The following is a 57,671-nucleotide window of genomic DNA, read 5'->3' as shown; positions in this document are numbered from 1 at the left end:
CGGCACGCGGCTGTCCGTCGTGCTGCCCGTGTACAACGAAGGCGCGAACCTCCCGGAGGTGCTGCAGACTCTGCACGACCAGCGCGGTCCACTCGACAGGAGCCGCTACGAGGTCGTGCTGGTGGACAACAACTCGACCGACGACACCGTCGCCGTCGCGCGCGCTTTCGCGGCCGCTCACCCGGAGCTGGCATTGCACGTGATCGCCGAAGCCGAGCAGGGCGTGTCGTGTGCGCGGCGGGCGGGCATGGACTTCGCCGCGGCGCGCAGCCGCAACCGGCCCGACGCCGATCCCGCCGAGCGGTTCTATCTCGTGTCGGCCGACGCCGACTGCCGCGTCGACCCGCACTGGCTGAGCGAGCTGTTCGCCGCGATGGAGTCGAGCAAGGCGGCCATCGGCGTCTGCGACTACTACTACAACGCGGCGCACTTCACCGGGCGGCCACGGCTGTGGGACGCGATCCAGCGGACGCTGCGGTGCCGCGCGGTCACGTTTTCGCTGTTCGGCGGCTTCCCGGACGGCAAGGGCTTCGCCGTCGAGCGCGACGCCTACGAGCGCGCCGGCGGCATCGAGATCTTCTACCAGCTGCAGGACGGGAAGTTCGTCAGCCACCTCTCCGACGACTGGGACTTCGGCATCAAGGTCGCCAGTGGCGGCGACGCGATCACGTACGCGCCACGCTCCCGCGTCGAGATCAACCCGCGCCGCGTCGACCACGCCATCGACGAGGTCATCGCGGGCCGCGCCTACGGCTCCGACGGCATCATCGTCATGCGCGACATCCGGCCGTCGGCTCCGGCTGTCGCCGCGGACCTGTCCGAAGCCGAGGCCCGGCAGGCGTGGGAGTTCTCCATCAAGGACTTCACGCCGAAGAACACGATCCTGCCGGTGCTGCTGACCCCGGGGTTGCTGGAGGACGACGCCGTCATCGCGTTCTTCGGCGCCGATCTGGCGTCCCGGCTCGCGCGGCGGATCGCCGAGATCCGCGACGAGATGCGGGTCGTCGACTTCACGCCGATCCACGCCTACAAGACGCCGTCGTACCGGCTGTACTTCGAGTTCGCCGACGAGCTGTTCGCGTGCCTGCGCCGGCACGTCGGCGAGGACATCGGTCACCCGCCGCCGCTTCCGCCGTGCCTGGCGGAGGTCCCGGCCGCGCGGTTCGCCGAGTTCGTCCACTACTACTGCGAAGACCGCGAATCGGGAGAAGCTCACAACTACTTCGGCAACGGAGGGGTGTTCTGATGACCCTCGCCTACGAAGAGGCGATCGGCTCGCTGCACGCGCTCGACCCCGCGTGGCCGCGGCCCGCGGTGCTTGACGTCCTCGAGGCGCCGGAAAACCGGCACCTGCTGGACTTCGTGCAGGAGGATCCGTTCGGGGCGCACGTGTTCCCGGGCAACGTCCCCGGTGCTCCGGCGGACTTCCTGCGCGACCTCGATGCCCAGCTGGCGTCTTCGGGTCCGATCCACCTCTGGTCCTACATCCCCACCTGTGCTTATCGCTGCCGGTTCTGCCAGTACCCGGTGGTGCTGGTCAAGGGGAAACCCGAAGTGCAGTACGAGAAAGCCAAGCACTGGGTCGACCTGAACATCGCCGAGGCTCGGCTGTGGCTCGACGCCGTGCCGAACCTGCGTGGCGCGGAGGTGGGGGAGTTCAACGTCTTCGGCGGCACGCCCTCGTTGCTGCCCGAGCCGGAGATCCGCCGCCTGCTGGAGTTCTACCGCTCGGAGTTCGGGTTCACCGCCGACACGACGATCCGGTTCGAGGGCGACCCGAGCACGTTCACCCCGGCCAAGCTCGAGCTGCTGCGCGAACTGGGGTGCACCAAGCTGTCCAGCGGTGTCCAGTCGTTCGACGACCACGTCCTGGAGCTGTGCGGTCGCGAGCACACGGCGGAGATGTGCGTCGACTTCGTCCGCAACGCGCGTTCGCTGGACTTCGAGTGGGTCAGCATCGACCTCATGTACGGCCTGCTGGACCAGGCCCTCGACAGCGTCCGCCGCGACCTCGACGTCGTGCTGGAGAACGAGGTCACGGCGGTCGTGTGCACGAAGCTGCACCTGGCGTCCTACAGCGACACCCGCACCGGCGTCACCGGCGAGAAACCGGCGGCATGGCAGCTGCCGGCGTACCGGGACAAGCTGGTGCGCGACGGCCACCGCTGGCCGACGCTCGGCGAGCAGTACCAGATGCGCGAGCTGCTCACCGGCGGCCTGCGCGCCGCGGGCTACACCGAGCACCCGACGATGTACTTCGCGCGCGCCGGCCTGGGCCCCGAGAAGTGGAAGGCCATCATGGTCGACCAGGACAAGCAGGAGCCCGAGGTCGCGATCGGGCTGGGCGGGTCGTCGAGCTGCCGCGCGTCCGAGGCGATCACCGACGTCAACTCCCGCCGCTACGTCGAAACGGTGTCGGCCGGGCGGATTCCGCTGGGCTCGGCGACCCGGTTCACCCCCGAAGCCCAGGAGGCGCGAGCGGTGAAGATGGCGCTGACGACGTTGCAGCCGCTGCGGGATTCCGTGCACGCGGCGCGGTTCCCGGGGCGTTCGCTGTTCGCGGAACCGTGGCTGGGCAAGTTCCGTTCGCTGGCCGCGCGGGGGCTCGTCGAGCTGCGTCCGCACGACGGCGTCGTCGAACTCACCCCGGTGGGGGAGGTCCTGGTCGAGGCGATCATCACCACCGAGCTATAGATCACTACATCGAGTGACACATCGCTCGCGGGGAGCGACACGGGCAGGCACCATGGGCTGTGGACGTGCCAGTACCGAGATCGGAGCCCCGATGAGCCGAACCGTTGCCGGACACGACGAACAGCGGTGGCGGCCCCGGCTCGCCGCGGCGGGCGCCTTGGCCGCGCTCGCCTCGGTGGCCGTGGCGGCCCCCGCGGAAGCTTCGCCGGACTACTCGCTCGCGGCCACGAACTTCGCGGGCACGCAGATCGCGTTGCACGAGGGCGTGGTGCCGGGATCGGCCCGGGCCGACACGACCGACCAGACGCTCGGGCACGACGTCAGCGGACACCAGGGCGCCGTCGACTGGGCGGCCGCGTCGGCGGGCGGCGCGAAGTTCACCTACGTCAAGGCGACCGAGGGCACCGGGTTCGTCAACCCCCAGTACGGCCAGCAGTACGACGGAGCGCACAACGCGGGCATGATCCGCGGCGCGTACCACTTCGCCCGGCCCGACATCTCGGGTGGCGCGGAGCAGGCGGAGTACTTCATCGCCCACGGCGGCGGCTGGCGCTCCGACGGCAAGACGCTCCCGGGTGCGCTGGACATCGAGTACAACCCCTACGGCGATGTCTGCTACGGCAAGAACCAGGCCGACCTGACGGCGTGGATCACCGACTTCACCCGGACGTACCTGGCGAAGGTCAAGCGCAGCGCGCTGATCTACACGAGCACGGCGTGGTGGAAGCAGTGCACGGGTAACGCGTCCGGGTTCGGGAACACCAACCCGCTGTGGCTCGCGCGCTACGGCCCGGAGGTGGGGGAGCTCCCCGCGGGCTGGGACAAGCAGAGCATCTGGCAGTTCGCCCGCGGCGGCGGCCTCCCGGGCGACCAGAACTACTACAACGGCCCGTTCGGGCGGGTCGTGGCGCTGGCCGGCGGGGCGGCTTAGCGCTCCCAGCGGCCGGTCAGGTCCGGCCACGGCGGCCGCCGCAGCACGGCGAGCGTGCCGAGCGTCGCGGCGATCAGCCCGGTGCAGACGGCCAGCAGGGCGACGCGGTTGGCGTTGACGGCCGGCTCCCACTTCGCCTGGCCGTCGCGGATCCCGCCATCGAACTGCACTTCGGCCGGCGCTGACAAGATCGGACAGAATCCTGTCGCTCCGGTGATCGGCTCCCTACCATCGGTCGGATGCGAGCAGTCCATCGGATCGCTGTACTGGCCTCGATTTCCGCGTTGGTCGTCGCTTCGGCGCCGGGAGCGGACGGCACGGGACACACCTGGTTCACGTCGTGGGCGCAGTCGCAGGACGGCCACGCCGACGCCCCGGTGTCGAACCAGTCGCTGCGGATGATCACCCACCTGAGCCAGGGCGGCGACGCGGTACGCGTCCGGCTGCAGAACACGTTCGGCACCGGTCCGCTGACGATCGGGCACGCCACGGCCGGCCTCAGCACGTCCGGCGCCGACGTCCCGGGAGCGCGCGACCTGCTGTTCACCGGCCGCCGGTCGGTCACCATCCCGGCCGGCGGCGAGGTGTGGAGCGACGAGACCCGCCTGGTGACGAGGCCGGACACGAACCTGGCCGTGAGCATGTCGGTCGAGGGCACGGCGGTCCCCGGCCGCCACGGCGCGGCCCTGCGGGACAACTACGTGACGGCGGCCGGCGCGGGCGACCACACGGCCGACGCATCGGGCGCGGCGTTCACGTCGACGGTCGGTTCGACGTACGTGGTCAGCGCGGTCGACGTGCACAACGCGTCGTTGCAGGGCACGGTGGTCCCGTTCGGCAGTTCGGTGGTGGACGGGATCGGCAGCACGAACTGCGGCCCGGGCTGCACCCAGCTGGGTGCGGACAAGCGCTGGACGGACGACCTGGCCCGACGCCTCGTCCCGGCGTCGCTGGCGGTCGCGAACGCGGGTGTCTCGGGCACGACGAGCGCCCCGACGTGCCCGGGGATGCCGCCATCGGTGGCCGGGCTGGACGCGGGAAGCCGCCTCGACCGCGACGTCCTGGCCCTGCACGGCGTCAAGTCGGTGATCTACTACTACGGAACGAACGACCTCGCGTACGGCTGCGACGCGGCAACGATCCTGGACAGCTACCGAGCGGTGTTCCAGCGCCTGCGAGCGGCGGGGATCGCGGTGTACGCAACGCCGAGCACGCCCCGGCCGGGCTACAGCGACGCGGCCAACCTGGCGCGTCACGAGATCGGGCTGTTCGTGTCCCGCTGGGCTTCCTGCGGCGGCACGTGTTCCGGCGTGGTGGACTTCGACGTGGTGTTGAAGGACCCGTTGAGGCCGAACACGATCCTCCCGGCGTACGACAACGGCGACGGAATCCACGCGAACGCGGCGGGCCAGCAGGCGCTGGCGGACTTCGTTTCGGTACCGATGCTCGCTCGATAGGGGCCGGTTCTGCACACGATGAGGTGACCTGGCGAGTCGGAGCGCGGGGATTATGCCTGCGGTTCAGCAGAGTACCTGCGTGAAGCACAACTCAATGGATGACGCCGGGTGCTGTCTGCTGTCCGTGGCCTGGAACATCGTCCCGCCGGCCGGAGGTTGGCCCGACTCCCGGCGTGGTGCGATCCGGCGCGACATCGAGTCCGTCTGTCGCTCCGCCGGGCTCGGCGCCCGGGACTGGGCCGCGCGGAACGGGGCCGGCGAAGAACCCGAGTACCGGCCCTTTCTGCAGCTTGCCGACGTCGCCTACGAGATTGCCACCCTCCTGCTCCTTGTCGAGGACTTCCTCGTGCCGGACCTGGAACGGGAGCACCGGCGGTGGGCCGAGATCGAAGAGCTGACGTCGCGGATGGCCGAGCTCGCCGAGTGGACGTCGAACTTCCTGAGCTTGTCAGGCTCCGCCTTACGACTGTAAGGTTCGTCCTGACAAAGGAGGTCGGGATGGCAACCGGGGTGATCGCGCGCTGTTCGTTCTGCGCCAAGCCGAACACCGAGGTCGACACGCTCGTCGGCGGGCCGGGCGTCTTCATCTGCGACGGGTGCGTGCAGCTATGCGTGTCGGTGATCGAAGGCAAGCCGGCCGACGCACCGCTCATCGCGCCGTGGGAGCACGACTTGCCGCTCGAACAGGTGCTGCAGAACCTGCGTCCGGTCGCGGCCGCCACCACGCAGGTGCAGGAGAACCTCGCCGCGTGGGTGGGCAAGGCGCGCGCGTTGGGCGGTACGTGGGCGCAAATCGGCGAGGCGCTGGGGATGACCCGGCAGTCGGCGTGGGAGCGCTTCGGCTCTACCGCTTGATGCCCACGCCGGCGTAGAGGCCGTCCTCTTCGGGATCGACCACGGCGGCAACGCGGTCCGGCCGCCAGTTCGCCGACGTCGTCAGCCCGGGTTCGACGAGGTCGAACCCGTCGAAGAGGGCAAGCACCTCTGCTTTAGACCGCGGGTAGATGTGGTCCTGCGTCGACCGCATGGTCTCGGCGATCTTGGGGTCGCTGAGCACGGCGAAGTCGTTGGTGAGGTGGGTAAGCGCGAGGTGGCTGCCGGGGGCGAGCGCGTCGCGGTAGGCGCCGAAGACGCCCTCGACCTCCGGCAGGTAGTGCCCGAGGGTGATGGCGAGCAGCCCGACCGGTTCGCCGAGGTCGAGCAGGCGCTTCACCGGCTCCGAGCTGAGCACGGCTTGGGTGTCGGTGGCGTCGGCCTCGAGCGCTTCGGCGTTCGTGTTGTCCTTCAGCAGCATCAAACTGTGCGCGACGGCAACGGGTTCGTAGTCGACGTAGACGACTTTCGACGCGGGATCGACAGCCTGGGCGACTTCGTGCACGTTGCCGACGGTCGGGATACCTGACCCGAGGTCGAGGAACTGCCGAACGCCCTGGTCGAGCATGAACCGCACGGCCCGCCGCAGGAAGGCGCGGTTCCGCCGGGCCACGTTCGCCACCTGCGGCTGGATGGTCTCGAGCTTCTGGGCGACGGCCCGGTCGGCGGCGAGGTTGTGCGCGCCGCCGAGGAGGTAGTCGTAGATCCGCGCGGCGCTCGGCCGGGAAAGATCCGCGCCGGGCGGAATCCAGTCGGCGCCTTCTTGATCGGTCATGGCAGTCCCCCTCGAATCGGCCTGCCTCACTCTAGCGGCCGTGTATGGATGTTCGTCAGAAGCTGCCGGACAGCTTCGCGGCATATGCTCGAAGTGCTCGTTGGTAGTCCCCCAGCTTCGCTGGGTCCATCTCGATCGTCACGCTGAAGGTAAGGTCCACGTCTTCGCCGGCGAGGAGACGCGGGGTGAGTCCGTCCATTTGCTGCATGAAGTCTTCGACGAATTTTCTGATCTGCTCGATCGGCAAGTCGGCGAGCCGCGCTTCGAGGTCGGCGATGTGCCGGATCGCGTCGTCCTCGAACCCGGTTGCCCGGATCGCAGCAGCCCAGCCTAATACTTCGCCGTAGATACCGGTCATCCGCTTCGCCAGATGGATGATCCGTTCGGGATCGCCGGGATCGCCGGGTTCGCCGGGTCTCCCGAAAGCGGCAGTCTGTGCTGCGTCCGACAGCACGCGCTCGAGACTGGCTACGATCGTGCTCACCGAAGTCAGCCGGCTTTCGAGCCAGGGCAGCCCGTCGCTCTCGGAAATCACCTGGCCGCTGTGCGGGGCGTACTCGATGACGTGGTCCCGGTACTTGTCCTCCAGATCGACAATTCCCTGGTGTAGCAGGCCGCCGTAGAGAAGGAACTCCCACCCGGGGGGTCGTTCACTGAGCACGACGGCTACGGCTTCCGGAGACCGCGGCGCTCGGCCGTCGAACTTCGGCTCCCGCGTCTGGGCCTGGTCGCCGAGCTTACGGACGATGGCATCGACAATGCCTGTCGTACCGGCGAACTCAGCGTCGACGTAGCCGATGGTGGACAGAAGGCCTGGAAGCTCCGAATCATCGACGCGCACGGGAAGGAGGTAGGGAGCAGTCTGCTGAAAGGCGCGATCCTGAGCTGCCTGCCGTTCGTAGTTGGTCCATTTTTTAGCGACGTAGTGCCGAGAGATGAAGAGAACGGCATAGCGTGCACGACGGCCGTAGACCGCTTGGAGGAAGTCCAGGAGGTTCTCTCCCCACATCTCGGCGGTGCTGTCCTCGTCGAAGAAGACCTTGACTTCCTGCTCCTTGAGCCGGTCCACGACATCCCTGACAAGCTGCCGATCTTCTCCGGCGAACGACACGGCGATGTCATAGTCGTAGGTCTCAATGTCCGTCATGATCGCGGTGGCCTCCCTCAGACGACTACACCTTAACGGCGCGCCGCGACTCGAGAGCGGAGACAAGCTGCGCGGCTGACAGCCTGCAGACGTGAGTGACACCTCCGGTCATCGCTTTGCGCCTTGAAGATTGGCACCGGTAAGTGTGGTGTACCTCAGGTCGACACCGCGCAAGTCGGTGTCTCGAAGGTCGGCTCGGGTCAAGTTCGCGCCGACGAGATGCGCCTGTCTCATGTCCCGTCCACGGAAGGACGCACCGGTAAGGTCGGCGGCGTCGAATCGAACGTTCCCGATCGCTGGTCCATGCGCAGAGCCGGAACCGACGACGAGGGTGAAGCTGAAGTCAGTGTTCTCTAGCTTGCCCCTTGTGAAGTCAGCACCGTTCAGGGAAGTATTGGAGAAGTCGGCCGAAGCTAGTCGAACGTAAGTGAACCGTGCGTTTGTCAGGTCGGCATCGTGGAAGCTCAAGCGAGCAGGTGCGGACGGTCGTGGCAAGGTTGCGTCCGCATACGGTGCGTCCGTCCCGCCGCTGTCGTCGTCGAGCATCGAGGCGCCGAGGTCTGCTCCGACGAGGCTTGCGCCGGTGAAGCTGCTTCCATGAAGGATTGAGAAGGTCAGATTGGCTCCGTCCAGCTGAGCATCATTCGCAAGCACCCCTAGCCACTCTGAGGCCGGCAAACCCGCCCCTCGAAGGTTGGCCTGCTGCAATCGGACGCCACGAAACCGAGCCCCTCGCATGTTCGAGAACGCGAGGCTCGCGCGATCCAGATTCAAATTCGCAAAGGTCTCCGTTTCTAGGTTTCGGTGGTCGAGGCAAATTCCTGTCACGTCGGCCCAAGGAACTACCGGGCCGACGTCACGCGCGGACAACACGGTCAGAGCGGCGGCAACATCGACAGGTGGACGTTGTGCAAGACCCGCGTTTACGATCGGCGTTGATGTAGGCGGACATGATGTGTTCTCCCGAACATAGGCGCTGAGAAGGCGCATAATAGTGTTCGTGTCTCTTGCGGAGTCTTTGGCGAGCCGCTCGAGGGCATAGATGCCGCCGAGTCGAATGTCGAGCTTCTCGGAGCCGAGCTGTTCAACCGCGCGGCCGAACCGGTCGGTATACTGGCCTTGTTCGTTCAACGCAGTCTGTTGTCGGGTGGCATCAAGGGTCCTGCTCGTTACGTAGAACGCGCCGACAGCCGCCAGACCTGTCGCCGCTGTGGCGACCATGGCAACTGCCTTCGCTCCGCGTCCCCAACCGCTCCAGTTGAACAACCAGAGCAGGACGATCTTGGAGCGCTGCCGGCGGGAAAGCTTCGGCGGCATAGATGGATGGCGCAGCCGAGTTGCGCGCATGCCGCGGACCGAGATGGTGCCGGCTGGCACGCGTCGAAGAGACCCGCTCATGTTGATCGGATTCGTCGCGCGGACGAATGCGTCTTCGAGTTCGTCAGTCTTTTAAGTCTCACCTGGAGAGAGTCGCCGCATCGAGTCCGGCCGCTACATCGCCCTAGTGCCGAAGTCGCATGCGGAGTTGATCAGTGGCGACCAAGATGGCTGTGGAGGCTTGTCAGTCACAGTCATGACGGCCAGGCGGACACCATCTACGTCGACTGCGTCTCGCGCGTCCGCTGCGCCAGAACCTTGGCACGCCAGCCGGGCGTGGAGGAGTGCTCGCGTGGCCGTGCATGTGCCGCTGAAGATCGCCGAGCCTGGATAGCTGCGCACCAGTCGGCGCTATATCCACCCCGGATCGGACGCTAGAGACTTTGCGGCCAACACCTGTCCGCGCCCAATCGGGCAAGTCTGGCCGAGCAACCGATTGCGGATTTGTCCCCAATATGTCCCCGAGTGCGTGCGCCCGACTGAACATGTCATGGCCTCGGTAGACACAAAGGGCCCGTGAGCTGCGGTTATGCTGCTCACGGGCCCTGCAAGTGCGTCCGTCGGGCTGACAGGATTTGAACCTGCGACCCCTTGACCCCCAGTCAAGTGCGCTACCAAACTGCGCCACAGCCCGGACCCGCACTCGCTGAGTGCGTGAGAAGTACTTTAGCGTGCCCCCGGAAGCCACCTTCAACTGGGGCCCACATCCGCCTGACCTGCGGGAACGCAGGTCAGGCGGACGACGTCAAGATCAAGCCGGGTTCGAAGCGTGCGTCAGGGTCTGCCACGCCACGAACAGGGCGTTCGTGCCCGCTGGGCGGCGGGACTCCGTCAGGGTCTGGGTGTTGGACATGGCGATGCCCAGGCGGTTGTGGAGCGCGTTGAAGCCCACCTCGGTCACCGGGCCCAGGCCCTTCTTCACGCTGCCGCCGCACAGCCAGGATGGGACCGCCGTGCCCAGCTCGTACTTCGACTGGAAGCCCAGTGCCTGGCGCAGGCGCTCGCCCACGTCCGTTCCGTACACGTCCTGGCCCTGGATCCGGAGCGTCTCCGCCACGTCCGCGATCGCCGCGATGCCGTAGCCCGTGTGGACGAAGTCGCGGCAGGTCTCCTGGGTCAGGCCGTCCACGAACGTGCTCTGGCCTTGCCAGTAGCTCACGATCTGGGACTTCGTCGTCAGGCCGCTGCCCGGGACCGTCTTCGGCAGGGCGCCGTCCGAAGCGATGTACACGTACGCCGCCACGCGGTTGCGGTAGCGGGTCACCGCCTTGTCGAAGTTCGTCTTGTCCTCCAGGAACACCGTGATACCCACCGCGGCCTCCATCATGGACAGTTCCCAGTTGCCGTTGCTGTTGCTGCCGTTGATGATTTTGTTCAAGTACACATTGCGCAGCATCGTGCCGAAGCGGCCCGAGTTCGGCCAGCTCGTATACGTGTACTTGATGATCTCCGCCGCGCGGGGCCACGACGAACCCGCCCAGCCCGTCTGCAGCGGCGCGTTGCTGTTGGTGTGACTAGTGATTGTCGCCGACCACGCGTCCATCAACGCGATAGCCTTCTGTGCGTAGCGGGCGTCGCCGGAGATGTACCAGATCAACGCGTCCGTGTACGCCGCGATCGCGTCTTCCCGCTCGTCGGTGCACCCGTAGTTCGGGTTCGAATAGGACCCGCATTCGACGACCGCGCGCGGTTTCGGCGTGCGGGATAGTGATGCGTAGGAACTCGAAACCGCCTGGTCGTACGCCGCTTTCCACGGCTGGGCGCCGGCGTTCACCTGGCTCTTGACGAAGTCGAGCTGCGGGCGGCTGACCAGCACGCCCGGGTGCGTGAACGTCGCCGGGGCCGCGGGGGCCGGCGTGGCGACCAGGCCCAGGGCGAGCGGTACCAGGGCGGCGAGCGTGACGACTTTTCTCAAGCGGGACATGGCTCTCCTCGAGACGACGGTGTCCGGGGCAGCGCGCTGTAAGCAGTCTCATGGTCCAGACCACCGCGCGTCAACCCGCGGAGAGCCCTTTCTTTTGCTCCTGAAGGAAGATTCAGCCCGCTGAACGAAATCGTTCAGCGGGCTGAATCGACGTACCGTTAACCGAGACCGGCGCTGACCGCGTTCATCAACGTCCCGGTGTCACCCGACATTTCCCAAGCCATCACGCCGAGCAGGCCGCGCTGCTTGAGCCAGGTGGTCTTCAGCCCGATCGACCACGCGTCGTCGAACGTCCACCACTGGCCGCCGTTGCCGGTGTAGCACGACGTCGCCACCGCCGCCGTGTCGTGGTAGACCGTGCACGCCGGCACGCTCGCCACGAGGTTCGAGTACCCGCGGGTGCCCGCTTCCTCGGCGAACTGCCCCGGTGCCGCGCCCGTCGCCGACTGCCATTCGCCGTGTTTCCCGCCGTCCGCGACACCTTGCCAGCCGCGTCCGTAGAACGCCAATCCGAGCGTCAGCCGGCGTGGATCGACGCCCGCGTTCGTGTACGCGTTGATCGCGCTTTCCGCACTGAAGTGGAAGTTGTACGGGTCGTCCGCGTCGGCGTAGAGGTTGCCCTGGTGACCGGTGCGGTTCGGCTCCCACGAGTTGTCACTGCCCGACCCGTGGAAGTCGTAACCCTGTACGTTCGCGACGTCCAGGTAGTTGAACACGCGGGACAGGTCCCAGCCGGACGCGACCTTCGCCGGGTCCGCCGGGGTGAACGCGTGCAGCTGGTACCGCTTGCCGGTGGTCGCGCCGTACGCGTCGAGCTGCGTGCGGAACTCGGCCAGCAACGCGGTCAGGTTGTCCTTGTCGTTCGGGCTCCAGTGGTTGCCCGGGTGGCCGTCGGCGCTCGCCGGCCACTCCCAGTCGAGGTCGATGCCGTCGAAGATGCCCGCCGCGGTGCCCGGGCCGCCGGCGCCGCCGTAGGACGCGATGTTGCCCTTGATCCACGTGTCGAGGCACGACGAAACGAACTTCTTGCGCGACGCGTCCGTGGCCGCGACGTCGGAGAAGTACTTCGAATACGTCCAGCCGCCCAGCGACACCAGCACCTTCAGGTTCGGGTGCTTCGCCTTGAGCTTCTTCAGCTGGTTGAAGTTGCCGCGCAACGACTCCCAGCCCGTGTCGGCCACGCCGTCCACCGACTGCGCCGCCGAGAACGGCCGCGAGTAGTCGGCTTCGGCGTCACCCGCGCCGTCGCCCTGGTTGGGGTCCTGCGGGTTCGCCGTGGTGCCCTTCGTGACGCCGGAAAGGCAGGTCAGGTTCACCGGGTCGATGTTCTCGAACGCGTACAGCAGGTGCGTCAGCTTCGACGCCGCGCCGGACGTCTCGAGGTTCTTCACGAAGTACTGCCGCCCGTAAATGCCCCACTGGACGAAGTAGCCGACCTTCGCGTAGCCGGAAACGATGTCGCCGGTTCGAGCCGTCACCGCGGCACTCGGCGCCGAAACGTTGTCGTAGCCGTCCCGCGCGCGCACGGTGAACGTGTACGAAGTGGACGGTGCCAGCCCGGTCACGACGGCGCCCGTCGTCGTCACCGTCGTGGCCAAAGTGGACCCGCGGTAGACGTCGTAGCTGACGACGCCGGTGTTGTCGGTCGACGCCGTCCACGCCAGGGACACGCTGCCCGAGTCGGCGGCCGTCGAGCGCAGCCCGCTCGGCGCCGACGGCGCCTGGGTGTCGTCGGCCGGGTTGTTCGTCGTGACGGCCAGAGCGGCGCTCGCGGGTGACGTGGTTCCCTTGGCGTCCTTGGCTTTCACCGTGAACGAGTACGCGGTCCCCGGCGTGAGCCCGGAGATGGTGGCGCTGGTACCCGTCACCGAGGTGGCCAGTGACGTCCCCTGGTAGACGTCGTACCCGGTCACCGGCAGGGATCCGGCGGCCGAGGCGTTCCACGCCAACGCGACCGTCTTGGTCGTCTTCGCGACCAGCCGCAGGTTCGCCGGCGCGCCCGGGGGAGTGTCGGGTGAACCGTCGCAGTTGGCGTTGTCGACGCGGCACTGCGCGGGCGTCGCGGCGGCGCTGAGCCGGAACGTCGGGCTGTACGGGTAGGTGGCGCGGCCCGGCGCCAGCGTCGCGATGTAGTACGCCGGGGTGAGCGTGACCTGGGTGCCGTTCTGCGTCACCGTCCCGTTTTCGCCGGTCGAGGCAGTGACGCCGGCGGGCAGCGTGAAGGTGATGGCCCAGTTGCTCACCGACGCGGTGCCGGTGTTCGAGACGGTGTAGGTGCCGGTGGTGCCGCTCATCGCCAGGGTGGCGGTCAGCGAACCGGCTGCGGCGGCGGGTGGCGCGAGCGCCGCGGTGCCGCCGGCTGCTATCAGTACGGCGGCGAGCGCGGAGCGTAGTCGTACGGAGGTGCGTCTCATGGCGGTTCTCCAAGCGGCACGAGGCGGGGGACGACGTGGTCTAGACCACATCAAAGGTAACCCGGTGCGGGGAGAACCGCGCACGTCCGAACGGCGGCAACCGGTGTCCGAACGGGCTGTTAACGACCCGAGAAGGTCGCCTTGCCCGGCCCGTCCGCGAGGAACGACTTGACGGCGCCGCGGAGGTCCTCGGTTTCGAACAGCTCGGCGGCGATCGTCGTGATGTGCGCGTTCGCCTCCGGGACGCCGCCCGCGGAGAAGTGGTCGAGGACGCGCTTGGTCGCCGCGTGCGCCCGGGTCGGCCCGGCAGCCAGCTGACGCGCGAAGGCGCGCGCGGCGTCGTCGAACCCCTCGTCCGGCAGGACGCGGTTGACGACGTTCCAGCGCTCGAGCGTCGCGGCGTCGTAGGTGTCGCCGGTCATGACGAACTCCTTGGCGCGCCCGACGCCGGCGCGGTCGGCGAGCCGCTGGGTGCCGCCCATGGTCGGAGTCAGCCCGACGACTTTCTCGACGAGCCCGAACTTCGCGCGCGACGCCGCCAGGATCAGGTCGCAGGCCACGGCGACCTCGAACGCCCAGGTCAGGCACAGGCCGTGCGCGGCGAACACGGTCGGGAACGGCAGCGCCGCGATCCGGTCGGGGACCGCCAGCATCTCGTCGAACAGCACTTTCGCCTCGGCGGGCGAGCCCTGGGCGTCGAACAGCGAGACGTCCACGCCGCCGCTGACGATCTTGCCCTCGGCACGGATCAGCAGGGCCCGCGCGGGCGCGGTTTCCAGCTCGCCGATGGCCGACGAAAGCGAATCCTGCAGGGCGGCCGTGTAGAGGTTCAACGGCGGAGCGTCGACGGTCAGGACGGCGAGCCCGCCGTCACGATCGAGGCGGACCTGGTCGGTCATGTTCACCCTGCTTCTTCGGCGGCGACGATGTCGTCCCAATACTGCTGGGCCTCGGGGCGCCAGTCGACGTGTTTGTGATGGAACAGTTCCGCCGCTTTCGTCCCGCTCCACTTCGCCGGCAGGAGCTCGGCGGGCAGCTGCGGGTCGAGGAACGGGAACCGCCGCCACTCGTGCACCAGCTCGGTCTGCGCGCGCAGCACCGCGCGGCCGCCGGTGGGGTGCAGGCCGGTGAACCGGTCGATGAAGTCCTCGTAGCGGTCCTTCAGCTCGGTCAGGTCCCAGGACCGGGCGACCATCGTCTCCTGCTCGCCGACCTCGCCGTAGGTGGCGGTGAAGGACATCGCCTGCGCGTCGAGCCCGAGCTCGTTGACGATCTGCTGGGCCTCGCGCTGGCGGCTCAGGTCCGGGCTGACCCACACGCCCGCGACCGGCGAGCCGAAGCCCGCCCAGGTCAGCCGCGTGCGGAGGCGGTGGCGCAGGTCGCGCTTGGCCTCCGGGACGGAGACGATGAGCATCAGCCACTGGCCGTTCCACGGGCGCTCTTCGCGGCCGAACGCGTAGATCCGCTCGGCGCCCTCGGTCAGCAGGCGGCGCCCCGGCGGCGTCAGCGACCAGCGCACGCGGCGCCCGACGCGTTCGGAGACCACCCAGCCCTCGGCGGCGGAGCGGGCCAGCGCCTGCCGCGCGGACTTCTCCTCGATGTCGAGGATGCCGAGCACCTCGACCAGCATCGACGTCCAGACCGGCGTGTCGCGCGGCAGCGTGTACTCGCCGAGCACGGTCATCAGCAGCGACCGCGCGCTGGCGTGGCTGACCTCGCGCCGCCGGCTCACCGTGGGCCGGGGCGCGGATGGGCGGCCTTCCCTCGGTTTCGGCCTGCGGCCGAGGGTGACCGGGGGAGCGGATTCGCCCATGCTGTTTCACCGACCTCACTGCTTGGCTGTTCCGACAACCGAACAGGTTACCCACACTGAGTGATCAAAGCGCCACCGGACACACACAGTCGGTGGCTCTGACCATGATCTGACAGTTCAGCACGGCCCCGTAGACTTGGCCACCTCATGAGCGCAACTCTCGTCGCGAAGGACCTGGCCGCGGGCCACGGTGACCGCATCCTCTTCTCCGGCCTCGATCTGGTGGTCGCGCCCGGCGACGTCGTCGGCCTCGTCGGCGTCAACGGCGCCGGCAAGTCGACGCTGCTGCGGACGCTGGCGGGGCTCGCGAAACCCGACGACGGCGAGATCCGGCTGAACCCGCCGACCGCGACCGTCGGGCACCTGCCCCAGGAGCCGGAGCGGCGCGAAGGCGAGTCGGTGCGGGCGTTCCTGGCGCGGCGGACGGGCGTGTCGGCCGCGCAGGCGGACCTCGATGCGGCGACTTCTGCGCTGACCGCCGGCTCGGCGGGCGCGGACGACCTCTACGCGGTTGCGTTGGACCGGTGGCTCGACCTCGGCGGCGCGGACCTCGACGAGCGTTCCGCGGAAGTGGCCGCCGACCTCGGGCTCGCCGTCGACCTCGACCAGCCGATGACGTCGTTGTCGGGCGGCCAGGCGGCGCGTGCCGGGCTCGCGTCGCTGCTGCTGAGCCGCTACGACGTCTTCCTGCTCGACGAGCCGACGAACGACCTCGACCTGGACGGCCTGGCCCGGCTGGAGCGGTTCGTGTCGGGGCTGCGTGCGGCGACGGTCCTGGTCAGCCACGACCGCGAGTTCCTGGCGCGCACGGTCGACCGCGTCGTCGAGCTGGACCTGGCGCAGCAGCAGGTGAACGTCTACGGCGGCGGGTACGAGGCCTACCTCGAGGAGCGCGAGGTCGCCCGCCGGCACGCGCGCGAGGAGTACGAGGAGTACGCCGACACGAAGGCTTCGCTGGAGGCGCGCGGGCGGATGCAGCGGGCGTGGATGGAGAAGGGCGTCAAGAACGCGCGCCGGAAGCAGCCGGACAACGACAAGGCGGCCCGCAAGTTCCGCACGGAGGCGACGGAGAAGCAGGCGTCGAAGGCGCGGCAGACCGACCGGATGATCGAACGCCTGGAGGTCGTCGAGGAGCCGCGCAAGGAGTGGGAGCTGCGGATGGAGATCGCGGCGGCCCCGCGGGCGGGGGCGGTGGTCGCTAGTTTGCGCGGGGCGGTCGTTCGCCGGGGTGGGTTCACGCTCGGGCCGGTCGACCTGCAGGTCGATTGGGCGGACAAGGTCGCCATCACCGGGGCCAATGGGGCCGGGAAGTCGACGTTGCTGGCGGCGCTGCTCGGTCGGTTGTCGTTGGATGAGGGTTCTGCCGCGTTGGGGCCTGGGGTTGTGGTCGGTGAGGTCGATCAGGCTCGGCGGTTGTTTCTCGGTGATGTTCCGCTTGCTTCGGCTTTTGCTCTTGAGGTGCCGGAGTTGGCGGATGCCGATGTGCGGACTTTGCTGGCCAAGTTCGGGTTGAAGGCTGCTCATGTGCTGCGCTCTGCTGCGACGCTTTCGCCGGGGGAGCGGACTCGGGCTGCGTTGGCTCTCTTGCAGGCGCGGGGGGTCAATTTGCTGGTGTTGGATGAGCCGACCAACCATCTTGATCTGCCGGCTATCGAGCAGTTGGAGTCGGCGTTGGACAAGTATCCGGGGACTTTGCTGCTCGTGACTCATGATCGGCGGATGCTGGACGCTGTGCACGTGGGGCGGCGACTTGAGGTGGACGGTGGGAAGGTTCGCGAATTGTGAGCCTGTTGGAGGGATGTGTTGGCGGTGAGCAGTGCTCTCATTTGAGAGCGCCTGTGCCGAGTGGCGATGTGAGCAGTGCTCTCTATTGTGAGCGGCGGGGCTGCCGCTGAGCGGCGCTCTCGAATTCGAACGCTGCTCGCTGTCGTGCGAGAGCAGTGCTCTCGAATCGGTCAGCTGATCGCCGCTGAGTGAGAGCGGTGCTCTCGAGGCGGAGCACGGTTGCTGTCGCGTGTGAGCAAGGCTTCGGTCTCGTGCTGGAGCGTGGTGGAGAGTGATCGATGCACGCGAGTAAGCGGTCCGCTCGTGGCTTGCGCCGCTTTTGCGACGGTGGTGCTCCTGGAGAGCGGCTGGCGCCGGCTGGCGGGCGAGAGCGGTGCTCTCCAGGCAGGCGCCGCCCGCGGCCCGCCCCGGCTAAGGCCCCTTGTCGCCGGTCGCCCGCTATTCGCAGCCGGCCACTAACCGCCGGCCGCCGGACTGCCTGCCAGCGACCATGGGCTGCCCGCCGCTGGCCACGGGCCGCGGGTCACCGGCCGCGGTCTGGCTGGCCGCAGGCTACTGGCTACCGGCCACGGGGCGCGGGCCGACGGCCGCCAGCCACCGGCCGCGGGCTGTCGGCCGGCGGGCCACTGGCGACTGGCCTCCGGCTGCCGCCCCTTGTCGCCGGTCGCCCGCTATTCGCAGCCGGCCACGGACCGCCGGCCGCCGGACTGCCTGCCAGCGGCCATGGGCTGCCCGCCGCCAGCCACGGGCCGCGGGTCACCGGCCGCGGTCTGTCGGCCACTGGCTACCGGCTACCGGCCACGGGGCGCGGGCCGGCGGCCGCCAGCCACCGGCCGCGGTCTGTCGGGCCCGCGGGCCACTGGCGACTGGCCGTCGGCCGCGGGTCGCTGGCCACGGGATTCGCGGGTCGCCGGCCACGGGAGCCCGCCAGCCGCCGGCTACCCGGCCGTAGGCCGCGGGTCACCGGCTACGGGCCGTCGGCCGCGGGCCACTGGGCTACCGGCTACGGACCGCGGGTTCGCCAGCTTGCCACGGACCGCCGGTCGTCGGCCGCCAGCCGCCGGTCGTCGGCCGCCAGCCGCCGGTCGCCGGCCGCGGGCTGCGGCCACCGGCTGCGGCCACCGGCTGCCGGTCGCCGACTACGGGCCGCCGGGGTGCTCTCGCCGCGGGTTACCGGCTGCGGGCTGCGGGTCGCGGGCTACGGGTCGCCGACTATGGGCCGCCGACTATGGGCCGCCGACTATGGGCCGTCGGGGTGCTCGCCGCGGGTCACCGGCCACCGGTCACGGGTTGCTGGCTGCGGGCCGCCCGTTATCCGCCCTCGCGATCCTTGTCCGCCGTTGGGCGTGTCGATCTACCTGAACTTGAGCGTTGCCCGCGGCTCGGCGCGGCCGGCGCTTTCAAGCTGTGTGCCGCCAGTCGGTCGGTCGGTGAGGCCGGCGCTCTTGAAGCTGAGCGGCGCCACCGGTTGGGGAGAGCAGTGCTTCCGAAGTGGGGCGCCGCTCGCTGGCTGGCGAGAGCGGTGCTGTCGACTGTGGGCGGTGGGATCTGGGGGTGAGCGGTGCTCTCGAATTCGAGCACTGTGTCGTGAGAGCGGTGCTCGAATTCGAGATCGGTGCTCATCCCTTCGTTGCGCCGCCTGTCAGGCCCTTCACGAACTGCTTCTGCAGTGCCAAGTAAAAGATCAACACCGGCAGCGTCGCCAAGAACATCAGCGCGAACACGCTGCCCAAATCTGCCTGGTACTGGCCGATCGACCGGTAGATCCCCGTCGTGATCGTGGTGCCCTGGCTCGGGCCCAAAATGATCAGCGGGTCGATGAAGTCGTTCCAGATCCACACGCCCAAGAAGATCAACACCGAGGCCGTCGCCGGGCGGAGCAGCGGGAACACCACCCGCCAGAACACCTGTGCCCGGCTGGCGCCGTCCAGCAACGCCGCCTCCTCCAGCTCCACCGGCACCCCGCGGATGAACCCCGTGAACACGAACACCCCGAACGGCACGTAGTAACCGACGTTGAACAACACCAGCCCCTGCAGCGTCGCCATCAGGTGCGTCACCCGCAGGACGTCCGTGATCGGGATCAGGATCACCTGCGGCGGGATCATCAACCCGGCCAGCAGCACCAGCGTCAGGACCTTCGTCCACCGCTTGCCCGACCGCGCCAGGTAGTGGCCGAGCATCGCCGACAGCACCGTCAGCACCAGGATCGACAACACCGTCACCACCACGCTGTTGGCCAGGCTGACCCAGAACAACCCATCCGGCCGCGTCAGCACCGCGTGGATGTTCGCCAGCGTCGGCGGCAGCGGCAGCGACGCCGGCTCCTTCGCGATCAAGTCGCCCTGCTTCACCACGTTCGTCAGCACCAGGTAGAACGGCACGAAGAACACCGCGCCGACGAGCAGAGCCGCCGTGGGCCGCAGCCAGGAGCGCGTCACAGGTCCACCTCCCGGCGGCGCAGGAAGCCGAGCACGATCGTCGTCACCGCCGCGACGATCACCAGCATCAGCACCGCCATCGCCGACGCGTGGCCGACGTGGTTGGAGTCGAAGCCGGTCTGCAGGACGTCGAACGCGATCGTTGCCGTCGCGCCGGAGCCCGGGCCGCCGTTGGTGATCACCTTGACGTAGTCGTACGTCTTGAACGCCGAAATCAGCAGTACGACCGTGTTGATCGTCAACGACGGCGCGAGCAGCGGCCACGTCACCGCCCGGAACCGTCGCAGCGCCCCGGCGCCGTCGATCGAAGCCGCCTCCAGCAATTCCGTTGGCACGCCTTGCAATCCGGCGAGGTAGACGACGACGCAGAACCCGAGCATCTGCCAGCACACGATCGACGCGACCGAGTACAGCGCGACGTCCGGATCGGACAGCCAGCCCGGCGGGTGCTCGATGCCCAAGGTTCGCAACAGGGTGTTCAGCGGTCCCTGGTCGTCGAGCAGCCGCGACCACACGATCGACACGACGACCGAACTGAGGATCACCGGCGTGAAGAACACGCTGCGCAAAGCGTTGTACAGCCAGCCTTTCCGGTCCAGCAGCAGCGCGACGCCGAGCCCCAGGACGTTCGGGACGACGACCACGATCACCGTCAGGATCGTCGTGACCTTCAGCGCGGTCAGGAACTGCTCGTCGGAGAACAGCAGCCGGTAGTTGTCGAGGCCGACGAACTTCACCGGCGGGTTGAACGGGTTGTAGTTCGTGAGGCTGTACCCGAAGCTGATCAGGATCGGCGCCAGCACGAAACACAAGTAGACGAGCACTCCCGGAGCACCGAACGACGCGAAGTGCCACACCCGCGGCAGGATCGGCTTGCGCCGCCGGCGGTGGGCGGGGGAGCGGCGCGCGCTCGGCGGGGCGGGCGGGGAGACGACGGCGGCCAAGGTCGTCAGCCCGCCTTCGCCCACTCGGTGTCCAGGAACGCGCACGCGTCGGCCACGGACTTGCGGCCCGTGATGACGTCCTGGGCGGCCTGGTCGACCTTGTCCTTCATGCCGGGCAGCAACCCGTCGTCGGCGGTTTCCCAGCGGAACGCGTGCACCACGGCGTTCTGCTGCACGGCCTTGGTGTAGAGGTCGTAGCCGGCCTTGAAGGTCGGGCCGACGTCCGCCGGCGGGGTGTAGCCCTTGATCGCCGGGAACAGGCCGTCGGCCTTGACCGACGCGTTCAGCTGGTCCTTGTCGAGCTGGAAGCCGAGCGCGAACTTCCTTGCCGCGTCGAGGTTCGCGGCCTTGGCGTTCACGATCATGCCGCCGCCGGTGTAGGCGGGGACGACGAGTTTGCCGTCCTCGGTGGGAAAGTCGAACACGCCGATCTCGAAGTCGTGCTTCTTGCTGTCGGCGTTGGCGGCGAACCAGTTGCCCATCGGGTACATCGCGCTCTTGCCGTCGAGGAAGGCCTGCTCGGTCGCCGCGTAGTCGCGCGACACGCTCGTCTTGTCCACGTACCCCTTCGAGGCGAGGTCGGCCAGCTTCGAAAACGCTTTCTGGAACGCGGGATCGGCGAACTTGACCTTGTCCTGACGCCGTTGCGTCAGCCAGTCCGGCGTCGTGTCGTAGACCTCGGTGCTGACCAGACCGGAGAGGATCATCGACGACGGGAAGCCGTCCTTGCCGCCGCCGATGGTGAACGGCGAGAAGCCCTTGGCCGCCAGCTTGCCGGCGTCGGCGACGAGTTCGTCCCACGTCTTCGGCGTCGCGGCGATGCCCGCGTCGGCGAACATCTTCCGGTTGTAGTAGATCGGCGGGATGGTCTGGGTGTTCGCCGGCAGCTGGTAGTACTTCCCGTGGACCGGGTTCGCCTCGGGGAACTGGAAGTCCTTGAGCTCGTCCGGGGTCCAGGCGTAGAGGTTGCCCGCTTCGGCGAAACCCGCCGAGTCGACGGCGATCATCACGTCGGGAAACTGGCCGGACTGCAGGAGCTGTTTCGCGTACGACGTCCGGCCGTCGGCGGTCGGCGCGACCAGCTTCTTGACCTTGATCCCCGGGTTCTTGTCGGTGACGCGCTTGATGGCCGCGTCCCAGTAGGCCGGCGTGAGGTTCGGGGTCTCGAAGGTCAGGAAGGTGATCTCCGCGTCGCCACCGCTGCCGGTGTTCGAGCCGACCGAGCACGCGCTCACGGCCAGGAGCGCCGCCGCCCCCAGCGCCAGGAACCTTCTCATCGAGCCTCCCACCATATGTGATGTATGACGCATTTGATCTGACGTCTGACGGGCTGTCAAGCGCGATTCACGCGTGAAACCGTCGATGCGCGGCCGATAGATCCGATCTCTAACGCGAAATACGGCGCAGGCGGATCACCGTGCTCGCGAAGTCGCCGGTCGGCAGCGTGAGCGGCAGCCCGTGGGCGAGCAGCACGGCTCCGCTGTGCGTGGATCCGGAATCCGAATCCACGTACCGGTCAGCGGGATCGAGGCCCTCGAGACGCAATGGACGATCCGGTGCGGCGAAGTGCGCGGCCTGCCGGTAGGCGAAGACGACCGCCCGGTCTTCGTGGACGTACTGCAGCGCGGTGACGCCGTCGTCGACCGGCGGCCGCAGCCGGTACAGCGCGCCGTGCTGGACGACCGGCCGGATGTCCTTGTAGAGCGCGATCAGCTCGGCCGCGAGCGCGAGGTCGTCGCCGGGCCACCGCACGATGTCGCCGCCGATGCCGAGCACGCCGGCCATCGCGACGTGGAACCGGAACCGCAGCGGCACCGAACGTCCCGTGACGAAGTTGGGGTTGTCGGTGACCCACGCCGACATCGCGCGTGCCGGGTAGAGCTGGCTGTAGCCGTGCTGGATCCGCAGCCGGTCGAGCGCGTCGGTGTTGTCCGACGTCCACACCTGGTCGGCGCGCGCGAGCATGCCGAGGTCGATCCGCCCGCCGCCGCCGCTGCACGCTTCGATCCGCAGGCCGGGGTGGTCGGCACGCAACCGGTCCATGAGCGCGTAGACGGCGTTCGTGTGCTCGACCCACAGGCGGTCCGGGTCGGCGTCACCCGGCCAGCCGGCCTCGCTGAACGGGCGGTTCATGTCCCACTTGAGGAAGTCGACGCCGTGCTCGCCGACGAGCCGGTCGAGCCACTCGTGGGCCCACGCGCCGACGTCCGGCCGGGCGAAGTTGAGGACGAGCTGGTTGCGCAGCTCCGACCGGCGCCGGTGCGGGTGGTGCAGGACCCAGTCCGGGTGGGCGCGGTAGAGGTCGCTGTCCGGATTGACCATTTCGGGCTCGACCCAGATGCCGAACCGCATGCCGAGCCCGTGCACGGCGTCGACCAGCGGCTTGAGGCCGTCGGGGAAGCGCGCGCGGTTGACGTGCCAGTCGCCGAGCCCGGCGTGGTCGCCGGTCCGGGCACCGAACCAGCCGTCGTCCATGACGAACAGTTCGACACCCAGCGCCGCGGCCCGCTCGGCGAGCGCGCGCTGTCCTTGCTCGGAAACGTCGAAACCCGTTGCCTCCCAGGAGTTGTAGAGCACCGGACGCAGTTCGCGGCCGTGGTCGAGGACGTCGTTCCGAACGTAGGCGTGCCACGCGCGGCTCGCGGCGCCGAAGCCGCCGCCGGTGTAAAGACCGGCCAGCACCGGCGTGCGCAAGGGCTTGCCCGGTCCGACGCGGTGCACGACGCCGTCCTGGCCGAAGCCGCCGCTGATCGTGAGACGCCCGGTCGACGCGCGCGTGGTCGTGAGCCGCCACGACCCGCTCCAGGCGAGGGCGACGCCGTAGACCTCGCCGTGGCGCTCGGTGGCGGTGCCGTCGTCGACCATGACCCACGGGTTGGCGTGGTGCCCGGCGATCCCGCGCCGGCTCGCGAAAACCGTCTCGCCGTGCGCCGCGGACGTCCGGTGCAGCTGGGTTTCCGCGGCCCAGCGGCCGGTGACGTGGCTGAGCCGGTAGTCGTCCCGGAGCGGGAGGGGCCAGGTCGCGGAATCGGCGCGGACGACGTCGACTTCGGTGTCGGCCGTCAGTTCGGTCCAGCGTTCGAGGACGTCGGTCCGCAGGCGGTAGTGGAGGGCGATCCGGAGGGGGTAGTGGCGGTCGGTGAAGTGAATCGCGAGGTGATCGCGCGAGATTTCGTGGGTTTCGTAACGCCATTCGAGGGCGCGAGTGCCGTCGGCGAAGCGAACCTGCAACCCCGGTGTCCAGTAGCGGGTGCCGCCGTCGGCGGCCAGTTCGTCGAGGCCTTCGTTGGGGTCGTTGAAGCCGTCCCACCAGGGGAGTTTTACGGTGCTGAGTTCTTCGACGGCGTCCGTCGGAAGTGGTGGCCCCCAGTAGAGGTGGGTCGGAACGTCGTCCTCGTCGAGGCGCAGGGCGTAGGTGCTCGACTCGCCGGTGAGCACCCAGGCGCGGTGGCGCTCGAGGTGGCTGATCTCGCCCATGCGGGACATCCTGGCGGCGCGGTCGGGTGTCGCCAAGGGGCGTCCCGGCCATCGGCAACTGCGGCCGTTCGGGTGGCGTTGCCGCGCGTTATTGGTTCTTCCGGGTATCGGTCATCACAATGGGTGAGGGGTGGCGGCGCCGGCTTGTGGTCGTCAGCGAGGGGAGAAACATCATGGTGATCACTGCGAGGACAATCAGCGCGGTACCGGAAGAGGAATCGGGTGATCAGGTCGCCTGCCCGTGCGTCCTCGATCTGCTCGAGGCCTACCAGGAAAAAGGGCGGCCGCGGTTCGCGGAGCTGCGGGCGGCGTACGAGGCGCACCAGGGAAAGATCGTCGAGGAGTATTACGCGACGCATTTCCAGGCGGCACTCCTGGTGGTCGCCAAACAGCAGACCGGCGAGGTGGACCGGGTCGTCTACAAGCTGCGCCAGTACTACGACGCGGTGCAGAGCACCGCCGACTTCGACGACGTGTTCCGCTCGGCCCGCCGCGTCGAGCGCAAGTACTCGGTGCTGCTCGGCGGCCGGCCCCAGGAGATCCTGGTGCAGGGCATCTACACCGAGACCGTCGCCCTGCTGAGCGTGCTGGACGCGATGGTGGGCTCCGAGCAGAAGCGGGAACGGCTGACCGCCGCCGTCGCTTCGGCCCGGAAGGAGATCCGCCAGATCGAGCAGAACGCGCGGGACGCGGCACTCGACCGGGCGCTCGTCCGCTACCTCGGCGGCCTGGCCGTGGGTGCCGTCGTGGCCGCCGCCGTCGCCGCGGCCGTGCATTTCCTGTTGAAGGTCGAAATCGGTTCGCAGCTGGTGGTCTGCGTGGTGGCCGGGGCGATCGGCGCGATAGTGAGCGTCATGACGCGCACGGCGAACCGGCAACGGGTGCGGGTGAGTCTCGACCAGGGATTGCTCGTCGTGATTCTTTCCGGCTGTTTCCGGCTGATCATCGGTGCCGTTTTCGGTGCGGCGATGTTCGTGCTCGTGCGGGCCGGGCTGCTCCCGCTCGCCGTTCCGGTCCCGGGGGAACAGGTCACGTTGTTCTTCGCCGGGCTCGCTTTTCTCGCCGGGTTCAGCGAACGCCGGGCGCAGGACACGATCGTGCGCACCTTGCCCGGCGCCGTTGAACAGAACGTGACCGAACCGGCGCGGGGCAAGGAGAGCTGAACGATCAGGGACGGTCGGTCAGGTACCCGCCCATGGTCTTGAAGTAGTCGGCCGCCGCCAGGTCGGTCCCGTCGGCGGTGCGGACGCGTTCCACGACCAGGCCGGGGGACTGGCCGCGCCGCGCCTCCGGGCCGGCCACGATCACGACTCCGTCGCCTTCGCGGATGAAGACGCGGCCCGGCGTGCCGCCGTAGTGGCCCTGGGACACCGAGGCGCGCAGGATCCGCAGCTGCTCGCCGCGATGGTAGGTGAACGCGTTCGGGTACGGATCCGACAGCGCCCGGACGAAACGCTCGATGTCCGACGGCGACGACGTCCAGTCGATGAGGCTGTCGCGCGCCGCGCGCTTGTGGAAGAAGCTCGCCTTCGAGCGGTCCTGGGAAACCGGCGTGTAGCCCGTCTCGATCTTCGAGATCGCTTCGGCCGTGATCGGGGCGATCAGGTCCACCGTGCGGTGGAACAGATCCGTCGTCGTGTCGGCCGGGCCGACCGGGATGGCGCGCTGCAGGACGATGGCGCCCGCGTCCAGCTCGCCGTCCATCATGTGGGCGGTCACGCCGACCTCCGGCTCGCCGTTGATCATCGCCCAGATCAGCGGCGAGAAGCCCGCGTACGACGGCAGGAGCGAGTCGTGGATGTTCAGCGTGCCGTGGCGCGGCAGCTCGAAGATCTCCGGCGGCAGCCAGGTGCGCCAGTTGTTCGCGACGATCAGGTCGAGGTCCGCCGCCTTCAGTTCGGCCAGCAGTTCCGCGTCGTCCGGGCGGTTGCGCAGCAGGACGCGGATGCCGTTGGCCTCGGCGAGGTCGGCGACGGAGTCCGCCCAGATCCGCTCGTAGGCGTGGTCGCTCTTCGGGTGCGTGACCACGAGGGCGACCTCGTGGCCGGCGTCGATGAGCGCCTGGAGGGTGCGGTGCCCCCAGGTCTGATAGCCGAACATCGCCACGCGCATTCGAGAGTGCCCTTTCGTGATCGGGGGACGAACATCACCACGAACGTACTAGGCGAGGCTCGCCTAAGTTAGGTTAGGGTTCCCTGAACCGTACCGGAGCGCGCGAGGGAGCAACATGACTGCAGAGGTCCCGATCTACGACATCGTCGGCGTGGGCTTCGGACCGTCGAACCTGGCCCTCGCGATCGCCCTCGCCGAGCACAACGCCGGCGCCGGGGAGCCGGTGACCGCGCACTTCCTCGAGCGGCAGCCGCGCTTCGGCTGGCACCGCGGGATGCTGATCGACACCGCGACGATGCAGGTGTCGTTCCTCAAGGACCTGGTCACCATGCGGAACCCGACCAGCGAGTTCAGCTTCCTGAACTACCTGCACGCGGCCGGCCGGCTGGTCGACTTCATCAACCACAAGAACCTCTTCCCGCTGCGCGTCGAGTTCCACGACTACTTCGAGTGGGCGGCCGCGAAGGTCGACGACGTCGTCTCCTACGGCATCGAGGTCGTCGCGGTGAAGCCGGTGTACGACGGCTCCGAGATCGCCTACTTCGACGTCGAGGCGTCGGACGGCTCGTCGTTGCGCGCCCGCAACCTCGTGGTCGGCACCGGTCTGCGGCCGCAGCTGCCCGACGGCGTCACCGCCGGCGACCGGATCTGGCACAACAGCGAGCTGCTCTTCCGCGTGGACGCCCTGCGTGGCACGTCGCCGCGGCGGTTCGTCGTCGTGGGCGCAGGGCAGAGCGCGGCCGAGGTGGCCGCGCTGCTGCACGACGAGTTCCCGCGCACCGAGGTGTGCGCGGTGTTCGCGCGCTACGGCTACAGCCCGGCCGACGACAGCTCGTTCGCGAACCGGATCTTCGACCCCGAAGCCGTGGACCAGTTCTACGGCGCGGGCGAACCGGTCAAGGACCGCTTGATGCGCTACCACGGCGCGACGAACTACTCGGCCGTCGACATCGACCTGATCGACGAGCTCTACCGCCGCGTCTACCGCGAGAAGGTGCTCGGCGTCGAAAGGTTGCGGCTGTTCAACGTTTCGCGGCCGGTCGAGGTGACGCCGTCGGGAACGGTGACGGTCGAGTCGCTGACGACCGGCGCGCAGACGGTGCTGGAGGCCGACGCGGTCGTGTACGCGACGGGTTACCGGCCCGCGGACCCGACGCCGCTGCTGGGTGAGCTGCGTTTCCGGCGCGACGAGTCCGGCCGGCTGCTGGTCGAGCGCGACTACCGGTTGTCGACGGACATGCCCGTGCGCGGCGGGATCTACCTGCAGGGCGGCACCGAGCACACGCACGGCATCACGTCGTCGCTGCTGTCGAACACGGCCGTGCGGGTGGGGGAGATCCTGCAGTCCATTGTGGATCGGCGAGTGGTCGCCGAGCCCGCGGGGGAGTACGCGGTCAGCGCGCGCTGAGCTGCTCGCGGAGGATGTCGCCGTGGCCGGCGTGCCGGGCGAAGTCCTCGATGAGCAGCAGGTAGACGAACCTGAGGTTCACCTCGCCGAGGACGTCGTGGGTCCACGTGTCGTCGAGGTCGAAGCCGGCGGCGATTTCTCGGGAGCGCTTGCTCGCGCGTTCGAAGTCGGCGATCACCTCGGCGAGCGTTTCGCCCTCGGCGACGACGAAACTGGCGTCGCCGGGGGTGGTCGGGCCGTCGCAGTCGGACTCAGGCAGGCCAAGCAGGAAGAGCTGGAACCACCGGCGTTCGGCCATGGCGGCGTGCTTGACGAGGCCGATCGGCGTGGTCAGCGAGGTGACGAGTCGTTCGCGGGCGTCGGTTTCGGACAGGCCGCGCGCGGTGTCGATCACCGCGCGGCGGTTGCGGTCCATCGTCGCCTCCAGCAGGTGGCGCTCGGGTCCGGTGGTGGTTTCGGGCAGCACGAACACAGGTCAGCTCCAAACTGGGGATTGGTGGCCGGACGGACCTCGGGATGTCACGAGGCGGGCCACGCCCAGGATAGCGCTAGTTGACCGGCGCCGGGTGGTGGCGGCTGATCGGGATCACCATCGGGGTCCCGCTCACCGGATCCGGCGTCACCTGGCAGCGGACGTCGAACACCTCGTCCACCAGCTCTTCCGTGATCACCTCCACCGGCTTGCCCGACGCCACGACCCGCCCTGCCTTCATCGCGATCACGTGGTCCGCGTAGCGGCACGCCTGCGGCAAGTCGTGCAGCACCATGACCACCGTGCGCCCCTCGGCGCGGTTGAGGTCGACCACCAGGTCCAGCACGTCGATCTGGTGGGCCAGGTCGAGGTACGTCGTCGGCTCGTCCAGCAGCAGCACCGGTGTCCCCTGGGCGACCGCCATCGCGATCCAGGCTCGCTGGCGCTGGCCGCCGGACAGTTCGTCGACCGGGCGGTCGGCCAGGTCGGTCATCGACGTCGCCTCCAGGGCGGCGTGGACCGCTCCTTCGTCCGAAGTGGACCACTGGCGCCACCAGCTCTGGTGCGGGGCGCGGCCGCGGCCGACGAGGTCCGCCACCGTCATGCCCTCCGGGGCCACCGGGGACTGCGGGAGGATGCCCAGCCGCTGGGCGACCTGGCGCGTCGGGAGGTCGTGGATCGACCGGCCGTCCAGGTAGACCCCGCCCGACTTCGGCGTCAGCAGCCGCGCCACCGTGCGCAGCAGCGTCGACTTCCCGCACGCGTTCGGCCCGACGATCGCGGTGATCTGCTCCGCGGGGATCTCGAGGTCGAGGCCGTCGATGACGACCCGGTCGTCGTAGGCGACGCGCAGGTCCTGCACTCGCAGGGACGGTGTCATGTCAGCCTCCGGAGCCGGATCGGTTGGCCCTGGCCAGCAGCCAGAGCAGGAGCGGGGCGCCGAGCACGCCGGTCACGATGCCGACCGGCAGCGCCGACGCGGTCAGCGACCGCGCGATGATGTCGCTGCCCAGCACCACGACCGCGCCGGTGAGCGCGGACGCCGTGATCGGCGGCGACGACAGCCGGGCGAGCCGTTGGGCGATCTGCGGCGCCGTCAGCGCGACGAACGAGATCGGGCCCGCGGACGCCGTCGCGAACGCCACCAGGCCGGCGCCCGCCAGCAGCAGGCCGAGGCGGACCGGCTGGACCGGCGTGCCGAGGCCGGCGGCCACGTCGTCGCCGAGCAGCAACGTCTGCATCCACCGCGACAGCGCCAGCACCAGCGGGTAGAGCACGACGAGCGCGAGCGACAGCGGCACGACGTGCTCCCAGCCGCGGTTGGCGAGGTTGCCGACCAGCCAGCCGATCGACGCCTGCGCCTCGGTGATCTGCGCCTTGCTCAGCAGGTAGTCGGTGAGGCTGGTGCACATCGCGAAGATCCCGATGCCCACCAGCAGGATCCGGTAGCCGGTCGTGCCGCGCCGCCACGCCAGCGCGTACACGAGCACGGCCGTGAGCAGGCCGCCGAGGAGGCCCAGCGTGGTGGTGCCGAGGCCGCCGCCGAAGCCGAACGCGATGCCCGCGACGACGAACGTGGCCGCGCCCGCGTTGATGCCGATCATGTCCGGGCTGGCCAGCGGGTTGCGGGTGATCGTCTGGAACACCGCGCCGGACGCGCCGAACGCGATCCCCGCCAGCAGCCCGGTCAGCGCCCGCGGCAGCCGCAGTTCCTGGACGATGTAACCGTTTCCGCTGTCGCCGCCGCCGAAAAGACCCGATAGGACATCGGACACGGTCATCGGGACGTCCCCGATCGTCATGCCCACGCAGAACAACACGAACGCGAGCACCGCGAGGACGATCGAGACGAGCAGCAGCCGGGGCCGGACCCGGCCGGACACCGGACCCGCGCGGAAGGTGACCCGGTCACGCCGGATCTGCAGCAGGCTCACCTCAGGACTCCACGAGCTTGCGTCGGCGGACCAGGTAGATGAAGAAGGGCGCGCCGAGGAACGCGACGATCACGCCCGCGCGGATCTCGCTGGGCCGCGCCAGCACACGGCCGAGGATGTCCGCGGCCAGCAGCAAGCAGGGCGCGAGGACGGCGGTGTAGGGCAGCAGCCAGCGGTGGTCCGGGCCGATCACGAACCGCACCGCGTGCGGGACGATCAGGCCGAGGAACACGATCGGCCCGGCGACGGCGACGGCCGCGCCGGTCAGCAGCGTGATCGCCAGCGCGCCGCGCAGCCGCAGTGGGCCGAGCTTGCGGCCGAGCGCGATCGCGACGTCGTCGCCGAGGGCGAGGCTGTTGAGCGCGGGGCCGCTCGCGATCGCCAGCACGACGCCGACGACCAGGAACGGCAGGACCTGCCGCAACGCGGTGCCGTCGACGCCGGACAGCGAACCGGCGGACCAGAAGCGGTAGCGGTTGAGCGCCACCGGATCCGACAGCACCATCGCGCTGGTGAAGGAGGCGAGCAACGCCGTGACGGCGGCTCCGGCGAGCGCCAGCTTGACCGGGCTCGACCCGGCCCGGCCGCGCGTGCCGAGGTAGTAGACGACGGCCGTCGCGAGGAGCGCGCCGGCGAAGGCGAACCAGATGTAGCCGTAGAGCGAGCTGACACCCAGCACGGTGATCGAGAACACGATCGCGAACGCGGCCCCGGCGCTGACGCCGAGCAGGCCCGGATCGGCCAGGGGATTGCGCGTCAGTGCCTGCATCACCGTGCCGGCCAGCCCGAGGCCGGAGCCCACCAGCACCGCGAGGAAAGTCCGCGGCATCCGGACACTGTGGATGATCACGGCGTCCGCGGAGCCGTCGTCGTGCCACAGCACCTGCCAGACCGCGCCGAACGAGATCTCCTTCGACCCCAGCCAGATGCTCAGCAGGCACAGGAAGACCAGGACGGCGAGGGCGGCCAGCAGACCGAGCGCGCGGCTCGTGTGTGGCGGGCGTCGCGTGAGAGCGATCCCTCCGGGGTCTGTTCGCACCGCACCTCCGACTGGTACTCATTTTAGGTAAGGCTAACCGATGGTACAGCAGTGCATTCTCGCCGTCGGTTTGTTAGGTTGCCCTAAGTCCACGCCTCGTTCGGGGCGTCTTGAGCAGCGGGAGGCTGGTCTACCGGTGAGCAACGGTGACGCTGTGCAGCAGGTGGCGGAGCTGGAATTCTGGCGTGACCGCCTCGCCTCGGCGCCGAAGGAGCTCGCGCTGCCGGTCGACCGGCCGTACGCCGCTTCGCCGGTTTCGGCTCGGCTGGGCCGCCCGCTTCCCGCGGCCGACGAGCCGACCCTCTTGGCCGCGTTCGTCGTGCTGCTGTCCCGTTATGCGGGAACCGCCGACGTCGTCCTCGGCATCGGCTCGCTCGTGCCGCTGCGGGTGGATCTCGGTGGCGCGCCGAACTTCGGCGACGTCGTCGCGCGCGTGCGTGCGGCGCGCGACGAGGCGTTGGCGCACGAGGTCCCGTTCGCCGACCTGGTCACCGAGCTGGAGCCGGAGCCCGGTCGCGGGGGATCGGTGCTCGTCAACGTCGGCTTCCACGCCGAGGCGGATCTGCCGCTGGACCTGAACCTCACCGCCGACGGCGTCCGGTACCGTGCCGACGTCCTCGACGAGTCCACTGTGGACCGGATGCTCGGGCACCTCGGCCACCTGCTGGCCGACGCGCGGCAGCGTCCACAGTGTCCGGTCGCGCGCTTGGACCTGATGCCGGAGCCGGAACTGCACCGGATTCTCGAAGAGTGGAACGACACCGACTTCGAGGCGCCGCTGTCGACCCTGCCGGAGCTGTTCGCCGCCCGCGTCCGCGAGACACCGGACGCCGTGGCGCTCGTCTTCGAGGACGAGGAACTGACCTACGCCGAACTGGACGCGCGCGCGAACCGGCTCGCCCACGTCCTCATCGGCCGCGGCGCCGGTCCGGAGCGGGTCGTCGCGCTCGCCGTGCCGCGCTCGGTCGAAATGATCGTGGCCGAGCTGGCTGTGCTCAAGGCCGGCGCCGCCTACCTCCCGCTGGACCCCGACTACCCGGCCGAGCGCATCGCGTTCATGATCGCCGACGCCCGGCCGGTGTGCGTGCTGACCACCGCGGACCTGGCGGACCACTTCGAGCGCCCGGTCCTCCTCGAAGAACTGGACCTCGCGGCGGCGCCCGAAACGGACCCGGCCGCCGACATCGTCCCGGCGAACGCGGCCTACGTCATCTACACCTCCGGCTCCACCGGGCGGCCCAAGGGCGTCGTGGTGTCCCACGCCGGGGTCGCGAAACTCGTCGCGACGCAGTCACAGCGGTTCGGCATCGGCCCGCACAGCCGGGTGCTGCAGTTCGCGTCACCCAGCTTCGACGTCGCCTTCTGGGACCTGTGCCTCGGCCTGCTCTCCGGTGGGCGCCTGGTGGTCGTGCCCGCCGAGCGGCGCGTGCCCGGCCCCGAGCTCGCCGACTACGCCCACACCCACGGCGTCGACTTCATGATCCTGCCGCCCGCGCTGCTCGCCGAGTTCCCCGACGACTGCGACCTCCCGCGCGACAGCGTGCTGCTGGCCGGGACCGAGCGCGTGTCGCCGGAGCTCGTCCGCCGGTGGGCGCCGGGCCGCCGGATGTTCAACGCGTACGGCCCGACCGAAGCCACGACCAACTCGACGCTCGGGCTGTGCGACCCGGAGATCGCGCCGGGCTCGGCCGTGCCGATCGGCGTCCCGGACCCGGGCACCCGCGCCTACGTCCTCGACGCGTCGCTCGCGCCGGTCCCGGTCGGCGTCGCCGGCGAGCTGTACCTCGCCGGATCCGGCCTGGCCCGCGGGTACCTCGGCCGGCCCGGCCTGACGTCGGAACGGTTCGTCGCCGACCCGTTCGGCCGCGGCGGCCGGCTCTACCGCACGGGCGACCTGGTGAAGTGGCTGCCGGACGGCCGGCTGGTGTTCCTGGGCCGGGCCGACGACCAGGTCAAGATCCGCGGCTACCGCATCGAGCTCGGCGAGATCGAGTCGGTGCTCGCCGAGCACCCGCGCGTCGGCCAGTCGGTGGTCGTCGCGCAGGACGGCCGGCTCGTCGCCTACGCCGTGCCGCTGCCCGACCGCGACCAGGCGGCCGAGCGGGGCCACGTCGAGGAGTGGCACGCCGTCCACGAAGAAATGCTCGCCGGGTCCACCGGCATCGAGGAGAACTTCGCGGGCTGGAACTCCAGCTACGACGGCTCCGACCTGCCTCTCGAAGAGATGCGGGAGTGGCACGCGGCGACGATCGAGCGCATCCGCGAGCTGCACCCGAAGCGGGTCCTGGAGATCGGCGTCGGCAGCGGGCTCATCCTCTCGCGGATCGCCCCGGACGCCGAGACGTATTGGGGCGTCGACCTTTCCGAAAGCGCGATCGAGAACGTCCGGCGCGAGGTTGCCGCGACGTCCTACGCCGAGCGGGTGCACCTCGCGGCCCGGCCGGCGCACGACCTGGGCGAGCTGCCGGCCGAGCCGTTCGACACCGTCGTCATCAACTCCGTCGCGCAGTACTTCCCGAGCGCCGACTACCTCACCGAGGTGGTCCGGACCGCGGCCGGGTCGCTGGCGCCGGGTGGCACGATCTTCCTCGGCGACATCCGCAACCTCCGGTCGCTGCGCGCGTTCCGCACCGCCGTCGAGCTGCGCCACGGCCGCGCCGACGTGGCGGCGGTCGACCAGGCGATCGCGCGTGAGGGCGAGCTGGTGCTCGACCCGGCCTTCTTCCCGGCGCTGGCCCGCAGTCTCGACGGCTTCGGTGACGTCGACCTCTGGGTGAAGCGCGGCGAGGCGCACAACGAGCTGACCCGGCACCGCTACGACGTCGTCCTGCGGAAGGCGCCGAAGCCGGCGCCGGTCGGCGAGCAGGTCGTCGCGTTCGGCGATCTCGGTGCGGTGGAACGGTTCCTGGCCGTCGAGGCGCCGGAGCGGCTGCGGGTCACCGGCATCCCGGACGCGCGGCTGTCCGGCGAACTGGCGGCGGCGCGTGCGCTGGACGAGGGTGACGCCGAGGCGGCACAGGCCGCGCTCGAGCGGCGCGAGGGCGTCGACCCGGAGGACCTGCACCGGCTCGGCGACACCGCCGGGTACCGCGTCGCGGTGACCTGGGCCGCCGGCAGCGGTGAGCTGGAGGCCGTCTTCTCGCGGGGGGAGGACGGCCCGGCCTACCGCCCCGGGCGGCAATCGGGCGCCCCGGCGTCGTACGCGAACAACCCGGCCGCGCGGCGGGACACCGGCGCGCTGGTCGCGTCGCTGCGCGCGCACGTGCGGGACCGGCTGCCGCTGTACATGGTGCCCTCGGCGTTCGTCGTGCTGGACAAGCTGCCGGTCCTGGCCTCGGGCAAGCTCGACCGCAAGGCGCTGCCCAGCCCCGAGCGGTTCGCCGCCGGGCCGGGCCGCGCGCCGCGCAACCCCGTCGAGCAGTTGCTGTGCGAGATGTTCGCCGACGTCCTCGGGGTGCCGCAGGCTAGTCCGGACGACGACTTCTTCGCCCTCGGCGGGCACTCGCTGCTCGCCACGCGACTGATCCAGCGCATCCGCGCGGCCGTCGGCGCCGAGGTGCCGGTGCGGGCGGTGTTCGACGCGCCGACCCCGGCCGCGCTCGCCGACCTCCTCGCCGGGGCGGTGGCCGGCACCGAGCGGCGCCCGCTGACCCGCGTCGCCGACCGGCCGGAGCGGCTGCCGCTGTCGTTCGCACAGCAGCGCCTCTGGTTCCTGCACGGCCTGGAAGGCGGCTCGGCGACCTACAACGTCCCGCTCGTCATGCGGCTGGCCGGCGAGCTGGACGTCGACGCGCTGCGGGCGGCGCTGCACGACGTCCTCGACCGGCACGAGGCCCTGCGGACGGTCTTCCCGACCGCCGACGGCGTGCCGTACCAGGAAGTCCTGGCCGAAGCGTCGATCGAGCTGAACGTTCGTGCGGTGACCGAGTCCGAAGTGGACGCGGTCGTGGACGACCTCGTCCGCGGCGTGTTCGACCTCGGCGCCGGCGTCCCGGTGCGGGCCACCCTGCTGACCGTCGACGAGCGGCGGAACGTGCTCGTCCTGGTCGTGCACCACATCGCCGCCGACGGCTGGTCGCTGACGCCGCTCTGGCGGGACATCGCCACGGCCTACCGCGCCCGGCTCGGCCAGGGAAGTCCACAGTGGACGCTGTTGCCCGTGCAGTACGCGGACTACACGCTCTGGCAACGAGAACTCCTCGAAGCGGAGGAAACCGCCCAGCTCGACTACTGGCGCCGGACCCTCGACGGGCTGCCCGAGCGCATCCCGCTCCCGCTCGACCGGCCGCACCCGGCGGTGTCCGCCTACCGCGGCGGGTTCTTCACCTTCACCTGGGACGCCGGCCTGCAGGCCGGGCTGACCGAGCTCGCCCGCGCGTGCGGCGCGAGCCCGTTCATGGTCGTGCACGCCGGCCTGACCGCGCTGCTGTCCCGGCTGGGCGGCGGAACGGACATCCCGATCGGCACCCCGATCGCCGGCCGGACCGACCCCGCGCTGGACGACCTCGTCGGGTTCTTCGTCAACACCCTGGTGCTGCGCGTCGGCACCGGCGGCGACCCGTCGTTCCGCGACCTCGTGGCGCGCGTCCGCGACCGGAGCCTCGACGCCTACGCCCACCAGGACGTGCCGTTCGAGCGCCTGGTCGAAGCCTTGAACCCGGCGCGCTCGCTCGCGCACCACCCGCTGTTCCAGACAATGCTCGCTTGGCAGAACACCCCCGGCGCCGGCGTCGAGCTGCCCGGGCTGACCGTCACCGAGCGGCCGGTCGGCACCGGCACCGCCAAGTTCGACCTCTGGTTCTCCTTCACCGAGCGCGCCGACGGCATCCACGGGCAGGCGGAGTTCAACGCCGAGGTGTTCGACCACCGCACCGTGACCGGCCTGCTCGACCGCCTCGAAGTCCTGCTGCGCCAGGTCGTCGCGGCCCCGGACCGCCGGCTGGGCGCGCTCGACGTGCTCACCCCGGCCGAGCGCGACGGGCTCGAAAAGACCTGGTCGGGCGCGGTCGAAGACGTGCCCGCGGTCACCGTGCCCGAGCTGTTCGCCGCCCAGGTGGCGAGGACGCCGGACGCGACGGCGCTCGTCTTCGAGGACGAAGAGCTGACCTACGCGGAGCTGGACGCCGTCTCGAACCGCCTGGCCCGCGTGCTGGCCGAGCGGGGTGCCGGGCCCGAGCGGGTCGTCGCGTTGGCCCTGCCGCGCTCGACGCACCTGGTCACGGCCATCCTGGCGGTGCTCAAGACGGGCGCGGCCTACCTGCCGCTCGACCCGGGTTACCCGGCCGACCGCATCGCGTTCATGCTCGAAGACTCTGCGCCGGCGCTGGTCCTGGCCACCGCCGACGACCTGCCGCCGCTCGACGGGGTTTCGGACGCGCCACTCGATGTCCCGCTCCGGCCGGAGAACCCGGCGTACGTCATCTACACGTCGGGCTCGACGGGCCGGCCCAAGGGTGTCGTCGTGCCGCACGAGGGCATCGTCAACCGTCTGTTGTGGATGCAGGACGAGTACGGCCTGACCGTCGACGACCGGGTTCTGCAGAAGACGCCGTCGAGCTTCGACGTATCCGTGTGGGAGTTCCTCTGGCCGCTCGTCACCGGCGCGACCGAGGTCGTCGCCCGGCCGGACGGGCACAAGGACCCGGCGTACCTGGCCCGGCTGATCCGCGACCGCGGGGTCACGACCGTCCACTTCGTCCCGTCGATGCTCCAGGTTTTCCTGCAGGAGCCCGCCGCGGGGGAGTGCACGAGCCTCCGCCGCGTCCTGTGCAGCGGGGAAGCCCTGCCGCTCGACGCCGTCACCCAGTTCGGCCAGGTCCTCGACGCCGAGCTGCACAACCTCTACGGCCCGACCGAAGCGTCGGTCGACGTCACGTCCTGGCGGACGTCTGCCGCGGACACGAGTGTCCCGATCGGACGTCCGGTGTGGAACACCCGGACCTACGTCCTCGACGCGGCGTTGCGGCCGGTGCCGCCGGGCACCGCCGGGGAGCTGTACCTCGCCGGCGTCCAGCTGGCCCGCGGTTACCTCGGGCGGCCCGGGCTCAGCGCGGAGCGGTTCGTCGCTTCGCCGTACGATCCGGGGCGGCGGATGTACCGCACCGGCGACCTGGCCCGCTTCCGCCCCGACGGCGTGCTCGAATTCCTGGGCCGTGGGGACGAACAGATCAAGATCCGCGGCTTCCGCGTCGAGGCCGGGGAGATCGCGGCCACGCTCGCCACGCACGACGACGTCGCGCACGCCGTGGTCGTGGCCCGGGAGGACCGGCCGGGTGACGTCCGCCTGGTCGGGTACGTCGTGCCCGCCGAACCGTCTCCCCGGGACGAGACCGAGCAGGTCGGCGAGTGGCGCGAACTGTACGACTCGATGTACGCGGGCGCCGCCGACGAATTCGAAGGCTGGAACTCCAGCTACACCGGCGAACCGATCCCGCGGGCCGAGATGCGGGAGTGGCGGGACGCCATCGTCACGCGCATCCGCGACCTGAATCCGCGGCGGGTGCTGGAGATCGGCGTCGGCACCGGCCTGCTGCTGACCGAGCTGGCCCCGCACTGCGAAACCTACTGGGGCACGGACTTCTCCGCCGAGGTCATCGCTTCCCTGGGGCAGCGGGTCGCGGGCGACCCGGGGCTCGCCGGACGCGTCGAGCTGCGCACCGGCGACGCCGCCGACCTCACCGGGCTGCCGTCCGGGTTCTTCGACACCATCGTGCTCAACTCCGTCGTCCAGTACTTCCCGAGCGGGACGTACCTGCTGGAGGTGCTGCGCAAGGCCCTCGAGCTGCTCGCACCGGGTGGGTCGCTGTTCGTCGGCGACGTCCGCGACCTGCGTCAGGTCCGGGCGTTCCACACGACGGTGGCCGAAGCGCGCGGGGGCGACGTCGAGCAGCGGCTGTTGCGCGAGAAGGAACTCCTCGTCGCGCCCGAGTTCTTCGCCGGGCTCGACGGGGTCACCGCGGACATCCGGGTCAAGCGCGGCCGGGCGGTCAACGAGCTGACCCGGTACCGCTACGACGTGGTCCTGCGCCCCGGCTCGGCCGACGCTCCCGAGCTCCCGACGCTCGTGTGGGGCACCGATCTCTCCACAGTGGACGCCGTCACCGGTCCGAGCCGGATCGAACGCGTTCCCAACGGCCGTACCGCACCGGGCGGGGTGGACCCGGAAGACTGGTACGCCTTCGGTGACGCGCACGGCTACCGCACGGTGGTCACCTGGTCCGCCGAGGGCGACGGCTCGGTCGACGTCCTGTTCACGACCGGCGACCCCGCCGGCGCCTTCCGGCCGGGCACCGGTCCGCTCCTGTCCTACACCGGCAACCCCGGTCGCTTCCGCCGGATCAGCACCCTCACCGCGGACCTGCGGACCCTCGCGGCCGACCGGCTGCCCGAGCACATGGTGCCCTCGGCGATCGTCGTCCTCGACGCGCTCCCGGTGACCGCCAACGGCAAGCTCGACCGCCGCGCCCTGCCCTCGCCCGACCCGGCCGCGCCGACGTCGGACCGCGAGCCGCGCACCCCGGTCGAACGGCAGCTGTGCGAGCTGTTCGCCGACGTCCTGGGTCTGCCGCGGGTCGGCCCGGACGACAGCTTCTTCGCCCTCGGCGGCCATTCGCTGCTCGCCACCCGGCTGATCGCCCGCATCCGCACAACGTTGCACGCCGAGCTGGAAGTCCGTTCGGTCTTCGAGACGCCCACCGCCGCCGGCCTGGCCGCGCTGGTCGGCGCGGGGACCGCCGCGGCGCGGCCGCCGCTCGTCCCGGTGGACCGCCCGGCGTCGGTGCCGCTTTCCGGCGCGCAGCAGCGGCTGTGGTTCCTGCACCACCTCGAAGGACCGTCGGCCACCTACAACGTTCCGCTGATCATGCGTCTGGAAGGCGCGGTCGACGTCGAGGCGCTGCGCACGGCACTGTCCGATGTGGTCGCCCGCCACGAGGCCCTGCGGACGCGCTTCCCACAGCACGACGGCGTGCCGTATCAAGACATCCTTCCGGCAGCCGAGGTCGACCTGCCCGTGCGGCCGGTCACCGACCTCGACGCCGAGCTGACCGGGCTCGTCCGTGGTTCGTTCGACCTCGAGCGCGAGGCGCCGATGCGGGTCGAGCTGCTGCGGCTGAGCGAGCGCGAGCACGTCTTGGTGCTGGTGTTCCACCACATCGCCTCGGACGGCTGGTCGATGGCCCCGCTGTGGCGGGACGTCGCCACCGCCTACGCCGCCCGCCGCGCCGGTGAGACTCCACAGTGGACACCGTTGCCGGTGCAGTACGCGGACTACACGCTGTGGCAGGAAGATCTGCTCGGCACCGAGGACGACCCGGACAGCGTCCTCAGCACGCAGCTGGACTACTGGCGCGACACCCTCGACGGCCTGCCCGACCGCATCGAGCTGCCGCTCGACCGGCCGCACCCGGCGACCGCGACCTTCCGGGGCGAGCTGCACACCTTCAGCTGGGACGCCGAACTGCACGCGCGGCTGGCCGAGCTCGCCCGCGAGGCCGGCGCGAGCGTGTTCATGGTCGTGCACGCGGCGCTCGCCGCCCTGCTCACCCGGCTGGGCGCGGGCACCGACGTCCCGATCGGCTCGCCCATCGCCGGGCGCACCGACTCCGCCCTCGACGACCTCGTCGGGTTCTTCGTCAACACCCTGGTGTTGCGCGTCGACACCGGTGGCGAGCCCACTTTCCGCGACCTCGTCGCCCGCGTCCGCGAGCGCAACCTCGACGCCTACGCCCACCAGGACGTCCCGTTCGAGCGCCTGGTCGAGGTGCTGAACCCGACGCGTTCGCTGTCCTACCACCCGCTTTTCCAGGTCATGATCGCCGGCCAGAACAACGCCCGCGCCGAGGTCACGCTGCCCGGCTTGGCCGTCACCGAGATCCCGGTGACCACCGGGACGTCCAAGTTCGACCTGTCGATCTCGCTCACCGAACGCGAGGCCGGGATCGCCGGCGTGCTGGAGTTCGACGCCGACGTCTTCGACCATGCGAGCGCGCACGCGATCCTGCGCCGCCTCGAAGTCCTGCTGCGCGCGGCGCTGGCGGAGCCGGACCGCCCGGTCGGCGCCCTGGACCTGCTCGACGGAGACGAGCGCGACCGGGTTCTCACCGAGTGGGCGGGCTCGCTCGAACCCGCCGGCACCGAGACGTTCCCCGGGATGTTCGCCCGCCGCGTGGCCGAAGCCCCGGACGCCGTCGCGCTCGTCTTCGAGGACGTCGAGCTGACCTACGCCGAGGTCAACACGCGCGCGAACCGGCTGGCGCACCTGCTCCTCGACCGCGGTGCCGGGCCGGAGAGCGTGGTCGCGCTGGCCGTGCCGCGGTCCCTCGAAATGATCATCGCCGAGCTGGCCGTGCTGAAGGCCGGCGCCGCCTACCTGCCGGTCGACGTCGACTACCCCGGCGACCGGATCGTCTACATGGTGGAAGACGCCCGCCCGGTCTGCGTCGTGACGACGCGAGAGATCGACGCCAAGCTGCCCGCGGACGTCCCACGGGTGCTCCTGGACGACCCGGCGCTCGACGGAATGTCCACAGAGGACCCGGCGGTGGTGGTCGAGCCGGAGAACGCGGCCTACGTGATCTACACGTCCGGCTCGTCCGGCCGGCCCAAGGGCGTCGTCCTCCAGCACTCCGGCGTCGCCAAGCTCGTGGCCACCCAGGTCGAGCGGTTCGGCATCGGCCCGCACAGCCGGGTGCTGCAGTTCGCGTCGCCGAGCTTCGACGTCGCCTTCTGGGACCTCTGCCTCGGCCTGCTCTCCGGCGGCCGGCTGGTCGTCGTCCCGGCCGAGCGGCGCGTCGCCGGACCCGCGCTGACCGAGTACGCCCACCAGCACGCCGTGGACTTCATGATCCTGCCGCCCGCGCTGCTCGACGCGATGCCCGCGGACTGCGACCTGCCACGTGACAGCGTGCTGCTGGCCGGGACCGAACGCGTGTCGCCGCAACTCGTCAAGCGGTGGGCACCCGGACGGCGGATGTTCAACGCCTACGGCCCGACCGAGGCGACCACCAACTCGACGCTCGGCGAGAGCGACCCAGTCGAACTGGCGGACGCGACCGTCGTCCCGATCGGCATCCCCGACCCCGGCACCCGGGCGTACGTGCTCGACGCCGGGCTGCGGCCGGTCCCGCCCGGCGTGGTGGGGGAGCTGTACCTGGCCGGGTCCGGCCTGGCGCGCGGCTACCTCGGGCGCGCCGCGCTGACGTCGGAACGGTTCGTCGCGGACCCCTTCGGCGACGGTGGCCGGCTCTACCGCACCGGCGACCTGGTGAAGTGGCTGCCGGACGGGCGGCTGGTGTTCCTGGGCCGCGCCGACGACCAGGTCAAGATCCGGGGTTACCGCATCGAGCCGGGCGAGATCGAGACCGTCATCGCCGAGCACCCGGCCGTCGGCCAGTCCGTCGTGATCGCCCAGGACGGGCGGCTGATCGCGTACGCCGTCCCGGCCGCGGGCCGCGACGAAGAGGCGGAGCTGGACCACGTCGGCGAATGGCGTGAGCTGCACGAGAACGTGTTCACCGAAGCGGCGTCCGGTGGGCTGGAGGAGAACTTCACCGGCTGGAACTCCAGCTACGACGGCTCCGAAATCCCCCTCGACGAGATGCGCGAGTGGCACGCGGCGACGATCGACCGCATCCGTTCCCTCAGGGAACCGTCGCTTTCACGTGAAAGCTACGGTCTCGGGCGGGTGCTGGAGATCGGGGTCGGGTCGGGGCTCATCCTGACCCGGATCGCGCCGGACGCCGAGGAGTACTGGGGTGTCGACCTGTCGGAGAAGGCGATCGCCAACCTCCGGCGCGAACTCGCGGCGACTCCGTTCGCGGACAAGGTCCACCTCGCGGCCCGGCCGGCGCACGACCTGGGCGAGCTGCCGGACGAGCCGTTCGACACGGTGATCGTCAACTCGGTCGCGCAGTACTTCCCGAGTGTCGGCTACCTCGCCGAGGTGATCCGCACGGCCGCCGCGCGGGTCCGCCCGGGCGGGGTGATTTTCCTGGGGGACATCCGGAACCTGCGTTCGCTGCGCGCGTTCCGGACGGCGACCGAGCTGCGGCACGGTCGCCGGACCGCGGCCGCGGTCGACCAGGCGATCGCGCGCGAGGGCGAACTCGTGCTCGATCCGGACTTCTTCGCGACGCTGGCCCGTGAGCTGGACGGCTTCGACGACGTCGACCTCCGGATGAAGCGCGGTCACGCGCACAACGAGCTGACCCGGCACCGCTACGACGTCGTCCTGCGGAAGGCGCCGAAACCGGCGCCGGCCGAGGAGACCGTTGTCCCGTTCACGTCGTTCGACGAGCTGGTGCGGCTGCTGGCCGAGCGTCCGGCCCGGCTGCGGGTCACCGGTGTGCCGGACGCGCGGCTGTCCGGTGAGCTGGCCGCTGTCGCCGCGCTCACCGAGGGCGACGCCGACGCCGCGCTGTCCGCTTTGGACGCTGATCCGTCCGGAGTGGACATCGAGAAGCTGCACGACCTCGGCTACGGCTGCTATGCGGCACCGGCGCGGCAAGGCTTCCTCGAAGTCGTGTTCACCACCGGCGAGCCGACGCGGATCCACCGCGGCAAGCCGGTCCGGGCGGCCCTGGACACGCTGGGCAACCACCCGGCCGGCCGGCGGGACACGAGCGCGCTGGTTTCGGCGCTGCGGGCCCACGTCCGCGACCGGCTGCCGCAGTACATGGTGCCCTCGGCGTTCGTCGTCCTCGACCGGCTGCCGCTGCTCGCCTCGGGCAAGCTCGACCGCCGCGCCCTGCCGAGCCCGGACACCCACGCCGGCACCGCCGGCCGCGCACCGCGGACCCCTGTCGAGGAAGTCCTCTGCGGACTGTTCGCCGAAGTTCTCGACACGGCATCGATCGGCGTCGACGACGACTTCTTCGCGCTGGGCGGGCATTCGCTCATGGCGACGCGCCTGGTCGCCCGGCTGCGCGCGGTGTTCGGCGTCGAACTGCAGGTGCGGTCGGTGTTCGAGACACCGACGGTCGCGGGCCTCGCCGCACTGCTGTCCACTTCGGACGCTGCCGCGGCCCGGCCCGCGCTGGAACGCGTCGAGCCGCGGCCGGACGTCCTCCCGCTGTCGTTCGCCCAGCAGCGGCTGTGGTTCCTGCACCGCCTCGAAGGCCCGTCGGCGACCTACAACATGCCGGCCGCGGTCCGGCTGAGCGGCGACCTCGACGTCGCCGCGTTGACGCTCGCCCTGTCCGATGTGGTCGGCCGCCACGAGGCCCTGCGCACGGTCTTCCCGGAGGTCGAGGGCGAAGCCAGGCAGCAGATCCTCGACGATGTCACGATTCCGTTGCCCACCCGCACGGTCACGGACGCGACCCTCGCCGACGCCGTGTCCGAGGTGGCTCACACGGTGTTCGAGCTGGAGTCGGAGATTCCACTGCGGGCCGAGCTGCTGCGGCTCGGTGCCCGGGAGCACGTCCTGGTGCTGGTGTTCCACCACATCGCCTCCGACGGCTGGTCGACCGCGCCCCTGTGGCGCGACCTCGCGACGGCCTACACTGCGCGGCAAGCCGGGGACGCTCCTCAGTGGACGCCGTTGCCGGTGCAGTACGCGGACTACACGCTGTGGCAGCGGGACGTCCTCGGCGAGCCGGTGATCGAGCCGCAGCTGGCCTACTGGCGCGAAGCCCTCGCCGGTCTGCCGGAACGGATCGAGCTGCCGACCGACCGGCCGCACCCGGCCGAAGCCTCCTACCAGGGCGAACAGTTCGCGTTCGGCTGGGACGCCGAGCTCCACAGTGGACTCGTCGAGCTGGCCCGGACGTGCGGCGCCAGCGTGTTCATGGTCGTGCACGCCGGGCTCACCGCAGTGCTCACCCGGCTCGGCGCGGGCACCGACATCCCGCTCGGCACCTCCATCGCCGGCCGCACCGACCAAGCGCTCGACGACCTCGTCGGGTTCTTCGTCAACACCCTGGTGCTGCGGGTCGACACCGCCGGCGACCCGTCGTTCCGCGACCTCGTCGCCCGGGTCCGCGACCGCAGCCTCGACGCCTACGCCCACCAGGACGTCCCGTTCGAGCGCTTGGTCGAGGCGCTGAACCCGGTCCGGTCGCTGTCCTACCACCCGCTGTTCCAGACGATGCTGGCCTGGCAGAACAACGCCGTCGCCGACCTCGCGCTGCCCGGCCTGACCGTCGCGGAGGAACCGGTCCGCACCGGCACCGCCCGCGCCGACCTGACGTTCTTCGTCGGGGAACGACCCGGTCACCAGACCGGCATCCGCGGCACCGCCGAGTACAACAGCGACGTCTTCGACCGCGCGAGCGTCGAAGCCGTCATCGACCGCCTGCGGACGCTGCTGCAGGCCGTCGTGGCCGACCCGGACACGCGGATCGGCGCGGTCGACCTGCTCACCGCGGCCGAGCACGAGCGGCTCGCGGCCGACCCCGTGACCCCGCTGCCCGCGGAGACGGCCGCCGGGTTGTTCGCCGCCCAGGTCGCCCGGACCCCGGACGCCCCGGCACTGGTGTTCGGCGGCGAAACCCGCACCTACGCCGAGCTGGACGCGCGGGCGACGACGCTCGCCCGCGCCCTGCTCGCCCGGGGAGCCGGGCCGGAACGGGTCGTCGCGGTCGCGTTGCCGCGCTCGGCCGACCTCGTCATCGCGCTCCTGGCGGTGCTCAAGACCGGCGCCGCCTACCTTCCCCTCGACCTGAACCACCCGGCCGAACGCGTCGAGCTGATGCTCACCGACGCTTCTCCGCACCTGGTCATCGCCGAAGACGGGTTCGGGGACCGGCTGGTCCGACCCGGCGACACCGGGCCCGAACCGGCGTGGCCGGCGATCACCCCGGACCACCCGGCGTACGTGATCTTCACGTCCGGCTCGACCGGCCGCCCGAAGGCCGTCGCCGGAACCCAGCGGGCGCTGGCCAACCGGCTGCACTGGGGGCGCGAGATCGCGCACGGCGTCCGAGTCGCGAAGAGCGCGCTGACCTTCATCGACGGCTCGACCGAGCTGCTCGGCGGGCTCGTCGCGGGCGACCCGGTGGTCCTCGCCGACGACACGACGGCCACCGACCCGCACGCCCTGGTCGAGTTGGTGCGGGCGTCCGGGGCGCAGGTGCTGACCGTGGTGCCGAGCCTGCTCGACAGCTTCGCCGAGGACACGCCGGCGGACGCGTTCGCCTCGGTGACGACCTGGATCACCAGTGGTGAGCCGCTTTCCGCAGCGCTGGCCGAGAAGGTGGCCCGGCGGTGGCCGGCGGCGAAACTGATCAACCTGTACGGCTGCTCGGAGGTCGCGGGCGACAGCCTCGCGCAGGAGTGCGGGCCGGCGGCGATCGGCCGGCCGGTCGCGAACACCCGCGCGTACGTCCTCGACGCCGCGTTGCGGCCGGTGCCGCCGGGCGTCCGCGGCGAGCTGTACCTGGCCGGCGCCGGACTCGCCCGCGGCTACCTCGGCTGCCCGGCCCTCACCGCGGAACGGTTCGTGGCTTCGCCCTTCGAAGCCGGGGAGCGGATGTACCGCACCGGCGACCTCGTCCGCCGCCGGCCCGACGGCGCCCTCGAGTTCCTCGGCCGCGCCGACCAGCAGATCAAGATCCGCGGCTTCCGCGTCGAGCCCGGTGAGGTGGAAGCCGCGCTGACGGCCGACGCCTCGGTCGCCCGGGCTGCCGTGGTCGCCCGGGAGAACCGGCTGATCGCCTACGTCGCCCCGGCCGGGGACCCGGCCGCACTGCGGGCGTCGCTCGCCGCGCGGCTGCCGGAGTACCTGGTGCCCTCGGCGATCGTCGTGCTGCCGGAGCTGCCGGTGAACGCCAACGGCAAGCTCGACCGCGCCGCGCTGCCCGACCCGGAGGTCCGGACCTCCGGCCGCGTCGCGCGGACACCGGCCGAGCGGGCGCTGTGCGACCTCTTCGCCGACGTCCTCGGCGTGGCGCAGGTCGGCCCGGACGACGGGTTCTTCACCCTCGGCGGGCATTCGCTGCTGGCGACCCGCCTGGTCAGCCGAATCCGGGCGCTGCTCGGCGTCGAGGTCCCGATCCGGGCGGTGTTCGACGCGCCGACGCCGGCCCGGCTCGCGGAACTCCTCGACCCGGGCCGGGAGAACCGGCCGGCGCTGGTGCCGGTCGAGCGGCCCGAGGTGCTGCCGCTGTCGTTCGCCCAGCAACGCCTGTGGTTCCTCGACCGCCTCGACGGACTGAGCGCGACCTACAACATCCCGTGGGCGTGGGAGCTGACCGGACCGGTCGACACCGATGCGCTGCGGGCCGCGCTGGGTGACGTCGTAATGCGCCACGAGGTCCTGCGCACGATCCTGGTCGAGGACCACGGCACGCCCCGTCAGGTCGTGCTGGCTCCCGGCGACGACCGCGCGCGGCCGGTGCTGGTCACCGAAACGGCGGCCGACCTCGACGAGAGCGTCACCGCGGCGGCGTCCTACTGCTTCACCCTGGACGCCGAAATCCCGGTCCGCGCGACACTCGTGTCGGCCGGGCCGGAGCGGCACGTGTTCGTCCTGCTGGTGCACCACATCGCGGGCGACGGCTGGTCGTTGCCGCCGCTCAAGCGGGACCTCGACACCGCGTACGCCGCACGGCTGCGCGGTGAAGATCCACAGTGGACGCCGTTGCCGGTGCAATATGCGGACTACACGCTCTGGCAGCGGGAGATGTTCGGCCGCGCCGGGGACCCGGACAGCATCCTCGGCCGACAGGCCGCGTTCTGGCGAGACACCCTCGCCGGGCTCCCGGACGAGCTGGCGCTCCCCGCGGACCGGCCCCGCCCCGCGCGCTCGACGAACCGCGGCGCCGCCGTGCCGTTCGCCGTGCCCGCCGAGGTCCACAGTGGACTTCGCGAGCTGGCTCACGGCAGTGACACCAGCACGTTCATGGTGCTGCAGGCCGCTCTCGCGGCCCTGCTCACCCGGCTCGGCGCGGGCACCGACATCCCGCTCGGCACACCCGTCGCCGGTCGGTCGGACCACGCGCTGGAAGACCTCGCCGGGTTCTTCGTCAACACCCTGGTCCTGCGCACCGACACCGGCGGCGACCCGACGTTCCGCGAGCTCCTCGGCCGCGTCCGGGAGGCCGACCTGGCCGCGTATGCCCACCAGGACCTGCCGTTCGAGCACCTCGTCGAGCTGCTCAACCCGGCCCGGTCCCTGGCGCGGCACCCGCTGTTCCAGGTCATGCTCGCCGTCTACCACTCGGGCTCGGAGCCGGAACGGCTGCTCGGCCTCGACGCCGAGTACCGCGACACCGGGCTGCGGCAGGCGAAGTTCGACCTGTCGTTCGACCTCGTCGAGACGCCCGCCGGCATCGAGGGTGACCTCGAGTTCAGCCTCGACCTGTTCGACGAGCCGACCGCCCGGACGCTCACCGAGCGCCTGGTGCGGCTGATGACGGCCGTCGTCGCGGACCCGGACCGGCCGCTGAGCCGGATCGACGTGCTCGAACCGGCCGAGCGGCACCGGATCCTGCGCGACTGGGGTGCCGGCGAGCCGCTGACGACGTCGGCGCCCACCGTGGTCGACCGGCTGGCCGCCCAGGTGGCCGCGACCCCCGGCGCGACCGCGCTGAGCGACGCTGCCGGCAGTGTCACCTTTGCGGAGTTCGCAGCTCGCACGGACCGGCTGGCCCGGTGGCTGGCTTCGCAGGGGGCCGGTCCGGAGAAGGTCGTGGCGCTGGTCCTGCCGCGCTCGGCGGCGGTCGTCGAGGCGATCTTCGGCGTGTTCAAGACGGGTGCGGCCTACCTGCCGGTGGACCCGGACCAACCGGTCGAACGGATTTCGGCGATCCTCGCCGACGCCGGGGCGGCTTTGGTGCTCACCAGCCGATCGCTTGCTTCGCGGGTGCCGGGGGCGTTGCTCGTCGAGGACATTGTGGACAGTGACGCGACGCTGACCCCGCCTGCGCCCGCGAACCCGGCGTACGTGCTCTACACATCCGGTTCCACGGGCAAGCCCAAGGGTGTGGTGATTCCGCATTCCGGGCTGGTGAACCTGTTCCACAGCCACCGCGAGACGCTGTACCGCCCGGCCGTCGCCGCGGCGGGCGGGCGACGGCTGCGCGTCGGGCACGCCTGGGCGTTCTTCTTCGACGCCTCCTGGCAGCCGCAGCTGTGGCTGCTCGACGGGCACGAGGTGCACGTCATCGACGACGACACGCGCCGCGACCCCGACCGGCTCGCCGCGGTGGTGCGCGAGCGCGGCCTCGACTTCCTCGAACTGACCCCGTCGCACTTCGCGCAGCTGGCCGCGGCCGGCGTCGTCGAAGACGGGACGTGCGCCCTCGGGGTCGTCGGCGTCGGCGGCGAGGCCGTGTCCCAGACGCTGTGGGAGCAGCTGCGGTCGATGCCGGGCACCGAGGCGTACAACCTCTACGGCCCGACCGAGGCCACTGTGGACGCGCTCGTCGGGCGGTTCGCGGACGCCGACTGCCCGGTGGTCGGGCGCCCGGTGCACAACGCGCGCGCGTACGTCCTCGACGGCGGTCTGACCCCGGTGCCGGCCGGCGTGCCCGGCGAGCTGTACCTGGCGGGGGCCGGACTGGCCCGCGGCTACCACGACCGGCCCGCGCTGACCGCCGACCGGTTCGTGGCCGACCCGTTCGGGCCGCCGGGGGAGCGGATGTACCGCACCGGCGACCTGGTGCGGTGGCGGCCGGACGGGCAGCTCGAGTACCTCGGCCGCACCGACGACCAGGTCAAGATCCGCGGCTTCCGCATCGAACCCGGCGAGATCGAGACGGCCCTGACCCGGCACGACGACGTCGAGCAAGCACTCGTCGTCGTCCGGGAAGACCGGGACCGGCGCCTGGTCGCCTACACGACCCCGGCGACGGCGGATCCGGCGCGGCTGCGGGAGTTCGTGGCCCGCTCGCTGCCCGAGTACATGGTGCCGGCGGCGATCGTCCCCCTCGACGCGTTCCCGGTGACCCCCAACGGGAAGCTCGACAAGGCCGCGCTGCCGGTGCCGGAGTTCGAAACCCGGGGCCGGGCCCCGGAAACACCCCTGGAGAAGACCCTCTGCGAGATCTTCGCGGAGGTCCTGGACGTCGGCGCCGTCGGGGCCGACGACGACCTGTTCGCCCTCGGCGGGCATTCGATGCTGCTCGTGGTCCTGCGCAACCGGATCACCGAGCGGCTCGGGACCGAGCTCCCGATCGCCGAGTTCTTCCGCACCCCCACGGCAGCCGGCCTGGCCGTGTTGTTGACCCGAGACGCGAGGTAAAAGAGTGCACCGCACCCTGATGAACGCCAAGATCCACCGTGCCACCGTGACGCAGGCCGACCTGCACTACGTGGGTTCGCTGACGATCGACGCCGACCTGATGGCCGCCGCGGACATCGTGGAGGGCGAGCGCGTCCAGGTCGTCGACATCACCAACGGCGCCCGGCTGGAGACCTACGCCATCACCGGCGAGCCGGGCACCGGCGTGATCGGCGTCAACGGCGCCGCGGCGCACCTGGTGCACCCGGGCGACCTCGTCATCATCATCACCTACGCCCAGGTCGACGAGGCCGAGCGCGCCGGCCACCGGCCGCGTGTGGTGCACGTCGACGCCGACAACCGCCAGGTCCACCTGGGACACGACCCGGCCGAGCCGGTGCCCGGGGCGGAAGCCCAGCTGTCCGGCCGGAACTGACGTGCGTGGGCGTGGACACAGGACGGTTGCGGTGGTTGCTTTTGGCAGGCTGCCCTAAATAAGGTGTGCCTTACCTAAAGCTCAGCGAGAGGTTCTTCATGTCCGTGTTTCAAGGCGGTGCCGGGCTCAGCCGGCGTGGATTCCTGATCGGCACCGGCGGCCTCGCCGCGACCGCGGTCCTCACCGCGTGTGGCAGCAGCGGCGAGGACGACAAGCCGGCGGCGGCCGCGTCCGGCCCGTGGGAGTTCACCGACGACCGCGGGCAGAAGGCCGCGCGCGACCAGCGTCCGTCCCGCGTCGTCGCCTACGCCAGCTCGGCCGCGGCGCTGTGGGACTACGGCGTCCGCCCGGTCGGCGTCTTCGGCCCGCAGAAGACCGCCGACGGCAAGAAGGAGATCCAGGCCGGCAACATCGACCTGAACGCCGTCACCTCGATCGGCAACGCCTGGGACGACTTCAGCATGGAGAAGTTCGCCGCGCTCAAGCCGGACCTGGTCGTCACCGGGCTCACCGGCACCAAGCCGACCGACCTGTGGGTGCTCAAGGACGACCTCGGCCCCAAGGTGCAGCAGATCGCCCCGATCGTCGCGATGTCGGAGTACAAGGTCACGCTGCCTAAGGTGATCGAGCGCTTCGAGCAGCTCGCGGTGGCGCTGGGCGGTGACGCGAACTCCGACGCCATCAAGAAGGGCAAAGACGACTTCCAGAAGGCGTCGGACGACCTCAAGGCCGCCATCAAGGCCAAGCCGGGCCTCAAGGTGCTCGTCGTGTCCAGTGACAAGGACAACCTCTACGTCTGCAAGCCGGAGTTCTTCGCCGACCTGGCCTACTACCGCGAGCTCGGCCTGGACATCGTCGACGGCGCCGGCCCGGACGACTACTTCGAGACGCTCAGCTGGGAGCAGGCGGGCAAGTACCCGGCTGACCTGATCCTCAGCGACAGCCGCACCTTCGCCCTTTCTCGCGACCAGCTGGCCGCGATCCCGACCTGGGCGCAGCTGCCCGCGGTCAAGGCGAACCAGCTCGCCGACTGGTCGACCGAACCCCGGTTCAACCCGGTGCTCGCGGCCCCGGTCATCCAGAAGCTGACCGAGGTCGTCAAGGGCGCCCGCACGGACATCACCGCCTGAGGAGGCCCGCATGACCAACCCGTTCGAAGACCCCGACGGCACGTACCTGGTGCTGGTGAACGCCGAGAACCAGCACAGCCTGTGGCCGCAGTTCGCCGACGTCCCGGCCGGCTGGACGCTCGCGTTCGGCCCGGCGGGCCGCCAGGACTGCCTGGACCACGTGGAAGCGAACTGGACGGACATGCGGCCCAAGTCCCTGGCCGACGCCATGGACGACTGAATCCCGTTGCCCGAAAACGCCGGGAGCCTCGAGGGGCTCCCGGCGTTTTCAGTGCCGGACGCGGTACATCAGGTGCGTGACCGACTTCGCCGCTCGCACCTCGACCTGCTCGAGATCCAGCGGCGGGACGCCGTCGAACAGCCGGGAGCCCGCGCCGAGCATCAGCGGAGCCACGTGCAGCCGGATTTCGTCGATCAGCCCGGCGGCGAGGTACTGGTTGACCGTCTGCGCGCCGCCGTGGATGGAGATGTCCCCGTCGCCGGCCGCTTCCCGGGCGCGGGCGAACGCCGCCTCGATCCCGTCGGTGACGAAGTGGAACGTGGTGCCGCCGTCCATCGGCTGCGGCTCGCGCTCGTGGTGGGTGAGGACGAAGACCGGGCCGTGGTAGGGCGGGTTGTCGCCCCACCAGCCCTTCCACTGCCGGTCCCAGTCACCGCGGATCGGGCCGAACATGTTGCGGCCCATGATGAACGCCTTCGCCGTCATCATGCGCTCGAACTCGCCGGGGTGCTGTTCGGCGCCTTCGCCGAACCAGGCGTGCAGCTTGTCGCCCCAGCCGTCGCCGCCGTCTTCGCCGAACGGGCGCTGCTCGGTCTGGTTGATCCCGGCGGCGTAGCCGTCGAGGGAGATCGTGAGGTCGCAGGTCACCTTCGTCATGGGACCATCTTGGCGGCGTTCGACGCATGACGTCCAATGCCAGATCGGCCGCGAACACATTGATAACGTTGATGAATGCTGAACCTGGTCCACCTCAAGGTGCTGGCCGCGGTGGCGCGGCACGGATCGGTGACCGAAGCCGCGCGCGAGCTGCATTATTCGCAGCCGTCGGTGAGCCACCACCTGGCCCGGCTGGAGACGGCCACCGGAGCGCGGCTCGTCCAGCGGATCGGCCGCGGCATCCGGTTGACGCCGGAAGGCAGGCTGCTGGCCCACCGCGCGGCGGAGATCGTGGGCCGGGTCGACGCGGCGGCCACCGAGCTGGCGGCGCAGGTCGGCCTGCAGGCGGGCCTGGTCCGGGTGGCCGCCAACGCGTCCACACTGGCCACCATCGTGCCCCGGGCCGCGGCGGCGCTGGCTGCCGCGCACCCGGGGCTGCGGCTGAGCCTGGTGGACGAGCACCCGGTCGAAGCGCTGCGCCTGCTGCGCCATGGGGAGATCGATGTCGCTGTGGTGTTCAGCCATGCCGACGGCCCGGTCGAGGAGGGGTTCCGGCTGCGCCACCTCGGCGACGACCCGGTCCACCTCATCAGCCGGGAAGCCGGTGACCGGCTCGAGGACCACCGGGACTCCGGGTGGATCGGCGGTTGCCCGCGGTGCCAGGAGGAACTGGGCGCGATGTGCGCGCAGTCCGGCTTCAGCCCGCGCGTCGCATCGCTGAGCGACGACATGGTCGTCGTGCAGTCGCTGGTCGCCGCCGGGGCGGGGGTCGCGATCCTGCCCGGGCTCGCGCTGCAGGCTCATCGCCGGGCCGATGTCCATGCGACCGAGACCGGGTTCAGCCGCCGGATCCACGCGGCCACCTACGGTGAGCCGCCCGACCCGCCCGCGGTGGCGGCCGTGCTGGCCGCCCTGGCGGAGGTGGCGGCGGGCGTGTTGGCCTGATCAGGCGGCTTCGCCTTCGGGTGCCGGCCCCGCTCACGGACGCCGCGTCAGGCGCGCTGGCCTGACCAGGCCGCCCACAGCTTCGCGTACTGACCACCCGCGGCGACCAGTTCGTCGTGGGTACCGGACTCCACCACCGCGCCCGCGTCGAGGACCACGATCCGGTCGGACGCCGCCGCCTGCGTCAGGCGGTGGGCGACCACCAGCGCCGTGCGGCCTTCGAGGGCCGCGGCGGCCGCGGACTCCAGGACCCGCGAGCCCGCGCTGCCCGCCTCCGCCGTGGCTTCGTCGAGGATCGCGATCGGTGGGTCGGCCAGCACCAGCCGGACCAGGGCGAGCTGCTGCGCCTGCGTCACCGTGAGCTGGTGCCCGCCTTCGCCGACGACCGTGGCGAGGCCGTCCGGCAGGCTGTCCACGAAGGACAGTGCGCCGACTTTCCCCAGTGCGTCCCGCAGTTCCGCGTCGGTCGCCGCCGGGCGCGCCAGGCGGAGGTCGTCGGCGAGGGGGCCGGCGAAGACGTGGACCTCCTGGCTGATCAGCGCGACCGTCCGGCGGGTGGCCTCCGGTCCCAGCTCCTCCAGCGGGACGCCGCCGAGCGTGATCGTCCCCGAGGCGGGCGGGTGGATGCCGGCGATCAGCTTGGCCAGCGTCGTCTTGCCCGCCCCGCTCGCCCCGACCAGCGCCACCCGCTCGCCGGGTGCGACGGCGAGGTCGATGTCGCGCAGCACCGGGTGACCGTCCACATAGGAATAGCCGGTCGCCGCCGTCTTCACCGACGCGTCCACCGGCCGGGCCGGCCGCGCGGGCGCCGCTTCGGCGGGCAGGTCCGCGACGCCGATCAGCCGCGCGAGGCTGGCCGCGGCCGCCTGCGCGTCGTCGACCAGGGCCAGCGCCGTCGTGATCGGGCCGAAGAGGCTGTGGAAGTACAGCGCCGCGGCCGTCGCGACGCCGACCGTCACCGCGTCCGCGCCGACCAGCAGGAACCCCATGGCCAGCACGGCCGACAGCCCGACGAACTCCGCCAGGTTGAGCCGCGCGTAGAACCGCGTCACCAGCCGGATCCCGCGCAGGGCGAGGTCGACGGCGACGTTCGACCGCTCGCGCACCCGGTCGAGGTGGGTGTCCGCGAGCCGGAACGCGCGGACGGTCTTCGCGCCGCCGATGGTGTCCAGCAGCTGCTGCTGTTGCGCCCCGACGGCCTCGCGCTGGCTCGCGTACAACGGCTTCGCCCGCGGCACGTACCAGCGGACGGTCCACAGCTGGATCGGCACGGCGACCAGCGCGGCCAGCAGGAACCGCCAGTCCAGCACCGCCAGCGCGCCCAGGGTGAGCACCACCGTCAGCACCGAGCGGCCCAGCTCGGGCAGCGCCTGCCGGACGGCTTCGGCGACGACCGAGACGTCGTTCGTCACGCGCGTGGTGAGGTCGCCGGACCCGGCGCGCTCCAGCTGGTCGAGCGGCAGGCCGAGGGCCCGCTCGACGAAGCGTTCCCGCAGCTCGGCCAGGATCGTCTCGCCCAGCCGCGCCACCAGCGACACGCCGATGGCCGTCGCGACCGCCTGGCCGAGCGCGACGAGCACCAGGCTCACCACCGGTGTGACGAGGTCGGCCGCCGGGTGGCGCGTCGCGACCAGGTCGACGACCCGGCCGAGCAGGGGAGCGGTGAGCAGCCCCATCGCCGTCGCGGCGACGAGCATCGTGAACGCGGCCGCGGCGCGGCCCTTCGACCGGCCGGCGAGCTCGCCGACGACGGCGCGGATCCGGCGGCCGTCGGCCACGGGGAGGAGTTCGCGGATCATGACAGCACCGCCGCCCGGTAGTCGGCGCGACCGGCCAGCTCGGCGTGGCTGCCGACACCCGCGATCCGCCCGTCGTCGAGGAGGACGACGCGGTCGGTCGCGGCGAGCAGCGCCGGGCTGGTGGTCACGAGGATGGTGGTGCGGCCGCGCCGCAGTTCGGCCAGGCCCGCGGCGATCCGGGCCTCGGTGACGGTGTCGACGGCGGTCGTCGGGTCGTGCAGCACGAGCACCGGCGCGTCCACGGCGAGGGCGCGGGCGAGCGCGACCCGCTGCCGCTGCCCGCCCGAAAGCGACCGCCCGCGTTCGCTGACGGCGGTCGCGACGCCGTCGGGCAGCGCGCCGGCCACCTCGTCGACGGCGGCCGCGGTCATCGCCGGTCCGGCGAGCGGCCCCGTGCCGCAGTTCTCCGCGACGGTGCCGGCGAACAGATCCGCGTCGTGCGCGGCCACCAGCACCACCTCGCGGACCCGGCTGGGGTCCACAGTGGACAGGTCGACCGCGTCGACGGTCACGGTCCCGGCCGTGGGGTCGGCGGCGCGGCCGAGGCAGTCCAGGAGGTCGGTCGCGGCGGCCGGGTCGGTGGCGACCACGCCGAGCAGCTCGCCGGGGTGCGCTTCGAAGTCGACGTCCCGCAGTGCGCCGCGGCCCAGCGCGGACAGCCGGACGTGCCCCGCGGCGGGCGTCGGGAGGGTTGCTTCGCCGGTGTCGACGGCGTGGGGCGCGTTGAGGACGTCGGCGATGCGTCCGGCCGACGCGCGGCCCTGGGCGAGTTCGCCGTTGACCCACGAGAAGATCGAGAACGGCGTGATCAGGTACTGCGCGAGCCCGACCGCGGCGACGAGGTCGCCGACGCTGATCTCGCCCGCGGCCGCGAGGTTCCCGCCGACGAGCGCGACGAGCGCGATGAAGATCCCGGTGAGCGCGAGCAGCGCGCCGTTGTGCCAGGCCTGGGCGCGCGCCGCCCGCAGCGTCGCCTTCAGCGAGTCCTGGCTGGTGCGGCGGTAGCGGTCGACGGCGGCGCGTTCGGCGCCGACGCCCTTGAGCACGCGCAGCCCGGCGACGAGGTCGGTGGCGATGCCGGAGGCGAAGGCGGAGCGTTCCTGTTCGGCCTCGCTGCGGCGTTCGAGGGGCTTGCCGATCAGGTGCGCGAGGTAGAGCATCGGCGGCGTCCCGAGCAGCACGAGCAGGCCGAGCGGGACGCTCATGGTCAGCAGCACGACGGCGCTGACCAGCAGCCCGACCAGGCCGGCGACGCCGAACGGCAGGACACCGTTGACCTGGCCGACGCGTTTCGCGTCCGACGTCCCGACGCTGACGAGCTCGCCCGCGAGGGACTCCGCGCCGCCGCCGGGGTGCAGGACCCGGCGCCCGACGTCGAGCCGCAGCTCGTGGGCGGCGCGTTCGGCGGCGCGCTCACCGAAACGGGCGCCGAGGCGGTAACTGGTCGACAGCACGGCGAAGAGCACGCCGAGCACCGCGAGCCAGAACAAGAGCGTGCCCACCGATCCGCCGGCGACGGCTTGGTCGATCACCACGCCGATCACCACCGGCACCAGCGCCTCACCACCTTGGTGGCCCGCCGTCAGCAGGGCCGCGAGGCCCACCGATCGTCGTTGCCCGGTGATCGAACGGCGGAGGACTTCCCGTCCGGTCGTGCTCACCCGCGCCTCCCTGTCCTGGTCGTGGGATAGGTAAGGCTAGTCTAAGTAAAGAAGTTACGGGAATACGGTCGGCTTCGTCTCACTTGTGTCCGGCTCCCCGAAGCGGGCCAGGGCGAGCGCGGCGGCCACGGCGAGGACGAACCCGGCGATCGCGAGCACCGCGAACCCGGGCCGGGTCCGGTCGCCGAGCACGAGCACCCCGACCAGCGACGGGAAGACGGTCTCGCCGAGCACCATCATGGCGGTGCTGGTGGTGACGCTGCCGCGTTGCAACGCCGTGGCGTAGAACAGCATCGCCATCCCGCCCGCGACCGCGACGGTGTAGGTGGCCGGGTCGGTGAGCAGGTCCAGCGGGGCCAGGCTCGGGATGATCCGGCCGGCGATGGCGACGACGCCGAAGCTGAGGCCGGCGACGAGCCCGAGCGCGGGCGTCCGGACCCGGCGGCTCGCCTTCCCGGCGGCGATCCCGGCGCCGGCCAGCACGGCGACGGCCCCGATCAGCCCCAGCCGGAAGCCGAGCCCGACGGGATCGGAGCCTTCGCTCTCGGCGGCGGCGCCGAGCAGCCCGAGCCCGGCGCACACGACGGCGACGGCCGCCCACTCCTTCGTCCCGAGCCGCACGCCGAGGAACCGCGCGGCGACGGCGGTGACGGCGAGACTGGCGGCGAGGGCGGCCTGCACGACGAAGAGCGGAAGGACGTGCAGGGCGGCGATCTGCGCGACGAACCCGAGGACGTCGAGCGACAGGCCGGCCACGAACTTCCACTGTTTCAGGACGCGCACGAGCAGTTTCGGATCGACACCGGTTCCGGCACCGGTGTCCGTCGCCCGGGCGGCGACCGACTGCATCACCGAAGCCACGCCGTACGCGATCGCCGCGCCGAGCGCGCAGAGCAGTCCCCACCACATGGCGATCACTCTATTTTGTCGGACCGGTGGGGTACGTTGCGGTCATGTCGAACACGAGTTCGAAGACGCAGCGGTCGTGGCCCGGGCGCCTGGCCGGCGACGAGTTGCGCCTTCAGCTGGACTTCTTGCAGTTCCTCCGTGCGACGGCGGTGAACAAGCTGGCGGGGTTGCCGGTCTCCTCGGCGGTGGCCACGCCGTTGCCTTCGTCGCCGCGGTTGAGTGCGCTGGGGGTGGTGAAGCACCTGACGGCCGTCGAGCGGTGGTGGTTGTCGATCGAGGCCGGAGGGGCGGATCTGCCGTCGCTGTGGGCGGGGTCGCCGGATCCCAGCTGGGACTTGGCGCCGGAGGACACGCCGGTTTCGGTGGTGGCGGCTTACAAGGCCGAGTGGGGGCGGGCGGAGAAGTCGCTGCGGAGGTTGGGTCCGGACGATCGGACTCGGCGGCGCGGGGAGTTCACCGTGCGGTGGGTGGTGGCGCACGTCGTTCAGGAGACTGCGCGGCATGTGGGGCATTTGGATTTGCTGCGGGAGCTGGCTGACGGGGAGGTGGGGGAGTAGGGGCGTTCTGAGGGCGGAGGCCGGGCTGGGCGAGCCGGGGCCGGTCGAGGTGGGCTGGGCCGGCCGGAGTCTTTTGCGGCGCGGCGGTTTGTCGTGCCCTGTGTGGGTGGTCGGCTTTCCCGAGCCGAGCCGAGCCGAGCCGAGCCGAGCCGAGCCGAGCCGAGCCGAGCCGAGCCG

At 70.8% G+C, this 57,671-nt stretch carries 36 protein-coding genes and 1 tRNA gene (1 of these 37 running past the window's edge); 15 read left to right on the top strand and 22 right to left on the bottom strand.

Features of this window, described 5'->3' with window-relative positions; all coding sequences use genetic code 11:
* The 3 genes from BLV96_RS45630 to BLV96_RS45620 form a co-directional block, all read left to right on the top strand.
* Positions 1-1,246, top strand: partial view of a glycosyltransferase gene (locus BLV96_RS45630; RefSeq protein WP_091390407.1) — the end only. It extends 1,325 nt beyond the left edge of the window; only the last 1,246 of its 2,571 coding nucleotides appear in the window; its start codon lies beyond the left edge, outside the window; it ends in the stop codon at positions 1,244-1,246.
* Entirely contained in the window at positions 1,246-2,694 is a 1,449-nt protein-coding gene (locus tag BLV96_RS45625) for a radical SAM protein (protein ID WP_086675241.1), read from the top strand. Before BLV96_RS45630 ends, BLV96_RS45625 begins: the two co-directional genes overlap by 1 nt.
* 91 nt (positions 2,695-2,785) lie before the next feature.
* Positions 2,786-3,625, top strand: a complete 840-nt coding sequence (locus BLV96_RS45620) for a lysozyme (protein ID WP_086675242.1) — start codon at positions 2,786-2,788, stop codon at positions 3,623-3,625.
* Here BLV96_RS45620 and BLV96_RS49495 read toward each other — a convergent pair.
* Positions 3,622-3,813, bottom strand: coding sequence for a hypothetical protein (locus tag BLV96_RS49495; protein ID WP_143051139.1), 192 nt, complete (start codon positions 3,811-3,813; stop codon positions 3,622-3,624). The two genes, BLV96_RS45620 and BLV96_RS49495, sit on opposite strands and share 4 nt — an antisense overlap.
* A 51-nt stretch (positions 3,814-3,864) precedes the next feature.
* Here BLV96_RS49495 and BLV96_RS45615 point away from each other — a divergent pair, with 51 nt between their 5' ends.
* The 3 genes from BLV96_RS45615 (at position 3,865) to BLV96_RS45605 (ending at position 5,937) form a co-directional block, all read left to right on the top strand.
* On the top strand, positions 3,865-5,082 hold the full coding sequence (locus tag BLV96_RS45615) for a GDSL-type esterase/lipase family protein (protein WP_086675243.1): 1,218 nt from the start codon (positions 3,865-3,867) through the stop codon (positions 5,080-5,082).
* A 79-nt stretch (positions 5,083-5,161) separates the two neighbouring features.
* A complete protein-coding gene (locus BLV96_RS45610) occupies positions 5,162-5,554 on the top strand; it encodes a hypothetical protein (protein ID WP_086675253.1) in 393 nt (130 codons plus the stop codon).
* Positions 5,555-5,580: 26 nt separating this feature from the next.
* Positions 5,581-5,937 carry a ClpX C4-type zinc finger protein gene (locus tag BLV96_RS45605; protein ID WP_086675244.1) on the top strand — a complete coding sequence of 119 codons (357 nt, stop codon included), beginning with the start codon at positions 5,581-5,583 and terminating at the stop codon, positions 5,935-5,937.
* Here the strand turns inward: BLV96_RS45605 and BLV96_RS45600 are convergent.
* The 8 genes from BLV96_RS45600 to BLV96_RS45565 all read right to left on the bottom strand — a co-directional run bounded on the left by BLV96_RS45600 (position 5,927) and on the right by BLV96_RS45565 (position 15,405).
* Positions 5,927-6,730 (bottom strand): SAM-dependent methyltransferase, encoded by an 804-nt coding sequence (locus BLV96_RS45600; protein WP_086675245.1) that lies wholly within the window; start codon positions 6,728-6,730, stop codon positions 5,927-5,929. The genes BLV96_RS45605 and BLV96_RS45600 overlap by 11 nt on opposite strands.
* Positions 6,731-6,785: 55 nt before the next feature.
* Positions 6,786-7,877, bottom strand: coding sequence for a TIR domain-containing protein (locus BLV96_RS45595; protein ID WP_086675246.1), 1,092 nt, complete (start codon positions 7,875-7,877; stop codon positions 6,786-6,788).
* Between the two features lie 108 nt (positions 7,878-7,985).
* Complete coding sequence (locus BLV96_RS45590) at positions 7,986-9,254, bottom strand: pentapeptide repeat-containing protein (protein ID WP_158104123.1); 1,269 nt, start codon at positions 9,252-9,254, stop codon at positions 7,986-7,988.
* 560 nt (positions 9,255-9,814) lie between these two features.
* A tRNA-Pro gene (locus BLV96_RS45585) sits at positions 9,815-9,888 on the bottom strand.
* A 117-nt stretch (positions 9,889-10,005) separates the two neighbouring features.
* Positions 10,006-11,178, bottom strand: a complete 1,173-nt coding sequence (locus BLV96_RS45580) for an alginate lyase family protein (protein ID WP_086675248.1) — start codon at positions 11,176-11,178, stop codon at positions 10,006-10,008.
* Between the two features lie 158 nt (positions 11,179-11,336).
* A complete protein-coding gene (locus BLV96_RS45575; RefSeq protein WP_086675249.1) occupies positions 11,337-13,592 on the bottom strand; it encodes a glycosyl hydrolase family 18 protein in 2,256 nt (751 codons plus the stop codon).
* Between the two features lie 119 nt (positions 13,593-13,711).
* The gene (locus BLV96_RS45570; RefSeq protein ID WP_167379944.1) at positions 13,712-14,491 is read right to left on the bottom strand and encodes an enoyl-CoA hydratase/isomerase family protein; all 780 of its coding nucleotides are present in this window, start codon (positions 14,489-14,491) and stop codon (positions 13,712-13,714) included.
* Between the two features lie 2 nt (positions 14,492-14,493).
* Positions 14,494-15,405, bottom strand: a complete 912-nt coding sequence (locus BLV96_RS45565) for a PaaX family transcriptional regulator (protein ID WP_086675251.1) — start codon at positions 15,403-15,405, stop codon at positions 14,494-14,496.
* Positions 15,406-15,552: 147 nt separating this feature from the next.
* Here BLV96_RS45565 and BLV96_RS45560 point away from each other — a divergent pair, with 147 nt between their 5' ends.
* Positions 15,553-17,190 (top strand): ABC-F family ATP-binding cassette domain-containing protein, encoded by a 1,638-nt coding sequence (locus tag BLV96_RS45560; RefSeq protein WP_086675252.1) that lies wholly within the window; start codon positions 15,553-15,555, stop codon positions 17,188-17,190.
* A gap of 1,619 nt (positions 17,191-18,809) precedes the next feature.
* Here BLV96_RS45560 and BLV96_RS45555 read toward each other — a convergent pair.
* From BLV96_RS45555 to BLV96_RS45540, 4 genes are all read right to left on the bottom strand, one after another.
* Positions 18,810-19,631 (bottom strand): carbohydrate ABC transporter permease, encoded by an 822-nt coding sequence (locus tag BLV96_RS45555; RefSeq protein ID WP_091390404.1) that lies wholly within the window; start codon positions 19,629-19,631, stop codon positions 18,810-18,812.
* Entirely contained in the window at positions 19,628-20,599 is a 972-nt protein-coding gene (locus BLV96_RS45550) for a carbohydrate ABC transporter permease (RefSeq protein ID WP_091390401.1), read from the bottom strand. The genes BLV96_RS45555 and BLV96_RS45550 overlap by 4 nt, the downstream gene beginning before the upstream one ends.
* Positions 20,581-21,852 carry an extracellular solute-binding protein gene (locus tag BLV96_RS45545; RefSeq protein ID WP_086675360.1) on the bottom strand — a complete coding sequence of 424 codons (1,272 nt, stop codon included), beginning with the start codon at positions 21,850-21,852 and terminating at the stop codon, positions 20,581-20,583. The genes BLV96_RS45550 and BLV96_RS45545 overlap by 19 nt, the downstream gene beginning before the upstream one ends.
* Positions 21,853-21,961: 109 nt before the next feature.
* Positions 21,962-24,052 carry an alpha-galactosidase gene (locus tag BLV96_RS45540; RefSeq protein WP_086675361.1) on the bottom strand — a complete coding sequence of 697 codons (2,091 nt, stop codon included), beginning with the start codon at positions 24,050-24,052 and terminating at the stop codon, positions 21,962-21,964.
* Positions 24,053-24,225: 173 nt separating this feature from the next.
* Here BLV96_RS45540 and BLV96_RS45535 point away from each other — a divergent pair, with 173 nt between their 5' ends.
* The gene (locus tag BLV96_RS45535) at positions 24,226-25,215 is read left to right on the top strand and encodes a hypothetical protein (RefSeq protein WP_086675362.1); all 990 of its coding nucleotides are present in this window, start codon (positions 24,226-24,228) and stop codon (positions 25,213-25,215) included.
* 4 nt (positions 25,216-25,219) lie between these two features.
* Here BLV96_RS45535 and BLV96_RS45530 read toward each other — a convergent pair whose 3' ends face one another.
* A complete protein-coding gene (locus BLV96_RS45530) occupies positions 25,220-26,164 on the bottom strand; it encodes a methionyl-tRNA formyltransferase (RefSeq protein ID WP_086675363.1) in 945 nt (314 codons plus the stop codon).
* Between the two features lie 115 nt (positions 26,165-26,279).
* Between BLV96_RS45530 and BLV96_RS45525 the strand changes: the two genes are divergently transcribed.
* A complete protein-coding gene (locus tag BLV96_RS45525) occupies positions 26,280-27,572 on the top strand; it encodes a lysine N(6)-hydroxylase/L-ornithine N(5)-oxygenase family protein (protein ID WP_086675364.1) in 1,293 nt (430 codons plus the stop codon).
* Here the strand turns inward: BLV96_RS45525 and BLV96_RS45520 are convergent.
* The 4 genes from BLV96_RS45520 to BLV96_RS45505 form a co-directional block, all read right to left on the bottom strand.
* Positions 27,559-28,044, bottom strand: a complete 486-nt coding sequence (locus tag BLV96_RS45520) for a DinB family protein (RefSeq protein ID WP_086675365.1) — start codon at positions 28,042-28,044, stop codon at positions 27,559-27,561. The genes BLV96_RS45525 and BLV96_RS45520 overlap by 14 nt on opposite strands.
* Before the next feature lie 76 nt (positions 28,045-28,120).
* Positions 28,121-28,924 carry an ABC transporter ATP-binding protein gene (locus BLV96_RS45515; protein ID WP_086675366.1) on the bottom strand — a complete coding sequence of 268 codons (804 nt, stop codon included), beginning with the start codon at positions 28,922-28,924 and terminating at the stop codon, positions 28,121-28,123.
* A 1-nt stretch (position 28,925) separates the two neighbouring features.
* Positions 28,926-29,978, bottom strand: a complete 1,053-nt coding sequence (locus tag BLV96_RS45510; protein WP_086675367.1) for a FecCD family ABC transporter permease — start codon at positions 29,976-29,978, stop codon at positions 28,926-28,928.
* 1 nt (position 29,979) lies between these two features.
* A complete protein-coding gene (locus tag BLV96_RS45505) occupies positions 29,980-31,017 on the bottom strand; it encodes a FecCD family ABC transporter permease (protein WP_086675368.1) in 1,038 nt (345 codons plus the stop codon).
* Between the two features lie 136 nt (positions 31,018-31,153).
* Here BLV96_RS45505 and BLV96_RS45500 point away from each other — a divergent pair, with 136 nt between their 5' ends.
* The 4 genes from BLV96_RS45500 to BLV96_RS45485 all read left to right on the top strand — a co-directional run bounded on the left by BLV96_RS45500 (position 31,154) and on the right by BLV96_RS45485 (position 50,966).
* Complete coding sequence (locus BLV96_RS45500; protein ID WP_091390398.1) at positions 31,154-49,201, top strand: non-ribosomal peptide synthetase; 18,048 nt, start codon at positions 31,154-31,156, stop codon at positions 49,199-49,201.
* A 4-nt stretch (positions 49,202-49,205) separates the two neighbouring features.
* Positions 49,206-49,616: an aspartate 1-decarboxylase gene (gene panD, locus BLV96_RS45495; RefSeq protein ID WP_086675370.1), complete on the top strand. Its 411-nt coding sequence runs from the start codon at positions 49,206-49,208 to the stop codon at positions 49,614-49,616.
* Between the two features lie 98 nt (positions 49,617-49,714).
* A complete protein-coding gene (locus BLV96_RS45490) occupies positions 49,715-50,746 on the top strand; it encodes an ABC transporter substrate-binding protein (protein ID WP_086675371.1) in 1,032 nt (343 codons plus the stop codon).
* Positions 50,747-50,756: 10 nt separating this feature from the next.
* Entirely contained in the window at positions 50,757-50,966 is a 210-nt protein-coding gene (locus BLV96_RS45485; RefSeq protein ID WP_086675372.1) for an MbtH family protein, read from the top strand.
* 48 nt (positions 50,967-51,014) lie between these two features.
* Here the strand turns inward: BLV96_RS45485 and BLV96_RS45480 are convergent, their stop codons facing one another.
* A complete protein-coding gene (locus BLV96_RS45480) occupies positions 51,015-51,623 on the bottom strand; it encodes a dihydrofolate reductase family protein (protein WP_086675373.1) in 609 nt (202 codons plus the stop codon).
* Between the two features lie 75 nt (positions 51,624-51,698).
* On the opposite strand from BLV96_RS45480, the gene BLV96_RS45475 reads away from it, so the two are divergent.
* Positions 51,699-52,568: a LysR family transcriptional regulator gene (locus tag BLV96_RS45475; RefSeq protein WP_086675374.1), complete on the top strand. Its 870-nt coding sequence runs from the start codon at positions 51,699-51,701 to the stop codon at positions 52,566-52,568.
* A 47-nt stretch (positions 52,569-52,615) separates the two neighbouring features.
* Here the strand turns inward: BLV96_RS45475 and BLV96_RS45470 are convergent, their stop codons facing one another.
* Genes BLV96_RS45470 through BLV96_RS45460 form a run of 3 tightly spaced genes read right to left on the bottom strand, consistent with a single transcriptional unit; the run spans position 52,616 to position 56,937 of the window.
* On the bottom strand, positions 52,616-54,367 hold the full coding sequence (locus BLV96_RS45470; RefSeq protein WP_086675375.1) for an ABC transporter ATP-binding protein: 1,752 nt from the start codon (positions 54,365-54,367) through the stop codon (positions 52,616-52,618).
* Entirely contained in the window at positions 54,364-56,028 is a 1,665-nt protein-coding gene (locus tag BLV96_RS45465; protein WP_086675376.1) for an ABC transporter ATP-binding protein, read from the bottom strand. The genes BLV96_RS45470 and BLV96_RS45465 overlap by 4 nt, the downstream gene beginning before the upstream one ends.
* A gap of 54 nt (positions 56,029-56,082) precedes the next feature.
* Positions 56,083-56,937, bottom strand: a complete 855-nt coding sequence (locus tag BLV96_RS45460; protein ID WP_167379943.1) for a DMT family protein — start codon at positions 56,935-56,937, stop codon at positions 56,083-56,085.
* Between the two features lie 44 nt (positions 56,938-56,981).
* Here BLV96_RS45460 and BLV96_RS45455 point away from each other — a divergent pair, with 44 nt between their 5' ends.
* Positions 56,982-57,494: a DinB family protein gene (locus tag BLV96_RS45455; RefSeq protein WP_167379942.1), complete on the top strand. Its 513-nt coding sequence runs from the start codon at positions 56,982-56,984 to the stop codon at positions 57,492-57,494.
* The last annotated feature ends 177 nt before the right edge of the window (positions 57,495-57,671 follow it).

The organism is Amycolatopsis pretoriensis, assembly GCF_900107925.1.
GTDB lineage: Bacteria > Actinomycetota > Actinomycetes > Mycobacteriales > Pseudonocardiaceae > Amycolatopsis > Amycolatopsis pretoriensis.
Note: the sequence above shows the minus strand (reverse complement) of the source record. Positions and strands in the feature narration are given on the sequence as shown.

What these genes read in the sequence shown, in the direction of transcription:
- BLV96_RS45455 (WP_167379942.1), top strand. Translation starts at nt 56,982, where the DNA reads ATGTCGAACACGAGTTCGAAGACGCAGCGGTCGTGGCCCGGGCGCCTG.
- BLV96_RS45545 (WP_086675360.1), bottom strand. Translation starts at nt 21,852, where the DNA reads ATGAGAAGGTTCCTGGCGCTGGGGGCGGCGGCGCTCCTGGCCGTGAGC.
- BLV96_RS45525 (WP_086675364.1), top strand. Translation starts at nt 26,280, where the DNA reads ATGACTGCAGAGGTCCCGATCTACGACATCGTCGGCGTGGGCTTCGGA.
- BLV96_RS45535 (WP_086675362.1), top strand. Translation starts at nt 24,226, where the DNA reads ATGGTGATCACTGCGAGGACAATCAGCGCGGTACCGGAAGAGGAATCG.
- BLV96_RS45485 (WP_086675372.1), top strand. Translation starts at nt 50,757, where the DNA reads ATGACCAACCCGTTCGAAGACCCCGACGGCACGTACCTGGTGCTGGTG.
- BLV96_RS45570 (WP_167379944.1), bottom strand. Translation starts at nt 14,491, where the DNA reads ATGACCGACCAGGTCCGCCTCGATCGTGACGGCGGGCTCGCCGTCCTG.
- BLV96_RS45560 (WP_086675252.1), top strand. Translation starts at nt 15,553, where the DNA reads ATGAGCGCAACTCTCGTCGCGAAGGACCTGGCCGCGGGCCACGGTGAC.
- BLV96_RS45565 (WP_086675251.1), bottom strand. Translation starts at nt 15,405, where the DNA reads ATGGGCGAATCCGCTCCCCCGGTCACCCTCGGCCGCAGGCCGAAACCG.
- BLV96_RS45540 (WP_086675361.1), bottom strand. Translation starts at nt 24,052, where the DNA reads ATGGGCGAGATCAGCCACCTCGAGCGCCACCGCGCCTGGGTGCTCACC.
- BLV96_RS45475 (WP_086675374.1), top strand. Translation starts at nt 51,699, where the DNA reads ATGCTGAACCTGGTCCACCTCAAGGTGCTGGCCGCGGTGGCGCGGCAC.
- BLV96_RS45490 (WP_086675371.1), top strand. Translation starts at nt 49,715, where the DNA reads ATGTCCGTGTTTCAAGGCGGTGCCGGGCTCAGCCGGCGTGGATTCCTG.
- BLV96_RS45620 (WP_086675242.1), top strand. Translation starts at nt 2,786, where the DNA reads ATGAGCCGAACCGTTGCCGGACACGACGAACAGCGGTGGCGGCCCCGG.
- BLV96_RS45600 (WP_086675245.1), bottom strand. Translation starts at nt 6,730, where the DNA reads ATGACCGATCAAGAAGGCGCCGACTGGATTCCGCCCGGCGCGGATCTT.
- BLV96_RS45615 (WP_086675243.1), top strand. Translation starts at nt 3,865, where the DNA reads ATGCGAGCAGTCCATCGGATCGCTGTACTGGCCTCGATTTCCGCGTTG.
- BLV96_RS45515 (WP_086675366.1), bottom strand. Translation starts at nt 28,924, where the DNA reads ATGACACCGTCCCTGCGAGTGCAGGACCTGCGCGTCGCCTACGACGAC.
- BLV96_RS45470 (WP_086675375.1), bottom strand. Translation starts at nt 54,367, where the DNA reads ATGATCCGCGAACTCCTCCCCGTGGCCGACGGCCGCCGGATCCGCGCC.
- BLV96_RS45580 (WP_086675248.1), bottom strand. Translation starts at nt 11,178, where the DNA reads ATGTCCCGCTTGAGAAAAGTCGTCACGCTCGCCGCCCTGGTACCGCTC.
- BLV96_RS45530 (WP_086675363.1), bottom strand. Translation starts at nt 26,164, where the DNA reads ATGCGCGTGGCGATGTTCGGCTATCAGACCTGGGGGCACCGCACCCTC.
- BLV96_RS45480 (WP_086675373.1), bottom strand. Translation starts at nt 51,623, where the DNA reads ATGACGAAGGTGACCTGCGACCTCACGATCTCCCTCGACGGCTACGCC.
- BLV96_RS45605 (WP_086675244.1), top strand. Translation starts at nt 5,581, where the DNA reads ATGGCAACCGGGGTGATCGCGCGCTGTTCGTTCTGCGCCAAGCCGAAC.
- BLV96_RS45575 (WP_086675249.1), bottom strand. Translation starts at nt 13,592, where the DNA reads ATGAGACGCACCTCCGTACGACTACGCTCCGCGCTCGCCGCCGTACTG.
- BLV96_RS45595 (WP_086675246.1), bottom strand. Translation starts at nt 7,877, where the DNA reads ATGACGGACATTGAGACCTACGACTATGACATCGCCGTGTCGTTCGCC.
- BLV96_RS45625 (WP_086675241.1), top strand. Translation starts at nt 1,246, where the DNA reads ATGACCCTCGCCTACGAAGAGGCGATCGGCTCGCTGCACGCGCTCGAC.
- BLV96_RS45460 (WP_167379943.1), bottom strand. Translation starts at nt 56,937, where the DNA reads ATGTGGTGGGGACTGCTCTGCGCGCTCGGCGCGGCGATCGCGTACGGC.